Origin of the sequence: Polaromonas sp. (assembly GCF_049790275.1) — a bacterium.
Classification (GTDB): domain Bacteria; phylum Pseudomonadota; class Gammaproteobacteria; order Burkholderiales; family Burkholderiaceae_C; genus Polaromonas.
The window spans coordinates 56141-112996 of sequence record NZ_JBAQYR010000117.1 but is presented as its reverse complement, the minus strand read 5'-3'; the positions used below and the strand labels follow the sequence as shown (position 1 = coordinate 112996).

Sequence of the window (56856 nt, the reverse complement as noted above, 5' to 3'; positions counted from 1 at the left end):
ACAGCGGGCCGCAAGGTTCGAATCAGCAAGGCAAGGCGCCAAATCGCTTTGGGAAATGCCCTGGCAGAAGTCAATTCCAACGCGTGCACCTCTACACCCGCTTCCTTCATTTCCATACCAACAACGCCAACTCCGGTTAACGAAATAACGCAATGTTGGCACGCTGGGTTACTTTGAGAGGACAAAACAAGTCGCTTCAGCATCAGCTCCGCCCCACCGACTTCAAGCCCGACAATGATGTGAACAATGCGCATGGGTAAACAACCGGTAGCACGCCATGCTGAAACTCGAATTGAGTCCCGAGGACAGCGCACGAGCCTCAGTTAAATCCTCCGTGAATTTTTTCCTCGACGAATGGTGTCGTAAGGGGCGGCTAGTTACTTCTATAACGCGATCGGATTTGATAGAACCCCAGCCCGGCAAGCGTATAAAGAGGCCATAGAAGAGGAAGGCGGTATCGCAGATCGTAGTCAATTTGCTGCAGGCTGTGAAAAATCGTGAACGCACACAATGTCAAAAATAATACCCACGTTTCCCAAAAATCCTGAAGGTTCACTCGGGCGAAGTTTTTGGCTGCCGAAATTAAAGCGTACGCCACCAAAACATAACTCAAGCAAAGATTAACTATGTTTATCAATCGATGGAAATTTCCATATCCCTGGAACCACGCGGCCCAAAAGTACATCCTCTTCAAAAGGAGGACGCCTACAAGTGTCGAAGCCGCATTTCAGCGATCCAATGTCGCGGCCGGTGCGCCTGCAGAAGGAGCGCCTGCATTCAAGTCGCGAAATACCTTTTCCACTGTCTTGAATGATTTGGCGTGTCCGTAGCTGAGATAAAGATGGTAGCGCGGCTCCACGAAAATTTGCGATATGTCGCTCGGCACATCCATGAAATGCTCCGCATATTTGGAATCGACAAAGAACGCGTTCGCCCCAGTATGCGAATTGCAACACACAAGCTTGTAGCCGAACCTGGTGAATAATTTGTCGAGGCTACTCAGAGATGTCCCAAAGTAGTCATCGTGCTGCCATACGTGCCTCGCATCGTAGGCGACCGTAAATTCCACGGGAGGAATGAATTTCGCGTTGTACTCTGCAATGAATAATTTGGGACGCATGCCACTCGACAACAACTTCTCAATAAAAAACAGGTCATTGCCATCCAGATCCAACGAAACAACATCGGGGTGTTTTTCATCGATCAGTGACAACCCTTTAGCGGTGAGGTCGAGAATATTGTCGAGAGTGACCCAGGACTGCAAAAAAGTAAATTTGCGCGCGTCGCCCTGCTTCCAGTTGAAATGTATGTCCTGTCCGCCAACCCAGAATCCCTTCCACCCTAAAGCAGCCAGTATCAGCGTGTTGTTCTCCGTGCCGTTTCCAACCCCAAATTCAGCGAACACGCCCGGAGTCGAGACCCCGATTCTCTTCAGAATCTCAAGCGTTATCCCGTCTTCATCAGTTTGGGAAAAGCACTTCAGTCCATACCTGTTAAGCGGGTTGGGATGTGACATCTGAAGTTGTTTTGTCTGCTGGAACAACATCAGATCGTTCATTGCACGGACGTGAATTGGCAGATTGATAAAGTCCCGGGCCTTGGCAATCAATTTTTTCAAGAAGCTATTCGACATAAATACTCGCTGCGAGTTGTTGTAAAGAGTTTTTCATCGGCTTCGGAGGATTCAAAAATACCCACCCAAGTCGGCCCTGGAATTAATCATCTCGAGAACATGACCTGTAGAAATCTGATGGCAGCCGATCGGAGGCGCGACAAGCTCAGGTTTTTGTAATGCGCGCGAAATAGTTTTAGCGTTTTTGTCTCATCTGCGCTAGGAACCTGGAGACGCTCAGCCGCTACCGCTGGGCTTGGCATCAACAAGTCATTCCAGTGCTTCAACAAATGGTCGACGTACGTAATGACAGAGCGTTGTTGCAGGGAATTTTTACGTCCAGTGTTCTTGGCGTACAAGCGGTCTAACTCCCGAAAGAAACCCTGCCGGTCGCTGAACAGAATCACGGAATCGTCAAGGCCCTGGTGATAGCTGATATTCGATGCTATCACATCGATGCCGGCATTAATGCCATCGTAAACGCTCATGGCGCCACCGTCGAAGCCCAGATAAATGAGCGCGTCCATGGTTGCCAAGATTTCCTTGTTCAAGGCGTACTCTCCAGCCATTGAACGGGAGTATCTGTAAATTTCGTAGTTCATATCAAGCCGCGCCAGACTCATGCAGAACTTCTCCCAATCCCACCCCATAAAGCAAAATACAAAACTTTGTTTTTGCTCGCAGGACTTATCTTTAAAGTACTCAGCAATCCATTCTTCATTCTTGCGGCCATCTTCATAGCAAGCAGAAAACATTGCTACACGCACAGGGCGAACAGTCGAGTCACGCGATGGAAGCTCTATCCCCTTGACACCAGTTCTGTTACCTTTCAGCGCAGTGACGAAGTCAGCGTCTTGGGGAGACAGGCAGACAAAACTATTGAAGTCCTTCAAGCGGGCTTTGAGCTCCATCTCCTTGATCGCATCGTCAACATGCGTGATGAATAACGAATTGATCTTCGCTCCTGCATCAGCCAACGGGACCAGATAGCGCGAGTTAAAAATAACATCTTCGGCTGCGTACCCTTCACCCGCACCAATGCGAGTCGCAATACCGCGGCGGTTCAACTCCCGAGCTATATCGCTCATCAGACGCTCGATGATCCAGCCTTGAGAAACTGGCTCAACGATGTAAACGCTATGAACTCCTTGAGCAGGATTTTCGACGGCCATAAGTACCCTCCCTAAGTTCGTAGAGCCCATTGTCAAAAAGAGGACCGGTTTTCACTCGATGTCCGGATGCGTAAGGTCCGTTAGCGCACGATGGAAAATCGGGCGCGTTTACGAAGAACATAGTGGGAAACCCCGGCAGTAAAAGAAAAATTCAACAGGAAAGTGAGAGTCCAGGCCATGCCCGCGCCATACATGCCATACAGCGACGGCAAAGTCAGGAAGGCGAAAAGTCCCACCGCCGATCCAAACAGACTCCCCATAAGTGCAAATTCTGCCCGGTTCAGAGCAACAGCCAAAGCATGGCCCCATACCAACGGCGCACTGGAGACAATACCAATCAGCATCCACGGCATAAGCTTTGAGATGTTCGAAAAATCGCGCCCCAGCAACGAGTCGCCGAAAAAACTTAAAGCGAAGTAGGACATTAAACCAAGCCCCGCAGCCAGTCCAAGAAGCCCGAGTGCACTTTTAGCCAGCAGCCGTTTGACCCCATTCAGGTCCCCCAGTGACACAAGACGATTGACTTCCGGCATCAGCGCCAAACAAAATGGATCAACGGCACGCCACGTCAGCAAGGCAATGTTCTTGGCCATTTTGTAGATACCAATTTGGTCGGAAGGCAACAATGGCGAAAGTAGTGCGACGTCCAAATCCTTGTTCATCAGATCAGACGCCGACAATCCCAAATTTGCATACAACAAACGGCGATTTTCTCGAAACCTTTCTCTCGCGGAAGAAAACCGCCACTCTCCCAGCGCGAAATGCATGTTCTTCAATTGCTTCATGGTCAGCATCCACTGCAGTAAGTTACTCAGAAAACCCGAAAAGCATAGAACAAGGATGCCCGCCAAGACCGACAGCGTGTAAAACTTGATCAACGCCAAAGTCAGCAATACCCGAAGAAGGAGTTCGCCAGTAGCGCAATAAGCATTGAAGTCGCTTCGCCCAAGAACACGCAGCAAGCCAACCGATAGCCCGTTGCCTACCTTCGAAACATATACTCCGATCGCCGCGACGGTGATAAGGGCCGCCCCATCTGGCGCGAGCTTTCCAAAATCAGCCAGATAGGGGGCCAGCAAAATGAGCCCGGCACAGGGCAGCAACTTACCAAGGGCTTCCATTCCAAACAAGTCGATGAAGTATTGGCTTTGCTTCCTGTCGATTGACTTCGGATTGAAATTCCAGAACTGCCTCGCCGCGACGTCCTGCATGCGCGGTTCAAAAAGGAGGTTGGCAACATACACGTAGCCCATCACGATTGAGAAAACGCCGAATCCCGACGTTCCCAACTCTCTGCCCATCAGCAAAAGAAGCAAGCCACTTAGGACAGCCTGGCTGGCACTGCCGACAAGTTGCCACTTGACGTTACGCCGGAATGCTCCTTTTTGTGAAATCCCGGTTGTCATCGATTCTTCTTTTCCGAAGGCAATTGTTTGACCCGCACCGGCGAAAACGACACATCCCCCGCATCTTCGGGATCAACTGGCCTTTGCAACAACGAAAGCATTCCATGTTTGCTCTGTCAAAGGGTCGTCCAGCGTAGGAAAGCCGCTCATGCTTTGAAGTGTGAAACCGGCCTGAGACAGCAGGAGAGCGAATTCCTGTGGGAAATAGTAGCGAAGCCGGTGAGTCTCGGTAGTCTCACCGGTCAGTCGGTCACCTTCCAATGTCCACAGTTTGAAGGTTACATCGGCAGTATGGTTGACCACATCGAGCGTTGTGCTGGACGCACGGATAACGCGCCCGCCCTCCGTCGGCAGAGTACGCACCCGGTCTGCCGGCCTTGCCGAAAGAACCGAAGGCCCGTACCAAAAATCGCAGACAAACAGCGCACCTGTTTTGAGTTGGCGGCGAATATTGCGCAAGCCTTTGAGTACATCCTCATTGGTCGTCAAATAGCCGATCACCGCGAACATCATGATGCCGAGGTCAAAGGTCATGCCGGTATCAAAGTCACGCGCATCACCACATAGCCAGGCAGGCTGCTCCCCGCTTGTGAGCAATGCAGCCTTCTGGCGCGCCTGCTCAATCATCGATGGCGACAAATCGACACCAGTGACCTTGTAACCGCGTTTGGCAAGCTCTATCGCATGGCCTCCTGTCCCGCAACCAATATCAACAAGCGTCGCGGGATGACTGCCAGCATGGCGCTTGACGGCAGCCTCGATCAGATCGCACTCACCCAGATAGTTCTTCTCTGCATAAAGTTGGTCGTATTGACCGGCATAAAGGGAGTTGAAGACACTCATAGGGGTTCCAATGGATTGAAGAATGGTCAAGCTGGCGGCAGTTGCGTAGGGAGGGGAATGTTCATATGCGCGCCGCCGCTGCGCTTTACCTGGACACGGCCTTGTCCAGAATGGAACTGAGCTTGCTGGCTACGTAGTCAAGCTCAGCCTGCGAAATATCCGGTCCGGTCGGCAGGTAAAAACTGGCATAGGCCACCTTGTTGGCATTGGGGCAATCTTCAGCGCGCGTCCAGCCACGGCTCAGGAAGATTTCCTGCAGGTTGTACGGGATGAAGCCTTCGCGGGTTTCAATGCCCTCATCTTTCAGCGCCATCATGATTTCGCGACGCTTTGACACCATGTGTTCGCGCAGCACAATGTGGTACATCCAGTAGACCGATTTGGCCCAGGGTTTCTGGATCGGCAATGCGAGGTGATCCGAATATTTTTCAAACGCTGCGCCATAAAAATGGGCAATTTCGCGCCGGCGCTCGATCAGCTTGTCGGCCACCTGCATCTGGCCACACCCGATAGCCGCCTGCAGATTGGTCATCCGGTAATTGAAGCCGATGTCGTCGTGCATGTACTTGTTGGTCGCGCCGAAGGCCAGCGCCTTCAGGCTTCTCGCTTTTTTTGCGATTTCCGGATCATCCGTCGTCACCATGCCGCCCTCCCCCGTGGTGAGCACCTTGTTGGCAAAAAAGCTGAATCCGCTCGCATGCGAGAGGCTACCCACCTTCTTTCCCTTGTAGGTTGCGCCATGCGCTTCGGCGCAGTCTTCAAATACCAGGAGGTTGTGCTGGCGCGCGAGCTCGTTGACCGGGTCCATGTCTGTCGGATGGCCAAAGAGGTGAACCACCATGATGGCCTTGGTTTTGGCTGTGATCTTTCGCTCCAGATCGCCAGGATCCATCGTGAGTGTTTCAAGATCAATGTCGACAGGCACCGGTTTGCCACCGATATACAGAACGGCAAAAAATGACGCCATATTCGTCAAGGTCGAAACCAGTACCTCGTCCCCCTCCTTGACCCCCGCAGCGACCAGCGCCAGATGCAGGGCTGTCGTCCCGTTCGAGCAGGAAACCGCATATTTTGCGTCGCAAAATTCGGCAAATTCGGTCTCAAAGCGCTCCAGAAATTCACCATACACGCCGGACACGGCGTTGGCCTGCAGCGCCTTATTGACGTAGCTGATCTCGGCTTCGCCCATATGGGGCCTTGAAACGGGTACTTGCATGCTGCCTCCTTAGGCGCTGGGAGTGATCAAAGGCTCGGAAAGACGGAAGGTGTCGTTTTCGTACTGCGTGCCCGCGCGCGGCCCTTTAGTCAGGATCAGGACCTCGGATGCGGTCAACCCCTTGAGCGCATGCAGCTCAAGCTCACGCGTCACCGCGAAGTCACCCGGCTTGAGGATGCGCTCAACCTTTTCCTGCCCCGGCATTTGGGTCGCAAGCAATACCTCGCCAGAAATCACATAGTTCCACTGTATGGTCCGTTCATGATAGTGATTGGCCCGCACTGCACCTTCGGCAAAAGTGATCAGGGTCACTGCATTGATGGTGTCGTCCGAAATCAGGTCCGTGATGCTTCCGCGTGCGTCGGTGAATGCCGGTATGAGTTTGATGAGTTCCATGGGGACTTCCTTTTTCAGTGGGTATTTTCTTGCAGGGTTTGGACCTGCGGGACGTAGAACTCGAGCCCCAAGTGGCCGAGCTTGCTGACCAGCATGGGCGCGATGTTCCAGGGCAGGATCAGTGCGTGGGTCGCCGAGGCGTCAATGTCCTGGTCGGCGATGATGGGGATATGAGAACCCGGTGTCAGCTTGCCTATTTTCAGTGGCGACGCATCGGCGATATAGGCGATAGTGTCTGCATCGAGTCGGCAGTAGTTGATGAAGGTATTGCCCTTGGTGGCAGCGCCGATCCCAATGATTTTTCCGCCTTTTGCGCGAATCTGCGCAAGGTGCAAATTCACGGTTATCTTGACCTTTCGCACCCGCTCCATGAATTGGGCATAGGTCGCGAGGTCGTAAAGGCCAAAGGCGTCTTCAGCGGCAATCATTTCCTCTACAGACTTCGTGTGATCTCCACCAAGCCGTGTGTGCACGCGAATCGAACCGCACATGTAATCCAGGTTTTCAACCTTGGTGATCGAAAATCCGTGCGTTCGCAAGCAGGCGGCCAATGGTTTGATGCCGTAATAGTGCACATGTTCGTGGTAGATCGTGTCGAACGCCGTTCCCTTGATAAGGTCCCTCAAGTAAGGCACTTCAAACACGAACACGCCGTCGGTGGCAAGCACTTCGCCGGCAGTCTTGAGCAGCGCGCCCAGATCATCCGCATGATTCAACACATTCGCGCTTAACAGCACCTGCACCGGCCCGGCATTGCGTAACTCTTCAACAATGCCGGCGCTGAAAAATTCGTTAATGGTCGGGATACCTGCAGCGACAGCCAGCCGGGAAATGTTCCCTGACGGCTCTACCCCCAGAACGTTGGTATGGCCGATATCCTTGAAGTGCGACAGCAAAGTTCCCACATTGCTGCCAATGTCAACAATCAGCGCGCCGGGTTCGAGCGTTTTCTCCGCCAACACTGCCTCAGCAAATTCTTTGAAATGCGCAATGGAAACCTTGGAATTGGACGAGTCATAGCTGTAATCCTGTTTTTGGTATCGGTCAACGGCCGATACTGAATACAGCGTGAAGACATGGCCACAGGATCTGCAAGAACCCAACTGCAGGGGATAGGAAACTTCGGGACCGTAAAGCAGTTCTTCAGATAGAAAGGTGTCGGCCAGTGGGTGGTAACCCAGGTCAACAACTTTCTCTATGTGTTCGGCTTTGCAAATTCTACATGCGACGATTTTCAAGACAACTCCTTATGAACTTTGGCCTATGCGCCGAACTCAGTACAAAGACTTTCGACGCGAGCCTGCTGCGCGCAACTCACTCTCAGCCTCCGCCATGTCGGCATCGACCATCTCGTCCACCAGCTCCGAAAAACTGATTTTTGGCGTCCAGCCCAGCTTCGCCCGCGCCTTGCTCGCGTCTCCGAGCAGCGTTTCGACTTCAGTGGGCCGAAAATAACCGGGATCAATTTCGACCACGCAACGCCCGTCAGAAAGGTGCCCCTTTTCATCCACGCCGTGGCCGGACCAACTGATGTCCATGCCCAGGCGTTTTGCAGCCAAACTCACAAACTCGCGGACACTGAACTGCTGGCCGGTTGCGATGACATAGTCCTCGGGAGTGTCTTGCTGGAGCATCAGCCATTGCATCTCCACATAATCTTTGGCGTGGCCCCAATCACGCTTTGCGTCCATGTTGCCGAGAAAAAGCTTCTGCTGCGTGCCAAGCTTGATTCTGGCCAAAGCACGGGTGATTTTGCGTGTCACGAAGGTTTCACCGCGGATGGGCGATTCATGATTGAACAAAATACCATTGCATGCATACATACCGTACGCTTCACGGTAGTTCACAGTGATCCAGTAACCATACAATTTTGCAACTGCATACGGTGAGCGCGGATAAAACGGCGTGGTTTCCCGCTGCGGAACTTCCTGCACCAAGCCGTAGAGCTCCGAGGTGGACGCCTGGTAGAAGCGCGCCTTGTTGAGGCCAACGATACGGATAGCCTCGAGTAGCCTCAACACCCCAACCGCGTCAGAATTGGCCGTGTATTCGGGCTCTTCGAATGACACCGCCACATGGCTCTGGGCCGCCAGGTTGTATACCTCATCGGGTCGCGCCTGCTCAACAATCCGCAACAGGCTGCTGGAGTCAGTCATGTCGCCGTAATGAAGAACCAGGTTTCCCTCGTGCTCGTGCGGGTCAACGTAAAGATGATCGATGCGGGCTGTATTGAATAGCGAGGTGCGGCGACGGATTCCATGCACCGTGTAGCCCTTGCGGATTAAAAACTCAGCGAGATAGGCGCCGTCCTGGCCGGTGATGCCGGTAATAAGAGCAGTTTTTTTCATGTGTTGGGATGGGCAAAATTGTGGGTGCCAATTGACGGTAGAAGCAGCTTGTCGTCCTCAGAAATGAACCGCCTTCATCGAGGTGAAACGACGCCGTAGTGCTCCAGGTACCACGCGACAAAATTGGCCACCCCTTGTCTGACCTTTGTATTGGGCTTGAAACCAACCCATGACTCCAGTTCACGCGTGTTTGCCGCCGTTGCAGGAACGTCTCCCGCCTGCATAGGCAGAAAGTTCTTCTTTGCTTCCATGCCCAATGCCTCTTCCAGGGCATTGATGTATTCCATCAACGGCGTCGGCTGGTTGTTGCCGATATTGAATACCCGATAGGGCGCATTGCTGGTTGCCGGATCAGGATTTGCGGAATCAAAGGCAGCGTCCGAATCGGCCGGCTTGTCCACGACACGGATAACACCTTCCACGATGTCGTCTACGTAAGTGAAGTCCCTCACCATTTTTCCGTGGTTAAACACATCAATAAGTTCACCGCCAAGAATGGCTTTGGTGAACAAAAATAGCGCCATGTCGGGCCGGCCCCACGGCCCATAAACCGTAAAAAAGCGCAGCCCGGTTGTAGGCAATCGAAACAGATGGCTATAGGTATGAGCCATCAATTCGTTCGCCTTTTTTGTGGCGGCGTAAAGACTGACCGGATGGTCGATGTTCTGATGTTCATGAAAAGGCAATGCAGTGTTGCCTCCGTACACACTGGAGCTGCTGGCGTAGGCCAGATGCTCTACCTCATTGTGGCGACACCCCTCCAGGATATTCATGAAGCCCTGAATGTTGGCGTCAATATAAGCGTGGGGATTGCTCAGGGAGTAGCGCACGCCAGCCTGAGCAGCCAGGTGAATGACGCGCTGGGGTTTTTCCCGAAGGAAGAGTTGCGCCATGCCCTCGCGATCAACGATGTCCTGCTTGTAAAAGTGGAAGGCAGGATGCGGAACAAGGCGCGCAAGCCGGGCCTCTTTCAATCGAACATCATAGTAGTCGTTGAGATTATCTATGCCGACCACCGTGTCACCACGCGCAAGCAGGCGCAAAATGGTGTGCATGCCTATAAAGCCGGCTGCTCCGGTCACAAGAATTTTCATTTTTAAAGCCTTCCGTCTGCGGCACCTTGCGGCAGGATGCTCTTTACGTCGTAAATCACAGCATTGGGAATGCCGAAGGCCTTGATGCCCTGCGCGCCCAGCGCAAGGAATTGGTGGTGTCCCACTGCAAGCACGATGGCAGAATATTCAGCCGCTTGAGGCGCTTCGGCCAGGCAGCACAGCCCATATTCATGCTCGGCCTGTTTTATATCTATCCACGGGTCATAGATGTCCACCTGGGTGTTGTACTCCCTCAACGCCTTGACGATATCCACCACTTTTGTATTGCGAAGATCAGGACAGTTTTCCTTGAACGTCAGCCCCAGAACCAGCACCTTGCCGCCCAGCACGGGCAAATTTTTCCGCAGCATCAGTTTGACCGTTTCGTCCGCAACATAAGACGCCATGCGGTCATTGATGCGGCGACCCGCCAGAATCACTTCGGGGTGGTAACCCACTTCCTGGGCCTTGTGAGTCAGGTAATACGGGTCCACGCCGATACAGTGGCCTCCTACCAGGCCGGGCCGGAATGGCAAGAAATTCCACTTGCTGCCAGCCGCCTGTAACACCTCCAGCGTGTCGATCCCCAACTTGTGAAAAATGAGGCTGAGCTCGTTCATCAATGCGATGTTCACATCGCGCTGCGTGTTCTCGATAACTTTCGCGGCCTCCGCTACTTTAATGCTGCTGGTTTTATGGGTCCCGGCAACAATCACCTGTCTATAAAGTTGATCCACGGCCTCGGCCACCTCCGGTGTGCTGCCGCTGGTCACTTTCTTAATAGTCGGCAAGCGATGCTCTTTGTCCCCGGGATTGATGCGTTCGGGGCTGTAGCCGCAGAAGAAATCAATGTTGAATTTCTTGCCGCTGTGCTTCTCCAGCACAGGCACACAGACTTCTTCAGTTGCCCCGGGGTATACCGTGGATTCATAGATGACCACGGAGCTTTGCGGCATGGCACGACCCACAGCCTCACTTGCCCTGACCAGCGGTGTCATGTCCGGCCGGTTAGCCTGATCAACAGGTGTCGGCACCGTAACGATGAATACCTGACAGCCTTTCAAATCCTCAATGTCGGAGCTAAATTGAAGTTGACGGGCCGCATGGAGTTCTTCGGAACTCACCTCCAGCGTGTGGTCCCGACCTGACTGCAGTTCGGAGATACGGGAGGCGTTGATGTCAAAGCCCAGAACAGGACGCAACTTGCCGAATTCAACCGCCAGGGGCAAGCCAACGTAACCGAGTCCAACAATGGCGATTTTTTTGTTATCTAAATTCATGGGCATTAAAGTGTGGAAGGGCAGCCAGGGTGCCTGGAACTCAAAAAACCTGAAGGTCGTGTACGGTGGCGTAACAAGCCAGGACCGGCTTGTTCTGCCCCCACCCCCCGGCGACGAAGTAGTTTACGCGACGTCCTGCCGGCGGAAATGGTGTGATCGCCATGATGCAATCAGCTTCTTCCATAGCTATCTTCGAACCGCACAATGTCATCCTCCCCCAAATAGGAACCACTTTGCACCTCAATGATTTCAAGCGGTACATCTCCCCGATTTGCGAGGCGATGAACCTGCCCAACGGGAATAAAGGTGCTCTGGTTTTCTTTCAAAACCATGATTTCTTCTCCGTTGGTCACCTCGGCGGTCCCGCTGACCACCACCCAATGCTCAGCCCTGTGGTGATGCATTTGCAATGACAAGGTGGCTCCGGGCTTGACAGTGATGCGTTTGACTTGATGGCGAACACCTACATCCACGCTGTCGTACCACCCCCAGGGCCGTGCCACACGTCGGTGCTGCAAGGCTTGAGAGGTGTCCAGTGCCTCGAGCTTGGCGACAACCTCCTTGACGGCTTCAGCATGACCGGTATGCGCCACCAGCAGGGCATCAGGGGTATCGAGGATGAGTAAATCCTGTGTTCCCAGAGCCACCACCGGCCGGCTCCCGCCTGCGTGGATGTAGGTGCGACTGGAATACAGGTGGTGCGCATTGCGCGCATCGCCCCCGGAGCGGTTATTTTGCTCGTCTGCGGGGGACAGTTCTGCGACAGCGTTCCAACTGCCAACGTCGCTCCACACCCCATCGAACAGGAAGATACGGACGTTGGTCGCCCGTTCCATGACGGCGTAGTCGATCGACTGGCTCCGGCAGGTGGCAAAGATGGTCGCGTCGGGACGCAAGAATAATCCATCGCATTTTGGTTGCGCCATGGCGCGCTGGCAAACATTCAGGATATCCGGCGCGTGGAGCTGCAGGGAGTCCAGCAGGACTTGCGCACGCGCAAGAAAAATCCCTGCATTCCAGAGATATTGCCCGCTTGCCAGAAACTCCAGCGCTTTCTCAACGGCAGGCTTTTCCACAAAACGGGCGACCTCAAAACCACCCGTATCACTTGGGCGACCTTTTTGAATGTATCCATAAGCCGTGCTGGGCATGCTGGGCCGCACACCGAAAGTAACCAGTTGCCCCGCCTGCGCCGAAGCTGCGGCGCCGCGCACCATATCAATAAAAGCAGTGATATTGGGTATGTGATGATCGGCTGGACAAAAGAGCATCAACGCATTCGCGGGAGTGGCCAGAGCCGCCAGAGCGATGGCCGCCGCGGTGTTTTTTGCCTGCGGTTCCAGAATTAGCCGCACCGCAACACCTGCCTGATCGGCCGCATCGGCAACCAGAAAGCGGTGGTCCTCCGAAGATACACACGTCACACTCTCACCGCTGTTAGCAAGCAAGGGCGCCAGGCGCTCAAGCGTGAGTTGGAACAACGATTTTCCGCCCACCAGGGGAATGAATTGCTTGGGAAACGCTTTTCGCGACAGCGGCCACAGTCGCGTCCCACTGCCCCCGCAGAGGACAACAGGAAGAATGACGACAGCATCCGTCATGGCTACTGTGACTCCTTCTGGAGGATCTCTATTTCCTGCTGCAAAAGCTCGAACTCGGCAATTTTTCGCTGCAGAAACGCTTTCGTCAGGCGCCTCTTTTCTTCCAAGCCAGCGGGCGTCAGCACATAAGCGTAGGCGAGCTTGTTGTCGCTTCGTCTGAAGTTATTGGCCTTGACCAGCCCCTTGTCAACCAGCGCCCGCAGGCAATAGTTGACCTTACCCAAACTGACTCCAAAACGCTCGGCCAGCCCACGCTGGCTGGCCGCTGGCTCTTGGGTGAGCTGGCACAAAAGGTAGTAAGGCAGGTCTTGAGGTGCCATTGTCTATTTTGATGTGTTCATGACTTGAACGCATTGTAAGCACATACAGCGCCGACGCACATAGCCGGCCAGTCAAATGGGTAGCAGGGCAACGTCCAGCGGCAAGCCCAAACGATCCTTGGCAGAAAGCAGGGGCTCGATGTCCAACGGCCACCGGATGTTCAGGGTCGGGTCATTCCACGCGATGCAGCGCTCCAGCGCCGGCGCATAGTAGTCGGTAGTTTTGTACAGGAAATCCGCACTGTCGCTGAGTACCAGGAAGCCATGCGCCAGTCCGGGCGGCACCCAGAGCTGCCGGTGATCGTGTTCGTTGAGCTCCAGCCCAAACCACTTGCCGAAGCTGGGTGAAGCCGGTCGAATGTCCACCGCCACATCGAAAACTGTTCCCCGCACCGCTCGCACCAGCTTTCCCTGCGGTTGTCCCAACTGAAAATGCAGGCCGCGCAAAACGCCTTTTTCTGATCGGCTGTGGTTATCCTGGACGAAAGTGAAATCGGTACCGGTAGCGGCGTTGAACTCACGCTGGTTAAAGCTTTCGAAAAAGAAACCGCGCGGATCGCCAAACACCCGGGGCTCGATGATCAGCACGTCAGCAATAACCGTAGGCGTCACCCTCATGGCTGGCCTCGTTCCTTGAGCAAACGCAGCAGGTACTGTCCATACCCATTTTTGGCAAGCGGCTCAGCCAGTTTTGCAAGCTGGAGATCATCGATAAAGCCATGGCGCCAGGCGATTTCCTCCAGGCACGCGATCTTGAGTCCCTGGCGGCGCTCAAGCGCTGCAATGAACTGCCCGGCTTCCAGCAAGCTGTCATGGGTACCCGTGTCCAGCCACGCATAACCTCGCTGCATGATCTGCACATTGAGCTGGCCGCGTTCCATGTAAGCCTGATTGACGGTGGTGATTTCGAGTTCGCCGCGCGGGCTCGGTTGGATTGCTTTGGCTATCTCGACGACCTGAGCGTCATAAAAGTACAGTCCTGTCACTGCATAACTGCTTTTTGGCGCGGAAGGTTTTTCTTCAATGCTGCTGGCTTTGCCTGCCGCGTCGAAGGCCACCACACCATACCGCTCAGGATCCTGAACATGGTAAGCAAACACCGTTGCGCCCGTGACACTCTCGTCGGCCTGGAGCAGCAGTTTCTGCAGGTCATGACCATAAAAAATGTTATCGCCCAGCACCAGCGCGCTGGGTGCGCTGTCCAGAAATTTTTCACCAATGATGAAGGCCTGCGCCAATCCGTCGGGACTGGGTTGCACCGCATACTGGAGCTTCATGCCCCACTGCGAACCGTCGCCAAGAAGCTGCTCGAACCGCGGTGTGTCCTGCGGCGTACTGATGATCAGCACCTCGCGAATGCCGGCAACCATCAGCGTGCTGAGCGGGTAGTACACCATGGGTTTGTCATACACCGGCAGCAGCTGCTTGCTGATGGCCAGCGTAGCCGGATGCAAGCGGGTGCCCGAGCCGCCGGCGAGGACAATGCCTTTGCGTTGTGTCATGAGTTAGGTGTCAGGTAATTTCGGTCAGCATCCGGGCCACGCCCACCTGCCACGCGGGAAGGTGCAGACCAAAGCTGTCCCGCAGTTTAGCGGTGTTCAGGCGGGAGTTATGGGGACGTACCGCCGGCGTGGGAAACGCGCTCGTCGGCACCGGATCCACTCCGGCGGGTGATGTCTTGAGGGCCAGGCCCGCAGTATGCGCCCAGTCGACCACAAAGCGCGCATAGCCATGCCAGGACGTTTCGCCGGCGGCAGCCACATGGTAGATGCCGCCGAAGCGGTCAGGAGCACCAGGCAGTGCTGTGCGGACCATGTGGGCCGTGACGTCAGCAAGCAAATCGGCACCCGTAGGTGCACCGAACTGGTCGTTGATGACCGTCAGCCGATCCCGCTCCCTGGCCAGGCGCAGCATGGTTTTGGCAAAGTTGCCACCGCGCGCGCCATAGACCCAGCTGGTGCGCAAAATAAGGTGTTTTGCACACAGGGCAGTGATGCGTTGCTCCCCCTCGAGTTTGGTCTGCCCATAGACACCAAGCGGGCCGGTCGGGTCGCCTTCTTTCCACGGCTGGCTGCCGTGGCCATCAAAAACATAGTCCGTCGAATAGTGAACCAGCCATGCACCCACGGCACTGGCGGCTTCGGCGAGAACGCCCGGTGCCTGCGCGTTCACCACATGGGCCGCCGCCGCATCGCTCTCGGCTTTGTCAACAGCGGTATATGCAGCGGCATTAACGATGACATCGGGCCGGACGCTGCGCACCGTGGCGCCGATTCCACCCGGATCAGCGAGGTCGCCGCACAGGTCCGTGCTGTGGCGATCCAGCGCGATGAGTTCGCCGAGCGGAGCCAGACTGCGCTGCAATTCCCAGCCAACCTGCCCGTTTTTTCCAAAGAGAAGGATTTTCATGCCGCAGCTGTGCCGGCATACTGCGTCTGCATCCATTCCCGGTAGGCCCCGCTTTGCACATGTGCCACCCACTCCGGGTTGGCCAGGTACCACTGCACCGTCTTGCATATGCCGGTCTCAAAAGTCTCGGCGGGCTTCCATCCCAGCTCGCGCTGGATCTTGCTGGCGTCTATCGCATAACGCCTGTCGTGACCAGGGCGGTCTTTCACGTAGCTGATTTGTTCGTGGTAGTTCTTGCCGTCGGCGCGGGGCTGCAGTTCGTCCAGCAAGGCACACACCATCTGGACGATCTCGATGTTGGGCTTTTCGTTCCAGCCGCCTACGTTGTAAACCTCACCCGCTTCACCGGCTTCGAGGACGCGGCGGATGGCGCTGCAATGGTCCTTGACGTAAAGCCAGTCGCGCACCTGCATGCCGTCGCCATAGACCGGCAGGGGCTTGCCCGCCAGCGCGTTGACGATCATCAGGGGAATCAGTTTTTCGGGGAAGTGATACGGGCCATAGTTGTTGCTGCAGTTGGTGGTAAGCACCGGGAGACCATAGGTGTGGTGGTAGGCGCGCACAAGGTGGTCGCTGGCGGCCTTGCTGGCGGAGTAAGGACTGTTGGGCTCGTAGCGGTGCGATTCTGTAAAGGCAGGGTCTGCAGCTGCGAGCGAACCGTAGACCTCATCGGTCGACACATGTACAAAACGGAAGTCTGCCTTGGCGTCATCGCCCAGGCCACCCCAATAACTCCTGGCAGCCTCCAGCAACCTGAAAGTGCCCACGATGTTGGTCTGGATGAAGTCTTCCGGGCTCGAAATCGACCGGTCGACATGCGATTCGGCCGCAAAATTGATCACCGCGCGTGGCTGGTGCCGGCCCAGCAGGTCGGCAACCAGCGCGCTGTCGCCAATATCACCTTTGACAAACACATGCCGCGAATCCTCCGTCAGGGAGGCCAACGTTTCCATGTTGCCAGCATAGGTGAGTTTGTCCAGGTTGATGACCGGCTCGTCGTGCCTGGCCAGCCAGTCAAGAACAAAATTGGCGCCGATAAAACCTGCGCCCCCGGTAACCAAGATCATGAACCCATCCTTCTGCGTGCCAGCGCCGTTTGACGCTTGCAGGCATTATGCCTCTGGCGACCGGGCAGAAAGCTCTCGCAGGCAAACAGGAAGCGGGTAGTAAAAATCGCCCCGAAAGGCGATTTTTTCAGGGAGGTAAAACGCTCAGAAATGAATGCCCTGCATCATCTGCTGCAACGCCACAGCTTCCGGCGACAAAGTCTGTTTCACCGGTTTGTCGCCCGGCTTGGCCCCCTTCGCGGCCGACGAATCGGGGAACATGCGGAAGCTGGTGTTCATGGCGATCTGGGCCACGCGCGGCAGCAGCGCATGCAGCACCTGGCCGGCGATGCCCAGGCGGGTCGCGATACGCACCGACTTGAAAATGCAGGCCTGGGCGACCAGGTCGGCAGCCTCCTCGGGACTCAGGGTGGGCACATTGTTGTACAGGTTGGTGGGCGCAATCATCGGCGTGCGCACCAGGGGCATGTTGATGGTGGTGAAAGTGATGCCCTGGTCGGCAAATTCGCTGGACGCACAACGTGTCCAGGCATCCAGCGCTGATTTGGAAGCAACGTAAGCAGAAAAGCGCGGTGCATTGGTCAACACACCAATGGAGCTGATGTTGACCACGTGGCCTTTGCGTTTGGCCACCATGCCGGGCAGAAAGCCCATGGTGACGCGCAGGCAGCCAAAGTAGTTGAGCTGCATGGTGCGCTCGAAGTCATGGAAGCGGTCGTAACTCGCTTCAATGGCGCGGCGGATGGACCGGCCCGCGTTGTTGATGAGGAAATCGACACCCCCGTGGTTGGCAATCAGCGTCTGCACGAAGCGGTCGCAATCGGCCATGTCGGCGATGTCGGCGGGGTAGGCGATGAAGTTGTAGCCTTTGGCCTTGGCTTCCTTGCAGGCTTCGTCCAGCTTGTCCTGGTCGCGGCCGCAGATGACGGTGATGGCGCCGGCTTCAGCAAACTTGTGCGCTGCCGCCAAGCCAATGCCCGAAGACCCCCCGGTGATCAGCACCACCTTGCCGTTGACCGTGCCCCTGAGCGATCGGTCGATGTGCAGGTCGGGATCCAGGTGGCGCTCCCAGTAGTCCCAGACGCGCCAGGCATAGTCTTTCAGGTTGGGGCATTCGACACCCGAGCCTTTGAGCGCAGCCAGCGTTTCGCGGCAGTCGAAGCGCGTGGGGTAATTGACAAAGGTCAGCATGTCCTCGGGCAAGCCCAGGTCGGCCATGACTGCATTGCGCACACGGCGCACAGGAGCCAATGCCATCAGGCTCTTCTTGACGCCGCGCGGAATGAACCCCAACAGCGCCGCGTTGACAAACAGGTTCATCTTGGGCGCATGCGCAGCCCGGCTGAAAATATCGAGAACATCACCCACGCGGTAGCCCACAGGGTCCACCAGATGGAAGCATTTTTTGGCAATGCTGGCCTTGTGGCTGATGACGTCCAGCGCATCAACCACAAAATCGACCGGCACGATGTTGATACGGCCGCCCTCCAGGCCGACCGCCGGCATCCAGGGCGGCAGCAGCTGCCGCATGCGCTGGATCAGCTTGAAGAAGTAGTAAGGTCCATCGATCTTGTCCATCTCGCCCGTGGTGCTGTCGCCCACCACCATGGCGGGGCGGAACACGGTCCATGGCACCTTGCACTCCTTGCGCACGATTTTTTCGCTCTCATGCTTGGTCATGAAATAGGGATGCTCGTAGTTTTCGGCCTCCTCGAACATGTCTTCGCGGAACACGCCTTCGTACAACCCTGCCGCGGCGATGGAGCTCACGTGGTGGAAATGCCCGGCATCGATGGCCTTGGCGAACTCGACGGTATGGCGCGTGCCGTCAACGTTGACGGCAATCTGGCTTTCTTCGTCCGCGCCGAGGTCATAAACCGCTGCCAGGTGGTAGAAGTGGTCGATCTGACCCTTGAGCTTTTTGACGTCCTCTGCCGAGACGCCGAGTTTCTTCATCGTCAGGTCGCCATGGACAGGAACGGCCCTGGCGGCGCTGGCACCCCAGTAGGCACGCAAGCCGTCGACCTTGCCGGCGCTTTCCTTGCGGATGAGGAAATACACCGTCGCGCCCTTGCGCTCCAGGAGCTTTTTGACCAGCCGTTTACCGATGAAGCCGGTGGCTCCGGTGACGAAATACTGCATTGTGTTCTCCGCTAGACAAGTTTGAACCAGCGTCGATTCTTGCCCAAGCCCCGCTGCCTGCTGGTCAGCAGAAACCCGCGCACCCCGGGCTTCTAGGAGCCCCCACCTAAACCTGGGCACCCAACTGGGCTTATATTTTGGCCATGTGCCGCATAACCATGCGGTGTCAACCAACACCTTCGTCAGGAGTCCCCATGGTCAAGAAACTGCAAAAAATGAGCGCCGACAAAAAATCAGCCCCCCACCTCTCCGGCGCAGTGAAGGAATCGGCCCAGCAGATCTGGTTGGCCGGCCTCGGGGCCTTCTCCAAAGCGCAGGAAGAAGGCGGCAAGGTGTTCGAGACCCTGGTCAAGGAAGGCTTGTCCATCCAGCGCAAAACCCAGGCTGTGGCCGAAGAGAAAATTTCCACCGCCACCAACCGGATGGCCACCATGGCAACAGACATCACCTCCAAGGCCGGCACCCAGTGGGACAAACTGGAAAACATTTTTGAAGAGCGCGTTGCCAAAGCCCTGAACAAGCTGGGCGTGCCTTCCGCCAAGGACGTCGAAGCTCTCATCGCCCGCATTGATGAACTCAACAAAAACGTGCAGAAGATGGGCGCCAAACCAGCGGCCGCATCGAAGACAGCCCCGCGAGCCGCCGGCAAGACTGCAGCGCGCAAACCCGCCGCCAAACGTGCACCGGCACGCAAATCGGCCTGACGCGGACCAGCCTGGCCGAAAGAAAGGACGTTGACGCGTCCTTTTTTTACGCCTGCCTCCTTCTGGAGGATTGCTGCAAAGCAGCAAATTCAATGGAAACCGCCGCCTACACTTCTGGGGTATGACTTCAGCCAAGCATCCAACACACCCGCAGCGAGCCGCCAGCACCACCCTGGCGAAACGAAGCGCCGCCAAGCCGCGTATTGCCCTGGCGCTCGCGGGCGGTGGTCCCTTAGGGGCCATCTATGAGATCGGCGCACTCTGCGCACTCGACGAATCCCTGCAAGGCCTCTCGCTGACCAAACTTCACCATTACGTGGGGGTGTCCGCCGGTGGTTTTATCGCCGCCGGCCTGGCCAACGGCATGACGCCGCGCGAACTGTGCGCCGCTTTCATTGAAAACGACCACCAGACATCCGAAGTGTTTGACCCGGCGTGGTTGATGGTGCCAGCCTATGGCGAGTTTTTACGCCGCAGCATCATGTTGCCCGGGCTGGCAGCAAGCGCATTGTGGCGCGCCACAGTGGGACGCAAATCCTTGCTGAATGCGCTGGAAAAGCTCGGCCCCGCCTTGCCGACAGGCATTTTCTCCAACGAGGAAGTCGACAGACGCCTGGGTCTTTTGTTTTCCAGAGAAGGCCGGACCAACGATTTTCGCGAGCTCAAGACGCGGCTCACGCTGGTGGCGACCAACCTGGACAGCGGGGAGGCTGCGCCTTTTGGCCAGCCCGGTTGGGACCACGTGCCGATTTCCAGGGCGGTGCAGGCCAGTTCAGCCCTGCCCGGACTGTTTCCGCCGGTGGAGATCGACAACAGCTACTACGTGGACGGCGCGCTGAAGAAAACCCTGCACGCCGGCGTGGCCATGGATGGAGGCATTGACCTGATGTTGTGCCTCAACCCGCTGGTGCCGTTTGACGCCACCGAGGCACCCGGCCTGTCGATGGCACAGCGGGTGATGCGGCGCGGCCTGCCTCGGGAAAGACAGGCCATTCCGCGCATCGTTGATGGCGGCCTGCCGGCCGTGCTGAGCCAGACCTTCCGCTCCATGATCCATTCCCGGCTGGAGCTGGGCATGAAGCACTATGAACACGCCTACCCCGACACCGACATTGTCCTGATTGAGCCGGACCACCGCGACGCCGACCTGTTCCTGGCCAATACCTTCAGTTACGCCCAGCGCCGCCAGCTCGCCGAACATGCTTACCAGAAGACCCGTGAGATGCTGCGCTCACGGAAAACCACGCTGTCGGCCAAGTTTGCGCGGCACGGCATCACGCTCGATCTGGACATACTCGAAGACACGCGGCGCCACCTGGTCAGCGAACGGCCCGCCGCCACCCGGCTGGGACGTGCGATCAATTCACTGGAAGAAATGATGGAGGACCTGAGTCACGCTCTTCACGCCCCGGCCGCCCGCGCCAGCCGGGGCTCGACTTCCCTACTTCCAACGACCGGATGAGTGGGTTAGAGTCAGAACCAAAATACGAGGTAGACACCATGGCGAAAAAAGCGCCGCGCCGGACTGCCGAGCGCATCCTGGAAGTGACGCTTGACCTGTTCAACCGTTTCGGCGAACCCAACGTCTCGACCACGTTGATCTCGGCCGAACTGGGCATCAGTCCGGGCAACCTCTACTACCACTACCCCGCCAAAGACGAGCTGATCAACTCCCTGTTCGACCGCTACGAACGCTCCCTGAGCGAGCTGCTCAATGCCAGTGACGGCGTGCGCGATGTCGAGGACGCCTGGTTTTTCATGCACACGCTGTTCGAGCTGATCTGGCAATACCGCTTCCTGTACCGCGACCTCAACGACCTGCTCAGCAAGAACCGGCGGCTGGAAACCCATTTCCAGTGGGTGCTGAAAAACAAGACCCGTTCGGTCAAGGCCATGCTCGACGGCATGAGCCGGGCCAACACGATCAGCATCGACTCGCGCGAGGTCGAAGCCACTGCCACCAGCATGGTGGTGGTGCTGACCTACTGGCTGAGCTTCGAATACGTGCGCGACCCGCGCAACGCGCTGGAGCCCGCAAACGCACAGGCCGCCCTGCTGCGCGGGGCGCACCATGTCCTCAATTTACTGATCCCCTACCTCGAGCAGGGCCAGCGCATGCACCTGCAGGCGCTGGTGGGTGCCTATACCCATCCTGCCGCCTGAGCCCCCACTTTCAAACCGCCAACAACAATCGCAAGGAGACCACTGATGGCCAAATGGACTGCTTTTCCCCACGCCGGCGACTACACATTCGATGCGGCCAGCCTGAAGAAAAACTGGGCGCGCCTGCACCAGGGCGATTGCGAGCCCCTGCCCAAGGAAGCTGCCGTATTGCAGGCCTGGGTGCTGTTTCACAATGGCGAGTTCCAGAAGGCCACCGAGGCCGGGCTCAAGGCAGGCGACGCCGGCATCACGGTGGCCAACAAGGCCACCAGCATTTACGCCAACTATCTTGAGAACAAGGAAAAAACCAAGCTGGAGCTGTTCCTGGAGGTCGCCCAGCGGTCCGAGGCCCAGCAGGCCACCGACGCCAAAAACGCCAACGCCTGGTATTGGCAGGCTTATGCCCTTGGCCGTTATGGCCAGGGCATCAGCGTCGCCAAGGCCCTGGCCCAGGGTCTGGGTACCAAGGTCAAAAATGCGCTGGAGCAGGCTATCCGGCTTTGCCCCAAACATGCGGATGCGCACATTGCGCTGGCGGCCTTCCATGCGGAGGTGATCGACAAGGTCGGCTCGCTGATCGGCGGCATGACCTATGGCGCCAAAAAAGACGTGGGCTTGTCGCTGTTCAAGGAGTCGCTCAAGCTCAACCCGGGCTCGGCCATCGCCATGATCGAATACGCCAATGGCATGGTCATGCTCGAAGGCGACAAGAAAATGAAGGAGGCCACCAAGCTGTATGAGCAGGCGGCCGCCAGCACACCCCTGGACGCCATGGAACGGCTGGATGTGGAGATGGCCAAGGCCGAACTGGAAGACTGAGCGGGCTTAGAGCAGGCTGAGCGCTACATTATCAATAGCACCCTGCGCCCGTCCACAAAGGGCCAGAGCCTTGAAAGGCTATGAATTCAGCCCGTCCACCGCCTGGAACAGCGACTGCCTCGCCTGGCTGATGATCTGCTCTTTCCATGCGTCCGTGTTCACGTAGAACGCGTCCAGCATCTGCTGCTTGATCTGCGCCGCCAGCGCCGTCGGCGCATCGCGGTGGATGTTGAGCCAGTGCTCGGCGCGCAAGGCCTGCATCATCTCGAAAGGCGGCAAGGTGCCGTACTCCATGGCGATGCCGGTGTATTCGGCGTCCGGGCATTCGTCGTAAATCGAGGTCCACATCAGGCCGGTCAGGAAAGCCGAAGAGGACGAGCCGTCGTAAATCGAGGTGACCGGTGTCGCTCCGCCCTCGTCCCACCAGGCCCGTGCACGCGCCAGGGCCGCCTTGTCGTCCCGGCAGGCACAAATGCGTTCGCCCACACCGCTGGGCCCCAAGCCGGTGTGGATGTCTATCCACGCCACGCGCCGGGCCTGGCGCGCATGGGTCTGCAGCACCCGGCGCAGGGTGCGGTTGCTCCAGGTTGGCGCGGTGCCGCCGAAAAACAGACCCTCGGGGAATTCATGCTGGCCACGGGTGATCGCCGCCTGGTAAGCATCCATGCCACGGGTTTCGATGTAGCGGTCGGTCGCCGCCGTATTGGCTTCGGTCGGCGGCCAGGTCTCGGGCAACAGCAGGGGTTGCAGCTCCCGATAGGCTTCGTTGACGGGCAGCGGCCGGGAGAAGTCATGAAAGTTGCGGTTCAGGTCCACGTTTTCATGCGTGGCGCGCCGGATATGCGAAAAACCGTAAGGATTGAGCGCATGCACATACAGCACCGCCACGCCTTCGGCTTTGGCCCTGGCGCGCCATTCGGCGTCCCGCAGCGCAAAGACCTGCACACCCGAGCCGCAGTAGCCTTCCACGCCGTGGCAGGCACTGGTGAGAATCAGCAATGAACGGGCGTCTCGCGAGCCATCGAACACCACATCCATTGCCAGCTCTTCACCATCGCGGCCCAGTTCGGGATGCACATGCGAAACAGGTTTCAGGCCGGCGGCCGCGGCGGCCTGCAGGAATTTGCCACGCGCCTCGGCATAGCTGCCGGAAAAAGCCCCAGTAGCGCCGGTCATGCTGCGTCCTGGGCAAGCCAGCTTTCGGCCAACCGCACCCAGAAGGTGGCACCCAGCGGAATCAGGTCGTCATTGAAGTCATAACTCGGGTTGTGGAGCATGCACAGGCCGCCGCCGTGGCCGATCTCGCGGTGGGTGCCGTCGCCGTTGGCAATGAAGGCATAACAGCCGGGTTTGGCCTGCAGCATGTAGGAGAAGTCTTCTCCGCCCATGGTCGGCTCCTGGTCGATCACGTTGTCGGCGCCGACGATGTCGGCCATCACCTTGCGCGCAAACTCGGTTTCCTTGGCGTGGTTGATGGTGGGCGGGTAGTTGCGCACGAACTCGAATTCGCATTCGGCGTCATGCGCCGCGCAGAGGTGCCCGGCGACCTGTTTCATGCGTTTCTCGATCATGTCCAGCACTTCCAACGTGAAGGTGCGCACCGTGCCCTGCAGCTCGCAGCTGTCCGGAATCACGTTGGTGGCTTCGCCCGCATGGATCATGGTGACCGAAATTACGCCGGCGTCCACCGGCTTCTTGTTGCGGCTGATGATGGTCTGGAAAGCCTGCACCATCTCGCAGGCCACCGGTACCGGGTCGATGCCGTTGTGCGGCAGCGCCGCATGGCCGCCCTTGCCGCGAATCGTGATCTTGAACTCGTTGGTCGATGCCATCACCGGGCCGGCGCTGGCGGCAAACTTGCCGACCTGCGTGCCGGGCCAGTTGTGCATGCCGAACACCGCGTCCATGGGGAATTTGTCGAACAGGCCGTCCTTGATCATCTCGCGTGCGCCGCCGCCGCCCTCTTCGGCCGGCTGGAAAATCAGGTAGACCGTGCCGTCGAAATTGCGGTTCTTGGCAAAGTGCTGCGCCGCTGCCAGCAGCATGGCTGTATGCCCGTCGTGGCCGCAGGCGTGCATCTTGCCCTGGGTCTTGCTGGCATGTTCGAAGGTGTTGAACTCCTGCATCGGCAATGCGTCCATGTCGGCGCGCAGGCCGATGGCACGTTTCGAATTGCCGTTCTTGACAATGCCGACCACGCCGGTGGTGCCCATGCCGCGGTGAATCGGGATGCCCCATTCGGTGAGTTTTTGCGCCACCACATCGGCGGTGCGCACCTCTTCAAAACACAGCTCCGGGTGGGCATGGATATCGCGGCGAACGGCGGCAATGCCGGCGGCCTGCGTAACGATGGAATCAATGACTTTCATGCAATCCTCTGTTGGGTCAGGCCCGCGGTTTGTCCTCGTTGGCGGAGGACTTGCGGGCCCAAGGTTGGCCTTGGTAGTGCGCATAGTCTGCCAGATTTAACAAGGGAACGTCGCCGCTGGAATCACCGTACGCGTGCAAAATAACCCGCGCGCCGACAGGGCTACGGCCGGCCAGCCAGGCCTGCAGGCGTAACACCTTTTCCTCACCGTGGCAGTTGTGTGTCGACATGCGGCCGGTGAGCGTTGAGCCTTTTGTTTCCAACTCGGTGCAGAGCACCGCATCCATACGCAAAACTTCACCAGCACGGTGCAAATAAATACCCGGCGAGGCACTCACCATCACGCAGCAATGTCCCTGCTGCTGGTGCCAGTGCAGCCGCGCCAGCGTTTCCCCGTTCCATTGCCGCGGCAGGTAGTGGCCCACAAAATCAGCGGTCCAGCGCTCGATGTCCGCCGCACTGCACCCGCCCAGGCTGGCCTGCAGGAGCCGGGCCTTGGCCCGGTGGTTGCTGATCATGCGGCAGGCATAGGCCGCCAGCCAGGGGGCACTCTGCAGCAAGGCCAGCAAAAAACGTGGCCAGCCCAGGCTGCGCCACAGGTAGGGAAGCAGGGAGTCGCGCCGGGTCAGCGTGCCGTCAAAATCAAAGGCAGCCACTTCCTGGACAGGTGGCGCCTGGTCGGTGCCTACTTCGTGCATCGCACCTGGCCACACAGACGTTCGCAAAACGGGCAACCGGTCATGGGCAGCCAGCGCGGGATGTTGTAGTAGCGGCTGTAGATGGTGGCCAGCACACCGTCCCTGTAGGCAGCGTAGTTGAACCCCCTGCCCTCAACTGCATAAAAGGGTACGCCGTCCTGTGAAAAGCTGAGCACCTGCACGCTGTCGAAATAGGGCTGGTACTCCTCGATGCGCGGGGCGTCCATGCGCAGGATGCGCACGGTTTTGCCCTGGTACAGCGAGAAGTCAACCAGCATGTCGTCCTGGCGCGCGTGGAAGTTGCCAGGCCCGAACACCGGCACATACCGGCGCAACTCGTATCCGTAGATGGACGCCGGCGTGTAGGCGCTGGCCATCAGCACCGTGCCGGGAACCACCACCTGCTGGAGCATCTCGGCAGTCTTGTAGCTGCGGATGATCTGCGGATAAAGCCGGGTGCTTTTCCAGTTGTCGAGCGAACTGGCGTACAGGCCGGCCACCACCAGCACATGCAGCGCGGCAAATACGGCCATGCCCACGGCACAGGTCTTGAGTTTGTCCCGTGGCAGGGCAAAGGCCAGCAGCGCGAAACCGAAGGGGTAGAACGACAGCACCCAGTGCAGCCCCACCACCTTTTTCAGCGACAGCAGTGCAAAAAACAGCAGCGGCACGACCACCACACACGCCAGCAGGCGTTGCTGCCGCGACGCGGCAGCAAGCGCCGCGCGCTGCTTCCAGGCCAGCCAGGCCGCCACCGGCGTGACCAGGTAAACCATCATGGCCAGGTAAAGTAGCGGCTTGTTCCAGGCAAAACTCTCGCCTTCGTTGCGGTTGTACAGGTTGAACATGATGTTCGACCAGCCGTGCGACATGTTGTAGGCGATGTTGATCGCCGGGCCGGGCAGCGCGCAGAGCACGAGGAGCGCCAACGCCGCCCAGCGTTCCCGCCGGTACAGCGCGAAATACACGACATAGGTCAGGCCCAGCACCACGGAAAAGTACTTGGACAGAAAGGCGCAACCGAGGAACAGCCCCGACAGCGCATATTGAAGCCAGGCCGTGCCGTCCATGCGTTCGCGCCGCTCGGCACGCAGCAGCAGGGCCACAGACAGCACCGACCAGAACATCAGCGGCGTGTCGGTCGTGATCAGCACATTGAGCCAGTTGATCGGCGCCAGCCAGAAAAACAGCACCGCCCAGGCAGTACGCACGCGGTCCAGCGGGCTCAGCGCCCAGCCGACCAGACCGCCCAGCGCCAGCGGCAGCAAGACCACCGGCAGGCGTATCGCCCAGGTCGTGTCGCCCAGCGTTGCACGCATCGCGGCGATCAGCCAGCCCACCATGGGTGGGTGGTCGTAATAACCCCAGTCCGGGTACACGCCCCACCAGTAGAAAAAAGCCTCGTCGCCGGTGATCGGAAAAGTCGTCGCAATCCACAGCCGCAGGGCCAGCGAGAGCGCACCGGCAGCCATCAGCCAGCGCAGGAGGGACGGGGAAAGAAGAGTGGCGGCCGAGGGGCCGGAGCGTTCAAGCATGTGGGACGGCTATCTGAAACTGATGTCGCGAATGGCGGCACTATAGACCAGCGCCAGCGCGCCCAGGGCCACCGCCAGCCACAGGGTCAGCAGCCTGACCAGCACCGTGATGCCAAGCGCCTGGGCCGCGCTGGCGCCATGCACCACCAGCAGCCCCGTCAGCACGGCTTCCATGCCCCCCAGGCCCGCCGGCAACAGCGAAAGCGCGCCGCCGACCATGGCGACCGCGTAAAACCCGGCGGCCTGCAACATCCCGATGGAAAGCCCGGCATCACGGCACAACAGCCAGACGGCCAGGCCCTGGGCGGCCCAGGCCACCCCGGTCAGTGCCAGCCAGACAGCAGGCCGGGTCGCCAGGCAATGCCAGGCATCACGCAGCCAGGAAAGGCGGACCAGCAGGCGCCGCCGGAAGCCCCAGAAAAGCGCCCCCATTCCCAGCACCAGCAAGCCGCCAAGCACGGCAAGGCGCCAGGCCAGCGGCTCGTTCAAGGCCACCAGCCACCAAGCGACCGGCAGGCACATCAACAGCAGGCACAGCAGGTCGGCCAGGCGTTCGGCGCCAAAAATCGCCAGGCTCTGCGCCGCGCCCAGCGGCCGGTGCGCCAGCATCAGCCCGCGCGCCGCCTCGCCGATGTTGCCCGGCGTCGGCGTGAAGGTATAGCCCGCCAGGTACAGGCGCAAGCCTTCCAGCAGCCCCAGCGGCCGCCCATACGCGGCCATCCACATGCGCCAGCGAAGGCCGCGCAGCAGGTAATTCAGCAGGCACAGCGCTGCAGCCTGCAGGCCGACCACGGAAACCAGCCGCTGGAGGGTGGCCAGCCGGTGGCCTTCACCGAATACGGCGAGCGCGACGGCATAGGCCGTGGCCGCCAGACCGAGCACCAGCAGCAGGGACTTGAGCGGCAGGCGGGTCGGCGGCGCTTCCTGCGTCAAAGGCGGTGCCCCAGAAAGACCGCTAGCCAGGCCACCAGCGCCAGCAGGATCCACGGGTCGCGCAGCAAGTCGCGCGAGACGTCCTCGCCGCGGCCCCGGTGCACTTGGTAGGCATAACGCAGCATGGCAAAAATAACGATAGGCACGCTGTAGACCAGGCGGTCGCCGTGCTGCAGCTGCGCTTCCGGGCTGGTGGCAAACAGGCCGTAGGTCATCAGGCTGGCCGTCATGGTCACGGCCATGAACATGTCCAGCAGCGCGGGCGGGTAATGCTCAAGCACGGCCCGCTGGCCGGCCTCGTCATGAAAACTTTCCGCCTTGCGTTTGGAAAAACCCAGAAACAGCGCCACAAACAGCCCGGCCAGCAGCAGCCAGCGCGAAGGTGGAATACCCACCGCCAGCGTGCCGGCCAGCAGCCTGAGCATGAAGCCCGAGGCGATGATGGAGACATCAACCACCGGCACCTGCTTGAGCCGCCATGAATACGCCAAGTTCAGCAGGACATAGATGCCCAGCAACACCAGCAGGACTTTGCTGCCCCAGGCAAAAGCCAGGCCGATGACCGCCAGCAGCGCAGCCAGCAACAGCGCCGCCGCGGGCGGCACGGCACCGCTGGCCAGCGGCCGGTGGCGCTTGACCGGATGGCGGGCATCGCTGGCCCGGTCCAGCCAGTCATTGAGGATGTAGACCATGCTGGACAGGCAGCAAAACGCGGCAAAGGCCTGGAGCACCCTGAATGCCAGCGGCCCGTTGCTCCAGCTCTCACTGAACACCAGACCGGCAAACACAAAGGCGTTTTTAAGCCACTGGTGGGGCCGCATCAGGACGGCGAGGCTGGGCAATAGGCGCATGGGCAGTGTGTGCAGTGGTGGACGCCGGCGTATGGAGCACATCCGGTCGGCGTCAAGCATAACTGACGGCGCTTTGCACCCGTCACCCGGGCCTGCAGTCATGTCCCGCCTGGTTTTCGGGAATTCTTACATGAAAAAAAGACCTCCAGCCCTTTATCCATGTGCGCAGACTGCTATCAAAACAGTAGCGTCTGCAGGCCTGTCCGGGCGCTGGCTCAGGTGCGCACGCGCCCATCGCCGGTCAGCATGGACAGCTCCACGAAACTCGACGCCACATGGTCGTTCGGAGAGAACGAAACAGAAAAGCCACCCAGTGACTGGCTGCCTATGCCCTCCAGGCCGGCGATCAGGGACTCGCGCGTGAGCTTGGGACCCGCGCGCTTGAGCCCGTCCACCAGCAGCCTGGCGGCGATATAGCCTTCCATACTGGAAAAATTGGCCTGGGCGCCCTTGCCGGCCGCTTTCACGGCGTCTACAAATTCGCGCGCAATCGGGCGCGCCGCGTTGTAAGGCGAAGGCATCACTTGCGACACCACCACACCAGCGCCCTCCTTGCCAAGCTCGTCGGCCAGGGCCTGGGTGCCGACAAAAGACACGTTGTAAAACGTCCCGCCATAACCGGCCTTGCGCGCTTCGCGAATGAAGGCGGCGCAGGATTTGTAGGCACTGATCTGCACCACAGCGTCGGGGCCGGCTGCCACCAGGGTTTTAACAGCGACGGCTACGTCCACGGAGTTTCGTTCCACGGTGGCTTGGGCCACGGTCTTCAGCCCCAGGCTGCTCAAGGCCAGGTTCACGCCATCGAGCCCCGCCTTGCCGTAGGCGTCGTTCTGGTAGAACACCGCGATTTTTTTCAGCCCGAGGCTGGTCAGCTGCTTGACGATCAGTCCGGTCTCGTCGTTGTAGGAGGCCCGGACATGAAAGGCGTATTTGTTGAAGGGCTCGCGCAAACCCATGGCGCCGGTGAAGGGCGCGATAAACGGGACCTTTTCCTTGGTCGCCAGCGGCAAGGCCGCCAGGCTGGTCGGGGTGCCGATGTAGCCGAACAGCGCGAACACGTCGTCGGCAATCAGCTTGCGGGTGTTTTCGGCGCAGCGATCCGGCTCGTAACCGTCATCGAGATTGCGGATTTCGATCAGGCGCTTGCCGACGCCGCCCTGGGCGTTAACCTGGTCAAAATAGACTTTGGCGCCCTGGTAGAACTGGATGCCCAGCTGTGCGGCCGGGCCGGTGAAGGCAGCCGACTGGCCCAGCACGATTTTGCTGTCGGACTGGGCCCGGACAATGTTGAAACCGGCGAGCATGGCAGCGCCAGCGGTGAGGGAGAATTTTCGGCGATTGATATGCATGCGTTCATTCTCGCCAAACAAGCGGCTTGAAGGTTAATGCCCACTCACCTCACCGTCACTGCTTTAAGGAAATACGTGCTTTAGTACTCAAAATTAACAAAATAAAGGGTAAACCCTTAAATTTTCGTCAGCTTTTTGTCAGACATGTGTCGCGACGTACCAACTACTCCCGCACGCGCCCCTGCGAATCAATCAGGCTGAGCTCAACCAGGCGGGAGCCCACACGGTCTTCGGTGAAGTGAACGCGAAAACCGCCTATGTTCACCTCGTTCAGCCCATCAATGGCCTTTCTGAGTTTGACCCGCGTCGGGTCTTTGCCGACGCGCCGCAATGCCTCGGCATACACCCGCGCGGCAATATAGCCTTCCAGCATGTAGACATTGGGTTTGCCCAGCTTGGCGGCCGCCGCGTCCTCCTGCAACTCGCGCACCACTGCCACGCGGTTGCCGTCGCTTTTTGGCACCGCCCGTACCACCACCACGCCAGCCCCTGCCGGGCCAAGCTGCTCGGCCAGCAGGCTTTCACCCGTGTTGGAAAAGCCGTAAATAGCCCCACGGAAACCCTTGGCACGCAGGGCGCGCACCGCAGGAGCGGCGGCAACGGAATCACTGATCAGGAGAACCGATTCAGGCCGGGCCGCAAGCACCTTGTCGACCGTGGCCGCGAGCCCGGCCGAACCCAGGGTGTCCTTGCCCAGCAAATTGACGCCAAGACTGGTGAAGACCCGTGTTGCGGAATCCAGCGCCGCCTGGGATTCGCTGTCGCCAGCGTAAAGAATGAAGAATTTTCGGGCCCCCAGGGTTTCGGCATGTTTTGCCACCGCTGCGGCCTCTTCCGAATAGCCGGGACGCAGCAAATAAACGTTGGGGTACTGAGGGCCCCTGAATTCATCGGCGGCAGCCATGGGGGCGAACAGGACTGTTTCGCCGTTCTTGATGAACGGGTAAACCGTGGTGACCTGGGGGGAGCCATAAAAGCCAAAGAGGGAAAACACACCCTGCGCAAGCAGTTTTTGCGTGTTTGCCGCCGTGGTCGCCGCGTAGCCTTCGTCATCCAGAGTGACGAGTTCGATCTGGCGGCCATGGATGCCGCCGGCCGCGTTGACGCGGTCAAAGTACATCTTGGCGCCCTGATGGAAGGGCTTGGCCAGCGACGAGCCCGGACCGGTCAGAGGCAGGGACTGCCCCAACACGATATGGGTCTTGCTCACGCCGTCCTGGCAAAAGCTAAGGGCGCTGGCCAGCAGCAAAGCCGCCGCAGCCAGGGTTTGCCTCAGGGGATGAGATGTTGTCATTGGTGTTTCCCTGAAAAGTGGTTCATGGCGGCGGTTGCCTCCATTGAACGAAACCATGGCGCCAGATTCACGCCTGAATCCTGCGGTGATACCTTCTATTCGCGCACCCGCCCCTGCGAGTCGATCAAGCCCAGCTCGACCAGCCGGGACCCGACGTGGTCGTCAATGAAATGAACCCGAAAACCGCCGACGCTGACGTCGTCCAGCGTATCGATGGCTTTCTGGAGTTTGGCGCGTGTCAGGTCCTTGCCGGCGCGCCGCAAGGCTTCGGCATAGACCCGGGCGGCGATGTAGCCCTCGAGCATGTACACATTGGGCTTGCCCAGCTTGGCGGCAGCGGCTTCGGCCTGCAGCTCGCGCACCAGCGGTACCTTGCTGCTGTCGCTCTTGGGTACCACGCGGGCAACCACCACGCCGGCACCGGCCTTGCCCAGTTGCTCGGCCAGCAGGCTCTCGCCGGTATTGGAAAAACCGTAAATCGGCCCGCGAAAACCTTTGGCCCGCAGCTCGCGCACCACTGCGGCAGCACCCTGGGAGTCGCTGATCACCAGGACAGACTCCGGAGCCGCGGCCAGCGCCTTGCTCACGCTACCGGCCAGGCTGGCGCCGGCAAAAGGCGCGGTGGCAATCAGGTTGGCCCCCATGCTCGTCATGGTCCGTTGGGCCGAATCCAGCGCGGCCATGGATTCGCCGTCGCTCGCATGCAGGATGGCAAGCTTGCGCGCACCCAGCGTGGCGGCGTGCCTGGTGATGGCCGCCGCCTCTTCCGAATAACCGGGACGCAGGGAGTAAACGTTGCCATACAGCGCGCCGCGAAACTCGTCGGCCGCCGCCATCGGTGCAAACAGCAGGACATCGCTGTCCTTGATCAAGGGGTAGGCGGCCGTCACTTGCGGCGAGCCGTAAAAACCGAACAGCGACAGCACACCCTGCTCAAGCAGTTTCTTCGTGGCGGCCACGGTGTTGGCCGGATTGCCCTGGTCGTCCAGCGTGACCAGCTCGATCTTGCGGCCATGGATGCCACCGGCGGCATTCACGCTGTCGAAGTAGAGCTTGGCCCCCTGGTAAAAAGGCTGGGCCAGCGCGGAGCCCGGTCCGGTCAGCGCCAGGGATTGCCCAAGCACAATGCCTGTTTTACTGACGCCGTCCTGGGTACGCCCCGATGTACTTGCCAGCAGCAGAGCCGCTACGATGAGGGCTCGCCCCAGAGTGTGAAATGTCTTCATGATGGTTTTCCTTGGCCGTCCAGCCAAGAACGATTCCTTGTAAGAAAATGTAGTTCTTATTTATGACTTCCTCCATCCGCATCTCCCCTAGTGTCAGTTTGGCGAAAGCTTCGGTCAAAGTGCGCGGCGCCTGCCCGCATGACTGTCCGGACACCTGCTCCCTGCTGACCACGGTGGAGGACGGTGTGGCGGTCAAGGTCCAGGGCAATCCGGAACACCCGCAGACCGGCGGTGTGCTCTGTACCAAGGTGTCGCGCTACACCGAGCGCAGCTACCACCCCGAGCGCATCCTGCAGCCGCTCAAGCGGGTGGGGCCCAAGGGCTCGGGGCAATTCGAGCCCGTCAGCTGGAACGCGGCACTCGGCGAAATTGCCGGCCGGCTGCAAGCCATCGCGCAGCGCAACTCGGAGGCGATCGTGCCCTACAGCTACGCCGGCACCATGGGCCTGGTGCAAAGCGAAAGCATGGCCGCGCGCTTTTTCAACAAGCTGGGCGCTTCGCTGCTGGAGCGCACCATCTGCTCGGCCGCCGGCGGCGAAGGCCTGGTGCAGACACTGGGCGGCAAGGTCGGCATGAAGGTCGAATTTTTTGCCGAGGCCAGACTCATCCTGATCTGGGGCAGCAATTCGATTGCCAGCAACCTGCACTTCTGGCGCTATGTGCAGGAGGCCAAGCGTCAGGGCGCAAAAATCATCTGCATCGATCCGCGCAAAACCGAAACCGCCGAGAAATGCCACGAGCACATCGCCCTGCGGCCTGGCACCGACGCCGCGCTGGCCCTGGGCCTGATGCATGAGCTGATCGTCAATAACTGGCTGGACCACGCCTACATTGAGAACCATACCGTCGGCTGGCCCTTGCTGCGCGAGCGTGCACTGCTATGGAATCCGGAGCGCGTCGCAGAGGTTTGCGGTGTTCCGGCGGAGCAGGTCCGGTCGCTGGCGCGCGACTATGGCCAGTGTTTCGTCAACGGGGAGCCTGCGGCGATACGCCTGAACTACGGCATGCAGCGCGTGCACGGCGGCGGCAACGCCACCCGCGCGGTGGCCTGCCTGCCGGCGCTGACTGGTGCCTGGCGGTACCGCGCCGGCGGCATGCTGCTGTCAAGCTCGGGCTCGGTTCCGGTCAACCGTGCGGCACTGCAGCGGCCCGACCTGCTCGCCGGCAGGCAGCCGCGCCTGCTCAACATGATCAGCATCGGCGACGACCTGCTCCGGGACAGTTCTGCAGCTTTCGGCCCGAAGATCGAGGCGCTGATTGTCTACAACAGCAACCCCGTGGCCGTGGCCCCGGAGTCGGGCAAGGTGGTGCAGGGCTTTGCGCGGGAGGACCTCTTCACCGTGGTGCTGGAGCACTTCCAGACCGACACCGCCGACTATGCCGACTTCATCCTGCCGGCCACCACGCAGCTCGAACACTGGGACGTGCACGGCGCCTATGGCCACACCGATGTGCTGCTGAACCGACCGGCGATTGCACCCGTGGGCCAGGCCCGGCCCAACACTGAAATTTTTCGCGGCCTCGCCGCCCGCATGGGCTGGACCGAACCCTGCTTTGCCGACGACGACGAAACCCTGTGCCGCACCGCCTTCAGCCACCCGGACGGCGACCGGGTTGATTTCAATGAGCTGCTGGACAAGGGGTTTGCCACGCTGCCGGTGCCCGATGCACCGTTTGCCGAGGGCCGCTTCCCCACGCCTTCGGGCAAATGCGAGTTTTTCAGCGCGCGCCTTGCCGCGCAGGGACTGGACGGCCTGCCCGACCATGTGCCCAACCACGAAGCCGCCGGCACCTCGGTCAGCTTCCCGCTGGCGATGATCTCGCCGCCGGCGCGCAACTTCCTGAACTCCAGCTTCGTCAACGTCAAAAGCCTGCGCGACATCGAAAGCGAGCCGGTGCTGGAGATACACGCAGACGATGCGCTGGCACGCGGCATCAGCACCGGCACCGTCGTGAAGGTGTTCAACCAGCGCGGCGACTACCGGGTCAAGGCCGAGGTGTCCGCACGCGCCCGGCCGGGGGTGGTCCATGGCCTGGGCATCTGGTGGCGCAAGCTCGGGATGGACGGCACCAACGTCAACCAGCTGACCAGCCAGCACCTGACCGACCTGGGCCATGGCCCGGTGTTTTACGACTGCCTGGTCGAAGTGCAGGCGGACACTGCGCCAGCAAGCTGACACGACCCATGGTTTCCCTGCGGATATCACCCCGAACAGCTGCCCTGCTTGCAGGCACCCTGCTGCTGGGTCTGCCCGGTTGCGCCAGCCTGGGTTATTACTGGCAGTCGGTCAGCGGCCACCTGCAGCTGATCAATGCCGCCCGGCCGGTGGACGACTGGCTGCAGGACAGCGAGACCCCCGAAAAGCTCAAGACCCGCCTCGCCCTGTCGCAGAAGATCCGGCGCTTTGCCGTGAGCGAGCTCCAGCTGCCCGACAACGCCAGTTACCAGCGTTATGCCGACCTGCGCCGCAAGGCCGTGGTGTGGAATGTGTCCGCCGCGCCCGAGTTTTCGCTGGCCCTGCATACCTGGTGTTTCCCGGTCACCGGCTGCGTCGGCTACAAGGGCTTTTTCGAGGAAGCCGAAGCACGCGCCGAAGCAAAAAAGCTGGGTGCAGAAGGACTGGAAGTCAGCGTCTATGGTGTGCCGGCCTATTCCACGCTGGGCTGGATGAACTGGGCCGGCGGCGACCCGCTGCTGAACACCTTCATCGGCTACCCCGAAGGCGAGCTTGCGCGGCTGATCTTCCATGAGCTGGCGCACCAGGTGGTGTATGCCACCGACGACATGGATTTCAACGAATCTTTTGCCACTGCCGTCGAACGCCTGGGCAGCACACGCTGGCTGAGCCAGCACGGTAGCCCCGCCGCCCGCAAGGAATACGAGCTGTACAGCGAGCGCCGCCTGCAGTTCCGTACGCTGACCCTGGGCCTGCGCCGCGAACTCAGTGAGATTTACAAGCAAAATACGGCCTCAGCCCTTGACCGGCGGGCGCAAGTAGCTATGAAAAACGTAGCAATGCAGGCCTTCCACGCGCGTTATGCCGAGCTCAAGGCCGCCTGGGACGGCTATGCGGGTTATGACCGCTGGGTGGCCAGCACCAACAACGCCTCGCTCGGCGCACTGGCTGCCTATGATGAAATGGTCCCGGGCTTCGAAGCGCTGTTTGTGCGCGAAGGCAAGGACTGGCGGCGGTTTTACGCCGCGGTCAAGCGGCTGACAACCCTGCCCAAACAGGAGCGGCACGCCCTGCTCCACACCTTCATGGCCAACCAGAACAAGGAGACACCCGATGGCTGACATCCATATCGAGCGCGAGCACACCCTGGGCCTCGCCCAGGCGCGCAAGATCGCTTTCAAATGGGCCGAGCAGGTCGAGGAAAAATTCGACATGAGCTGCACCTATGAAGAAGGCACCAGCGAGGACGAAGTCAGCTTCACGCGTTCGGGCGTCAGCGGCACGCTCAAGGTGACCGAAGACCTGTTCGAACTCGACGCCAAACTGGGTTTCCTGCTCGGCGCCTTCAAGGACAAGATCGAGGGCGAAATCGTCAAGAACCTCGATGCGCTGCTGGCGCAGAAAAAGCCTGTCGCCAAAAAGAAGCCCGCGGCGAAATGACGACCACGGCCCAGCCGGGCCCGCTGACCGGCCTGAAGGTGGTGGAACTGGGCCAGCTCATCGCCGGACCCTTTGCCGCCAAGACGCTGGCCGACTTTGGCGCCGACGTCATCAAGATCGAAGCCCCGCGCACCGGTGACCCGCTGCGCAAGTGGCGGCTGCTGAAAGACGGCACCTCGGTCTGGTGGCAAGTCCAGTCGCGCAACAAGCGCTCCGTGGCGCTCGATTTGCGACAGGCTGAAGCGCAAGACATTGTGCGCAAACTCGCGCTTGACGCCGACGTGCTGATTGAAAACTTCCGGCCCGGCGCCATGGAGGGCTGGGGCCTGGGCCCCAACGAACTGCTCCAGCTCAACCCCCGGCTCATCATGCTGCGCATCAGCGGCTACGGCCAGACCGGCCCCTACCGCGACCGCCCGGGCTTTGGCGTGGTGGCCGAAGCCATGAGCGGCCTGCGCCACCTGACCGGCGAGCCAGGCCGCGTACCAGTGCGTGTCGGCGTGAGCATCGGCGACACGCTGGCCGCGCTGCATGGCGTCATCGGCATTTTGCTGGCGCTGCAACACCGCCATGCCTCGGGAAAAGGTCAGGTCGTTGACGTGGCGCTGTACGAGGCGGTCTTCAACTGCATGGAAAGCCTGCTGCCCGAATACAGTGCCTTCGGCGCCGTGCGCGGCCCGGCCGGCAGCGCCCTGCCCGGCATTGCGCCCAGCAATGCCTACCGGTGCAGCGATGGCGCGTACGCGTTGATTGCAGGCAACGGCGACAGCATCTTCAAACGCCTGATGCAGTGCATAGGCCGGCCCGACCTGGCCGCCGACGCCGCACTAGCCAGCAACGACGGCCGCGTGACGCGCGTGCAGGAGCTTGACGACGCGATTGGCCAATGGGCAGCCGGACTGACGGTGGAAGAAGTTCTGGCAGCGCTGGAAAGCGCCGAAGTACCCGCAGGAAAAATCTACACCGTGGCCGACATCGCCGCCGACCCGCACTACGCCGCGCGCGGCATGCTGCAGAAGATGCTGATGGACGACGGCTCGGAACTGGCGGTGCCGGGCTTTGTGCCCAAGCTCTCAGTAACTCCTGGCAGCCAGCGGCGTAATGCTCCTGCGCTGGGTCAGGACACCGATGCAGTGCTGCGTGAGGTGGGGTTGACGGAGGCGCAGATTGATGCGCTGAGGCAACGTGGGGTTGTGGGGTGAGCGACCATACGCTACGTTATTGATAGCTGGTGGCGCTTGTGGGATAAGGGCCTGAGGCAGATTTGGCTATAAGACCCTGCCGATCCCAGAATCATGCGGTGTTTGGTGTGCGGTTTAACTACATGACAGGGAGCGTCCATGCATAAAAACTCTTGGTACAACAAGGACTTGGCAACAAATCAGCGGGCCGAGTTATACCGCAGCGGCCAAGTTATACCGCAGGCTTTGCGGTATACATTGAGTTATGCCCCTTTGTAACATGCGCTTCCGTTATGTCATCGCCGTATTTGTTGCCGTGCAGTTCGGTCCAGCGAGTGCGACGGATTTGCTTTGGGAAATCGAAGGCAAGTACGCCTCTTGTCACAGCAAATCAGTGTGTGCCTCCTCAGACGAGTCGTGGTCCATGTCGGTTAAGCGTCTCTCCGTTGACACCGCACGAGTCTCTCTGAACAGTCTTGTTAAGTTTTCAGCCACTGAGGCGTACTCCTGCGACGTCACCGGAATAGCCAAGCTTGAAGGCTCGAGACTCGTACTGGTGAAGCCTGAATCGCCTGAGGGCATCTCTGAACCAGTCGCCCTCGCAATCTCAAACGAGAGTATCAGGGTGGAGTACGAAAAACAGTGGGGGAGTTCGGAAGGTAGCTACTGTGGCTACAAAGCCGATCTCGGGGGGATTGAAGCTAGGCGGCACAGGCGCCGAATGTCGGAGGGGCATAACCTCTCTATCGAGCGGACAGTCACAGGCGGCCTTCGCCGACCTGCGTCTGCCGCTCATGTCGAACGTTAGCTGGCGCGCCGTACCTTGCCGTACCGAACGACGCAGACTAATCGAACCGCCGAAGAAAAACGAGAATGAACGAAGAAGAAACGAAAGCAGGTCTCGCACAGACACCGGGGTACCGCTATGTCGAAAAGATGGGGAAGCAGTTATTCGTTGCCGGTCAGGTACCCCACAACAGCGATGGTCTGCTGGTTGGCTTAAATGATCCCTACGTACAATCACACCAGTGCCTTGTGAATTTAGGGAAGTTGTTAGAAATACACGATTTCGCAAAGGAAGATATTCGGAGGTTGGTCGTGTACGTTGTTGGCGAACAAACAAACCTCTCAAATGCATGGGCAGCCGTGGTAGAGCAATTTGGAAACGGCGTGCCACCAGCTACCTTGCTCGGGGTTGCAACTTTAGGTCATGTGGACCAACTTGTGGAAATTGACGCCACGGTGATCAAAGCGTAGCTGCCGGGCGGTACTCGCGGCTTCTGGAGACGTTCACGAATATGGATGCGCCGGTTAACGGCGCGTTAGACCTTGGAAGCTCACAATGTCCATCGACACAGGTGCTCAACTGCGATCACTCTACGAGCTCCAAGGAGGTGTGGGGGAAGTCTTTTCGTCCAAGGTCACCGACTACGTAGTATCGCGACCAGACTATCCGGCACCATTGTTTGAGTCGCTTCGTGTTCAATGCAACTTGCGCCCAGGCGCAATGATTGCTGACATCGGCGCTGGTACCGGCCTGCTTACGCAAGGACTTCTTGCTCGCGGCTACAGCGTGACTGCCATTGAGCCGAGCGCCGGCATGCGCGCTGCCGCCGATCAACTGCTCGCAGGCCTTCAGGGTTACCGCAGCGCAGATGGAGCCGCAGAAGCTATACCGGTCTCCTCGTCATCTGTTGACTTGATCACTGCCGCTCAGGCATTCCACTGGTTCGAAATCGAAAGGGCAAGGGTCGAGTTCTTCCGTGTTCTCCGCCCCCACGGGAAGGTGGCGCTGATCTGGAATGACCGAGTGCTAACCGACCCTCTACATGTCGCCTTGGACGAGATCTTTGCGTACTACGGTGGCGCCAAGCGCGGTGCACTCGTCGCTCATGAGGAACGGAGCAATGTCCCAGCGTTTTTCGGGGCGGCAACACCTATCCAGCTGAGCTGGCCGCATGAACATTGCCTGGATGAGGCTGGAATACTCAGCTTGGTGTTCTCCCGGTCATACATGCCAGACAGAAACTCATCGCTTGGTCAGGAGGCATGTCAACAGGTTCGTCAAATCTTCCGACGATTCGCGAAAGATGGTCGTTTGGCCGTTCGCTACACCACCGTTGCTTTTATTGGCAGGCCTCAATGAAGCCAAGGTCTAACCCCTCGTGATGCAGAGTCTTCACACCTGTCGCTTGGCGCTAGAACCGTACGCGCCGGCGCAGCGCGTTGAATTCCTTGACTGGATGGCGGAAGATTCAGTTGAAGCCTTTCTGAGCAGATCGTTCCCGGGATCACCGCGCGGTAGCGCTCTGTTCGAGGCGTTCACAACGCTCCGCGCGGACGCCAACCACCGGCACCTTGCATGGGCGGTCAAGGAACTAGCCTCTGGACGCCTCGTCGGCCATGTCGAGTGCAAGGCAACGGCCAAGGTACTTGACGGGCAGCTCGAGCTCATCTACGCCGTGCGCCACGAGCTCCGAAGCAACGGCTTCGCGACTGAGTCCACGACTCAAGTCTCAGGCACGTTGGCTGCCGCTGGTATCGAAGTGGTGGCCTTCATCAATCCCAAGAACGTCGCCTCACGTCGAGTGCTGCAGAAGTCGAAGTTTCGCTTGCTCTCACCCACATCGAACTCAAGCGCCGAGCAATGGCTCCATCCGGTTGCTCAAGCGCCCGACAGTGACGCCTAGCATGTCGTATATGGACTCCCTCTCAACGGCAAGAAACTGACCGATAGTTGGCTTTTGGGGAAGTGCCTGCAGTCGTATATTCGGCATCTGAGGTGGGATCGTATTTGTCCCGTGCCGACATGGAATCTGCATCACCAGCGCGTCAGTCGGTACGAGCGGCAGGCTTCAAAAGGTGCAGATGGACGACGGGTCGGATCTGGCCGCGCCGGCTTTGTGCCCAAGCTCTCAACCACCCCGGCAACCAGCGCCGCAATGCAACCGACTTGGGCCTTGATACACTGTCGGCCTTCTACAGGTACCGCTCAACCGCACTGCTCGTGTCACTCGGTACAAGTGACAAACGGGCAAGTTCGGCAGAGGTGCCAAATGAAATCCAGCCTGTCGGCCTGGCTGCTCATCGCAGTCAGCGTCATCGCAGAAGTCGTCGGAACAGTTGCGCTCAAGCACTCGGATGGTTTTTCCAAACTCGTCCCTTCTGGAGCGGCGGCAGCGTGCTACGCGCTTGCCATCTGGCTCATGGCAGTTGCCATGCGGCAACTCGAGATGGGCATTACCTATGCAGTCTGGGCCGCAAGCGGCACTGCAGCAACCGCCCTTGTCGGCATCGCGTTCTACGGGGAGCAGATGGGCTGCATCAAGGCGCTAGGTCTTGTTTGCGTAGTTGCGGGCGTCGTGATGCTCAATCTTGGTGGTCAGCGATGATTGACGGCCAGCGCCGCAATGCGCCCGAGCTGGGACAGGACACCGATGCGGTGCTGCCATAGGTAGGGCTGACGGAGGCGCAGATCGGTGCGTTGAGGCAGCGCGGTGTCGTGGGGTGAGGGGCTGGATGCTACGTTATTCATAGCTGCTGACGCCCGTAAAATAAGGGCTAGTGGCACATTTTGTTATAGAACACGCCCCGCCTAGAATGGAGAAGCGTTTGTGGTGTGAGGTTTAACTACTTGACGGGGAGCGGCAATGCATAAAATTTCTTGGCCCGGCAAGGACTTGGCAGCAATTCAGCGGTCGGAGTTATACCGCAACGGCCGGGTTATGCCGCAAGCTGTGCGGTATATATTGAGTTAAACGACTTGCGATGACGTTCTCGGAACTTGAAGAAGAGATCGTTGAACTGGATCGCCTGAACATGGCTGCTAACTTTGTTGCGGCAAACAGCGTGTTCGAACCATCGATTCGACTCGAAAGGCTGCGACGAGAAATTGCGAACGGCGCAAAGCTCCTAGGGGTAAGAAGGGACGCGAGGCTCGTTGCCTATCTTGAATACGTCCCCCCCGTGGATGGCAGGTTCTACGTCCCCTCGCTTCAGATTCACCCGCAGTACAAAGGCACCTCCATTCTTCGCCCGCTCCTCGCGCAGGCCGCGGCATGCATAAAGACTTGGCCGACTGCCACGCTCCGCACACGCGTGCACGCGTCGAATGAAAAATCAATCCGACTGCACCAGAAGCTTGGGTTCTCTCGCGTACCAAGTCTCGATGGGAGGGTGCATTTTGAAGTGTCTTCTGCTGCGCTGTACGAAACCCTCAAGGGCTATTGCGCTACGCTTTCGTTACCGCCTAACTCGTCATATATGGACTCCCCCACAACAGCAGAAGGCGGCTTCGCCGCTGTGTGTTGTGGTCCGGTCACCTTCACGTTGGACGTCATCAGGAGCGATAAGCAATGATTGAGGGTGGATGCTTTTGCGGCGCAGTCCGCTTCCGAATAGACGGCGCACTAAAAGGTGCGCAGGCCTGTCATTGCTCGCGCTGTCGCAAGGCTTTTAGCGGCGCATCATCGGCCTATGCCGAAATGGCAGATGGCAGTGAGTTCCGTTGGACCACCGGCAAAGATGAACTTTGTACATACACCTCTGCGCAAGGTTGGGGGCTCGCGTTCTGCCGTACTTGTGGTTCAACGCTGTGCGGTATTTTCGACGGGAAGGTACATGGCGTAACACTCGGAACCGTCGATGGTGATCCCGGTGTTCAGATTGAAATGCATACGTTTGTCGGATCAAAAGCACCGTGGGACCAAATTGGTGGGGACGCTCCTCAGTTCGAGGAAAGTCCACCCCCTTCAACATTGTCTGTGGGCACGAAATGACGCCGAACCCTTCCTATATGGACTCCCCACAAGGGCAAAAAAACTGACTGGTAGATTGGCTATTGGGGAAGCGCCTGCAGTCGTATATCCGGCATCTATGGTGGACTCTGCTGGGGCCCGAGCCGACATGGAATCTGCGTCACCGATGCGCCAGTCGGTAGGAGAGGTATGCTGCAAAAGTGCAGATGAGCGATGGCTCAAATCTGGCCGTGATAGGCTTTATACCCAAGCTCTCAGCTACGCCCGGCAGCCAGCTGCGTAATGCGCCCGCGTTGGGTCAGGGCACCGATGCGGTGCTGCGTGAGGTGGGGTTGACGGAGGGTCAGATCTGTGCGCTGAGGGAGCGGGGTATTGTGGGTAAGCGGCTAAGCGCTACGCTATTGGTAGCTACTTTCGCCCATGGAATAAGGGCTAGGAGCACATTTTTCTATGCAACACGCCCCACCTAGAATCGGGAAGCGTTTGGTGTACGGTTTAACTATTGACGAGGAACGTTCATGCATCAAAAAGCTTGGGGCGACAAGGACTTAGCGGACCACCAGTGGACGGAGTTGTATCGCAGCGGCCAAGTTATGCGGCTGGCTCTGCGGTATGCATTGAGTTAAGGCACAGACAATGCGAATTGCACATCGGCGGCTGCTTACCTGGGGCGTCATTCCGGCGACGTTGGCTATCCCTCTCGCCCTCTTCATGTGTTTCGCCGCCTTGTCTCACAACCCCCAAGAGGAGTTTTGCGCATACCTGTCCTCTGGGGGCACCGGCAACTACACATCGCAAGGATCGCCCTGCAATGTCAAGTGGGGGGAAATTTCTTTCGTCTTTGGCGGCTGGTTTTTGGTACAGCTTGTTCTCTTCACGATCGTCCACAGCCTGTGGATCCAAAGGAGCGGGAAGCGTGCCCTTTAACAAGTCGTTCGACACGGACGCCCAGATTCTTCCGCGCGCCTCGCACCTTCCGGCCACTGGTCAACTCCGACATTAAGTCTACGGAATGCTCCAACCACCCTTGGTCTGGCCTTCAGTTGCAACACCGCATGCGGAGCGCGAGGCGGTAAAAGATCTTTACGCGCATCTGACTGCCTTGAAGTACAACATCGAAGCATGGGACGCCGGGCTTCAACTTTACAAGTTGGCCCTGAAAGCACCGGCGCAGGTCAGGCGTGATATTGCTCTTCGATGGCGGTTCGTCGCTGCAAACGAGTGTGTTTTCCAGCTTCACAACTTAAAGAAGCGGATTGAAAAGATTCGTGGAGTCAAGGTTAAAAAGTGTCCTTCTTTGAGCACTCTAATCGACACTAGACATCTTAGGCAATCCGCCAAGTTGCTCAATGATTACTTCCCAAAAATCAACGAATTGCGAGACGCGATCGCGCATGCCGGTGAGTTCGATGCGCATCCGGAGGACCATGCATCTGATGGTGTGTTCGCACTAAAGGGATTTCGTGAAGGGCACACATTCAGCGCACCGTTCAAGAAGAAGCTCTATCACTTAGACATCACTGACGAGACGCTGAATCGCATGATCGAAGTGGCGGAGACGTTCTTCGAAGGATTTGTATTGACGGCCCAGGCTTTAGAAGCAGAGGGGCATCTGGAATGATGTTCGCCATGGCTGGACCGATACTCAACTGCCCATCAAGCTGACCCACCTACAGTCCGCTCATGTGCACAGCATCTACGACAGTCGGCACGGACGGCCCAGCCGACCACCGTCCGATGCTCAATCAGCTCAGCGACTCAATCAAATCCACATACTGCTGCATCGCATCTTCCTGCGACGTGCCCTTCAGGCTGTTCCAGGCGTCCCACTTGGCGCGGGCGACCATGTCGCCGAAGCCGGGCTTCTTGTCGGTGTTGTCGCCCGTACTGCCCTGCTTGTACAGTGCGTAAATTTTCAGCAGGGTGGCGTTGTCGGGGCGCTCGCTGAGGTTTTTGGAATCGGCCATTGCCTTGTCGAAGGCTGCTTTGATGTCTGCCATGGGGGTGCTCCGTTGGGGTTGAAAGTCTGGATGAATTCGGGTAACTGCCCGGTATCTTAGCCACAGCCTTGCCTGCAAAATAGGGAATTCCCCCCATCCTGGGGCGGTTGGCTCACGGAGTTTTCATGGTCACACGCGTTTCGGCCCAGGCAGCGGGCAAAAAAGTCGCGAAGAACGTTCAGAAAAATGTCACCCGCGCCGTCTCGGGCACGCTGGGCCTGTCGGGCGAGCGCATGAGCAAGGTGGACACCGCCTGGCTGCGCATGGACACCCCCTCCAACCTGATGATGATTGTCGGCGTGTGGCAATTGACACCCGGCGTCAGCCACGCGGCGGTGTGTGAGCGCATCGAGAACAGCCTGCTCAAATACGCCCGCTTCCGCCAGCGCGTGATGGAAGACGCCGCCGGCGCCACCTGGGTGGAAGACCGCTACTTCAACCTTCAGAACCACGTCGTTGCCGAGAAGCTGCCGAAAGTGGCCAGGGGCAAAGAGCAGGAAGCTCTGCAAGACCGCGTGGCGCACCTCGCCATGCAGCCGCTGGACCGCAAGCGCCCGCTCTGGCAGATCCACCTGGTCGAGGACTACACCGGGCCGGACGGCGTGAAGGGTAGTGCCATGATCGTGCGCATCCACCACTGCATCGCCGACGGCATTGCGCTGATTTCCGTGACCATGTCGCTGGTCGATGGCGGCGCGGCGCCCCCCGAACGCAAGAAGAAAGAAGCCAGTGGCGGCGGTGCCGAAGACTGGATCGCCGAGACCCTGCTCAAACCCTTCACCGACCTCACGGTCAAGGCCCTGGGCGCCGCCGGCGAAGGCGCCGCTCGCTCGCTGAACCTGCTGAGCGACCCGCAAAAAGGCATGGCCGGTTCGCTGGACATGGCCAAGGTGATGCTCCAGGTGCTCAAGGACAGCGCCGCGCTGGCGCTGATGCCGGACGACTCCAAAACCCGGCTCAAGGGCAAACCGGGCCTGGCCAAAAAGGTCGCCTGGTGCCAGCCGATTCCGCTCGATGAAGTCAAGGCGGTCGGCAAGGCGCTGAACTGCTCGATCAACGACGTGCTGCTGAGTTGTGTGGCCGGTGCCATTGGCGAGTACCTCAAGTCACACGGCGACGACGTGAAGGGCCAGGAAATCCGCGCCATGGTGCCGGTGAACCTGCGGCCCATCGAGCAGGCCTACAAACTGGGCAACCGTTTCGGCCTGGTGCCACTGGTGCTGCCCATCGGCGTCGACAACCCGGTCGAACGCGTTTACGAGGTGCGGCGCCGCATGGCAGCCCTCAAGGGCAGCTACCAGCCGCTGCTGGCCTTCAGCCTGCTGGCGGTTGCCGGGCTGCTGATCAAGCCCGCGCAGGACGCGATGCTCAACCTGTTCTCCAAGAAGACCACGGCCGTCATGACCAACGTGCCGGGCCCGCGCGAAAAGCTCAAGTTCTGCGGCGCCACGCTGGAGCAAAGCATGTTCTGGGTGCCGCAGTCGGGTGATGTCGGCCTCGGGGTTTCCATCCTGAGCTACGGCGGCGGCGTGCAGTTCGGCGTGATCACCGACAGCACACTGTGCCCGGAGCCGCAGCGCATCATCGACGAGTTCGTGCCGGAATTCGCCAAGCTCTCCATCGTGACCTTGATGTTGCCCTGGGGTGAATGACGCTTATCTTGCAAGCGTTTTAGGCCTTCAGCCCTTTGGATATGGGCGCAGGTAGCTATTGAATCTGTAGCAACTTCTGATTCAAGTTTTGCCAGTTCACACATTGCAATTGCTTCGAACAAGCCAGGGGTAGCCCGGCGGCTACTCACTTTCTTTTGCGTCGCCAAAATAAAGTAAGCAAAGAAAAGGCGACCCCGCTGCCTGCGTCCCTTCGCTTCGCTACGGGCAGCCTGCGGTGCTCGGTCCAGCCGGGGTCGAGCTCGAACTCGCTACGCTCAGACAATCGCTCGCCCTGATCCGGCTGGACCTCCGCTCCTCGGCGCAGTCAGAAGGGGTGGGAAGCGGAAACGCAATCGGGATCGGGCTCCGGCAAAGGCGCGCTTTGCGCGTCCTTGCTTCCCCGAATTTGTCTTTCCCCCACCCGTCGGGCTGGGCCGAGGAGCGCAGGCAAAAGCGGATCAGGGCTCGCGATTGTCTGAGCCAAAGGCGAGTTCGAGCGAGACCCCGCTTTTGCAGAGCACCGGAGGTTGCCCGCAGCGAAGCGGAGGGACCCAGACCATCGGGTCGCCTTTTCTTTGGTGACTTGCTTTTGGCGACGCAAAAGAAAGTTACTTGCCGCCGGGCAACCCCCGGCTTGTTAGCAGACCGCTGACCGCTGAGTGAAAGCAGCTTCGACCCCTGGCCACGCGCAGCGCAAACAACCCGGAAGATCAGACTTCCACCGGAAACCGCCGCGAAGCAATCTCCAGCAAACCGTCAAAGATCAGCCCTTCAACCAGTTCGAACTTGACTGACATGCTCGGCCCCATCTTCCACCCTGCACCGCCCGTCATGATGCATTCGGGCGCTTCGCCGCAATGCCGCGTGGTGTTTTCCACCATGCGCTGCACCGCACCGGCAATCGCAAAGGTGCCGCCGCTGGTGAGGGCGTCGCTGGTGTTGGTGGGAAAGTCTTTCACTTCGCCTGTGGGCACATGCAGGCCGGCCGTGCCGGACTCCAGGGCGCGCAGCATGATGCCGTGGCCCGGGAGAATGATGCCGCCGAGGAATTTTCCGGAGGCGTCGATCGCTTCGACCGTGACTGCCGTGCCGACCATCACCACCACACAGGGTTTTCTGAGGCCGCGCGCCAGCAGCCGCTGCCGCGCGCCTATCATCGCCACCCAGCGGTCGGCGCCGAGGCGGGCCGGGTGGTCGTAGCCGTTGGTCACGCCGGCTTCCTGGGCGCTGGGCACGACCCAGCGCGGTGCCACATCCCAGAACTCCATCTGCTCTTCGACGCGGCGCTTGACGGCGTCGCCGGCCACGATGCAGCCCAGAATCAGCGAGGGCGCGGGCAGGTCACACCATTCTTCATCGGCGAGTTTGTCGATGTTTTCCAGAAAGACCGCGCCATGGGCCAGCAAGGGGGAACCGGCCGCGGGGGCCGCGTAATGCGCCCACTTCAGCCGGGTGTTGCCCACGTCGAGTGCTAAAAGAGTCATGCCACCCGATTATGTACAGCTTCTGGCACCCGGAGAGCTGGCAGGCCTAGAGGTTTTCCCCCGGAAAGCGCCGGAGGAGTGCCGGTGCGCTCAGAGCGGCGGTATGACAGGCCGCTTGAAGTCCACACCGGCCGGCCGTGCCGCTTCATAGGCGCGCGAGGCGCGCAGCACCAGTGCATCACCAAACATCGGCCCGACAAACTGCAGACCAATGGGCAGGCCCGCCGCTGTCAGGCCGCAGGGCACGGTGCTGGCGGGCTGCTGGGTCAGGTTGAAGGGATAGGAAAATGGCGTCCAGCCCAACATGGCGGCCGGGTCCATGGGGGTGTGGCCGGCGGGCCGCGCCTCGAAGGCGGGCACGGCCACGCTGGGGGTGACCAGCAGGTCGAAGCGCTGCATGAATTGGCGCATGTGGCTGCCCAGCGCGCCGCGCTGCAGGTGCAGGCGCTGGATATCGAGCAGGCTGAGTTTTTCGCCGAGCAGCGCCTCGGCGCGGAAGTCGGGGTCGGTCAGCGCCTGCTGCGCGGGTGTGAGCGTGTTCCATACCGTCCATGCACCGGCAAACCACAGGCCGGTGGTGATCTCCAGCGGGTCTTCAAAGCCCGGGTCGATCTGCTCGACATGCGCGCCAAGCTCTGCCAGCAGCGCAACCGCCTGCGCCACCGACCGGGCGACTTCGGGATGCACATTGCGCGCATAACCCAGCGCCGGCGACCAGGCGATGCGCAGGCCGCGTATGCCGTCTTCGAGCCCCTGCAGATAGTCGCTGCTGTCAGGCGGCAGGGATGTCCAGTCCCGGGCATCCGGCTTTTTCAGCACATTCATCATGAGCGCCGCATCACGCACGCTGCGGCTGTGCGGCCCCAGGTGGGCGACCGAGCCGAAAGGCGACAAGGGATAGGCCGGCACGCGGCCGAAGCTGGGCTTGAGGCCGAAGTTGCCGCAAAACGCTGCCGGAATACGCACCGAACCGGCGCCGTCCGTTCCCACGGCCAGCGGCCCCATGCCCGAGGCCACGGCCGCCGCCGCGCCGCCGGAGGAACCGCCAGGGGTTTTGCTGACATCCCACGGGTTGCGCGTGATGCCGGTACGCGGAGAGTTGGTTTCGCCCTTGCAGCCGAATTCTGGCGTGTTTGTTTTGCCAAGGATCACGGCACCGGCCTGGCGCAGCCGCGCTGTCGCCGGCGCATCCACCTCCCAGGGCTGGCTGGCGTCCACCGTGTGGCTGCCGCGCAGGGTCGGCATGCCGCGCGTGAGAATCAGATCCTTGATCGAGACCGGCACGCCGTCAAGCTCGCCGCAAGGCGCGCCGCCCTGGCGAAACTTTTGCCAGCGCGCTTCGCTGTCACTGGCACTTTGCAGCGCGGACTCCTGCGCCACCAGGCAAAAAGCGTTGAGGACGGGATTGAGCGCAGCAATGCGTGCGAGCACGGCGCGTGTGGCTTCTACCGGCGAGGCCTGGCCGCTTTTATAAAGCTGCAGCAGCTCCGTCGCGGTGCAGTCAGCCAGATCGGTCAAAGTGGGGGAAGGGGTCATCGGCTACTCCAGTCGTTGCTTGGTCCGGGCGCCCCGTCCCTCAAGGCCGGCGCCGGATCGAATCGGGCAGGTTTTTCCAGGGCAGATCGGCCGGGTCCGCCGCCATCGGCCCCGCGGCTTTGGCAACCAGGATGTCGGTCGCCGCATTTTCCACCAGCGGCGTGAAGTCCGCGCGGAAGTGGTTGGAGCTTTTGACGACGATGATTTTCATCGCCTCGGGTGTGATGCCAACCATGCGGAACAGCTCGCGGTCCAGCATCTGCTTCTTGCCGCTGGCCACGGCCACCAGCACGCCGTCAATCTCGAGGCAGGCGCAGGGCCCCAGGTGCACGGTCAGCCCGGTCATCATCAGCCCCTTGAGGGTGACCTTGCCGTCGTGAACGGCACGCACGGTGAAACGGCCGCTGACCGGCGGATCGCTCAGTTGCCCGGTGAAGGTGGGAACAGCTTTGCCAAGGGTCGTGGAAATCGTCGCACCCACGCCTGCCGCCACAGCCATCGCTGCCGCATCGGGGTCGAACATCAGGCCCAGCGCGACCTGGCCCGGAAAGCGCCGGCCGGCGCCCTGCTGCAGCAATGCGTGCAGCAGGCCGGTCGTGTTGCTGTCGCCACCGGCGCCGGGGTTGTCCTGGGTGTCGGCCATCACCACCGGTTTGTTGCGGTTCGAAGCCAGCGCCATGGCATGGGCCACGGCGTCAAGAGCCTCCAGCGTGCTGAGTCGCCATTGCGAGGGCTCGGACACGCGCTCACCCAGGCGCTGCACGGCCTGCTCCGCATGTTCGCCGTAGCCCCAGACCATGGGCGCACACTCCGCAAAATCTGCGGCCGGGAAGGCCATACAAAAACTCAGCACCGAACCGAAGTCGCGGTCCAGGTCCAGGAGTTCTTCGTAAACGCTTTTGGCCGGTTCCATCCAGGTGCTTTGGGCATTGAGCGGGATCAGGAAGGGCAGGCGCCGGAAATGCAGCGGCTCGCGCCGCCCGAGCTTGAGCCGGCGCGCCAGCAACTGCGCTGCGAGTTCTCCGGTGGCAGCCATGTCAACGTGGGGGTAGCTACGGTAAGACACCAGCGCATCCGCTTCCTGCAGCATGCGCCGCGTGACATTGGCATGCAGGTCCAGGCTGGCCACGATGGGCAGGTCGGCACCCACCACGCGGCGTATGCGCGCGAGCAATTCGCCCTCTGTATCGTCCACATGTTCGGCCACGGCCGCGCCGTGCAGGTCGAGGTAGACCGCGTCAAAGCCACCCCTGGCCACGTCCTCCAGGATGGAAGCGCTGATGCGTTCGAACGCGTCTTCGGTCACATAGGAGGAGGGAATCGCGCCGCACCAGCTGCTGGGCACAAGCTGCCACCCCATGGTCCGCGCCGCTTCGATGAAGCCGCCTATGGGGATGTTGATGCCGGCGAGCTTGTCCAGCATGGCCTGGCCATGAATGAAGGCAGGAAACGAGTCGCCCCGGTTGAACGCCGCCCAGTCGGCCCTGGTGGGAGCGAAGGTGTTGGTTTCATGCTGGTAGCCAGCAACAAGGACTTTCAGGCTTTTCAAGACAGGGCTCCGGGGGCGGCGGCAAGCAGCCGCCTGGTGTAGTCATGCTGCGGGTGTGCATAGAGTTCGGCGGTTGCGCCTTGCTCCACAATTTCCCCCTGGTGCATGACGATGACGCGGTCGCACAGCTGGGCCGCGACACGCAGGTCATGGGTGATGAACAGCATGCCCAGGCCGAATTCCGCCTGGATCTCACGCAGCAGCTTCAGGATCTGTGCCTGCACACTCACATCGAGCGCGCTGACGGCTTCGTCGGCCACCAGCACGCGCGGCCTGCAGGCCAGCGCACGGGCTATCGCAATGCGCTGGCGCTGCCCGCCCGAGAACTGGCTGGGGTAACGCTGCAGGCCTTCGGCCGGCAGCCGGACCTTGTCCATCAAACTGGCTGCAAGCGCCGTAGCTTCTATGCGGGTAGCTCCGAAATTAATAGCGCCTTCGATGATGGAATCACCGACCTTGCGGCGCGGGTTGAGCGAGCGGTTGGGGTCCTGGAAGACCACCTGCACCTGGCTGCGCAAAGGACGGAGCCGGCCTTCGCTGAATTGGGCGACATCGACCAGCGGACTGCTGTCCCCGTTCTGCGCCCGCTGCTTCCACCATACCTGGCCGCCCGTCGGGTCGATCAGGCGGATCAGGCAGCGCGCCAGCGTTGACTTGCCCGACCCGGATTCGCCGACAATGCCCACTGTTTCCCCGGCAGACACGGCCACCGATGCCGCCTTCAGGGCATGGGTGAAACGGCTGCGGCCGAGCCAGTCGCGGGCACCGTAGGTTTTGCTAACTTCGTGGCCGCGCAGCAGCGGCGAACCCTGGGGCGCCGGCCGGGCAGGTGGCGGCGTCATGCTGGGCACTGCGGCCAGCAACATCTTTGTGTAGTCCGCCTGGGGATTCTTCAACACCGCATCGCGCGCTCCATACTCCACTGCCCGGCCCTGGTTCATGACCAGCACCTCGTCGGCAATCTCGGCGACGACGCCCATGTCGTGCGTGATGAACAGCACAGCACACCGGTGGCCACCGGACAAGTCGGCCTGCAGCTCTTCAATCAGGCGAAGAATTTCTTTCTGGGTGGTGACGTCGAGCGCAGTGGTCGGCTCGTCGCAAATCAGCAGGGCCGGCTGCAATATGACGGCCATGGCAATCACGATGCGCTGGCGCTGCCCGCCAGAAAGCTGATGCGGATAGCTGCGCATCATGCGTTCGGGCTCCGGCAGCTTGACGCGCCGCAGGATATCCAGCACTACCTCGCTGCGCCGCTTCGCGCCCCAATCCGTGTGCTGCCTGAGCAGCTCGTCAATCTGGTCACCGCAGGTCATGACCGGGTTCAGCGCTGTCATCGGCTCCTGGAACACCATGCCCATGGCCTGGCCACGCAAAGCGCGCAGGCGCTGGTCAGAGGCCACCAGAAGCGACTCGCCCTGCAGCACAACACTGCCCGGGCCGGGCTTGAGTTCGCGGGCCAGCAGCCCCATGACCGCGGTGGCCATGACCGATTTTCCGGAACCGGACTCCCCCACCACGCAGAGTGTCTTACCCGGACGAATGCTCAGGCTGATGTCCTCGATGGCATAGGACCGGTCGCTGCCAGGGGGCAAGGCCACATGCAGCTTGTCGATGACCAATACGGGAGGCAGCTCGTCGGTCATGGGGTTCGCTTGGAAAATTTCGGGTCCAGCACATCGCGCAGCCCGTCACCCAGCAGGTTGATCGCCAGCACCGTGGGCACCAGGAAGAGCGCGGGAAACAGCACATTGCCCGGGTACTGGGTGAACTGCACCCGGCCCTCGGCCATGATGTTGCCCCAGGTCGGGATGTCGGCCGGCAGGCCCAGGCCCAGAAAACTCAGGATGGCTTCCGTCAGCACAGCGGACGCGGCCACAAAAGTGCCCTGCACGATCAGCGGCGCCATGGCATTGGGCAGGATGTGGCGCCAGAGGATCACCGGCGTGGGTGTGGCCAGTGCCCGCGCCGCTTCGACAAAAGGCTCCTCGCGCAGGGTCAGCACCATGGCCCGCACCAGGCGCGTCACGCGCGGAATTTCGGGAATGGCAATGGCCACCACCACTGTCCACAGCTGCGCGCCCAGCGCCGCAACCAGTGCAATCGCCAGCAGGATGGCGGGAATGGCCATCAGCCCGTCCATGAAACGCATCAGCACGGCATCAACGATGCGAAAGTAGCCCGCCAGCATGCCCAGCAGTGCGCCCATGCCAATCGCCACGGCAGCGGTGAATGCCGCCACCAGCAGCGAGGTGCGCGTTCCGTACAGCACCCGGCTGAAAATGTCACGCCCGAAATTGTCGGCCCCCATCCAGAAGGTATGCATCACCACCGTCCCGTCGAGCTGCGCAAATTCGCCGCGCACGCCGGCTGCGGTGTTGATATGGGCCGAATCCATGGCCGCCGGGTCCACCGTGCCGAGTAAAGGCGCCAGCCCGGCCAGCAGCAAGAGCACACCCAGAACCAGAACACCGAACCGGAAAGCGCTGTTGCGCCAGAGCCGCTGCGAAAGAAGTTGCCAGACCTGCATCAGTAACGAATCCTCGGGTCCAGAAACAGGTAGCTGACATCCACCAACAGGTTGACGCCCACATACAGCAAGCTGAAAAACAGCACGAGGCCCTGGATCACGGGAAAGTCGCGGTTCAGCACCGCATCCACCGTCAGCGAACCGAGACCGGGAATGGCGTAGACGGTTTCCGTCACCACCACACCGCCGATCAGCAGCGCGACGCCGATACCAATCACGGTGACGATGGGCACCGCCGCATTCGCCAGCGCATGGCGCATCAGCACCGCGGACTCAGCCAGTCCCTTGGCGCGAGCTGTGCGGATGTAGTCCTCGGTCAGCGCCTCGGACACACTGGCGCGGGTGACACGGGCAATCAGGGCCACATAAATCATGGCCAGCGTAAGCCAGGGCAGTACAAGCTGGCGCGCCCAGGGCCAGAGGCCCTGGCCGTCAGCGCTGAACAGGCGCCGGTAGCCCTGCACCGGAAACCATTCAAGCTGGACGGCGAACACGTAGATCAGCAGGTAGGCGGTGACAAACACCGGGATCGAGAAGCCCGCAACCGAAAACCCCGACAGTATCCGGTCCAGCCAACCTCCCATGCGCCAGGCGGCCAGGGTACCCAGGGGCACCGCCACCAGCACCGCGAGCACCAGCGTGCCCAGCGCCAGGCTGAGCGTCGGCTCCAGGCGCTGGGCGATCAGTTCGGTCACCGGCTTGTTCAGGTAGAAGGAATACCCCAGGTCACCCTGCAGCACGTTGGTGAACCAGATCCAGAACTGGACCAGCAGGGGTTTGCTCAGGCCCAGTGTTTCCCGGATCTTCTCGATGTCTTCGTTGGTCGAGTTGTTACCGGCGATCACCGCCGCGGGGTCGCCCGGCGTCAACCGCAGGATCAGGAACACCACGACGGCCACCACCAGCAGGACGGGGATGGTCGCCAGCAGGCGTTGCAGCAGAAATCTCAGCATGGAAATTTCCGAGGGAACAGCACTGCCAGTCCTACCAAACCCCGGCGAGCCTCAGCGCAGCCCGCATTTACCAGCAGGGGCCGCGGGTCCGGCTCCGCCGGTCCGCAGGCGCAGCGCCCCTCTTCTTGGTGCAAGGGGCAGCGAAGTGCCGAAGGCTCGCGCAGTGACAAGCGTGGGGGCCTTAATCTTTTTTGATGTTCCAGTACACCTGCGCACCGCCAGGGACCAGGCCGGAAATGTTTTTGCGCAGCGCCGCGGGGTTGTTGTACTGGCCCAGATGCACGTGCGAAGCCGTCTCGATGGCGCGCAATTGCAGCTGCTCGGCAAGTTTTTTCTTTTCCGCTTCGGTACCGGCCTGGGCGAACTTGACCTTGAGTTCTTCAATGGTCTTGTCGTCCTGCCAGCCGAACCAGCCCTTGTCGCCGGTGGCGTTGAGCATGGCCATGGTCAGCGGGTTCTGGATGTCACCGGCCGTCCAGGCAGTCATGAAGGCGTTCCAGCCGCCCTTGTCCGGTGCGTCCTTCTTGGCGCGGCGGGCCAGCAGAGTCGCCCAGTCGGACTGCTGCATGTCGACCTTGAAGCCCGCGGCTTCGAGCTGCTGCTTGGCCACCAGCGGAAGTTTTGCAATGGAGGCCAGATCGGTAGGCCGCATCAGAACGATGGGCTCGCCCTTGTAGCCGGCCTCGGCCAGCATCTGCTTGGCTTTGGCAGGGTTGGCCATGCCGGTGTAAATGCCGGTGTTTTCGCTGGCATAAGGTGTGCCGCAGGGAAAAATGCTCTTGCAGAACTTGTACATGCCGGGCGCACCGACCTGGGTTTTCAGGAAGGCTTCCTGACCCATGGCCACCATGGCCGCCTGCCTGATCTTCACGTTGTCAAATGGTGCATGCAGGTGGTTGAAGCGGAAGATGTACTGCAGGCCCGCCGGCTGGGCGTCAACGATCTGCACGTCCTTGGCTGCCTTGAGCGAGGCGTACTGCTCAAAGGCGGGTTGCTCGATGATGTCCACCTCGCCGGCCAGCAAGGCATTGAACTGGGTTTGCGGGTCACGGATGATGATCCATTCGACGCGGTCCAGGTAAACGTTTTTTCCGCCGGTGGTGCCATCCGGCGCCTCGGCGCGGGGCTTGTATTTTTCATTCTTGACGTACACCAGTTTTTCACCCGGCTTGTATTCGGCCGCAACAAACTTGTAGGGGCCGGAACCGATGTTTTCCTTGATCTGCTCGCTGCCGGGCGTGGCGGCAATACGCGCGGGCATGATGAAAGGCACATTCGACGAAGGCTTGCCCAGGGCTTCGAGCATCACGCCAAAGGGCTGGTTGAACTTGATGACAAAAGTTTTCGCATTGGGCGTTTCATAACTGGCCAGGCTCTTGGCCATGACCCCGCCAAAGCTGTCGCGGCTGGCCCAGCGCTTGAGTGATGCCACCACGTCCTCGCTGGTCACGGGTTTGCCATCGTGAAACTCCAGCCCGTCGCGCAGGGTGAAAGTCCAGACCTTGTTGTCCTTGGAGGCACTCCAGGTATCCACCATCTGCGGCTTGACCTTGCCTGCCAGGTCCGTCCCGAACAATGTGTCGTAAATCATGTACCCATGGTTGCGGGTCACAAACGCCGTGGTCCAGATCGGGTCCAGGATGGTGATGTTCGAGTGCGGCACGACCTTGAGCGTTTTGGCCTGTGCCAGCACAGCCGGCGGCAACAACAAACCGAAAACCAGGGCCACCGAAGCGGCCATGGTGAAAAGGGAGCGACGTTTCATGACAAATTTTCCTTGGAACAAGAGTTGGAACAGTCTGGCAGGCCCCTTGAAGGGGCTTCGTAATGTAACCATACATCGGATGCAATATTCAAGCCATCCATGGAAACGGCAGGAGCCCGGAGACCCTCATGCCCGGCCCGCCCGCGGCGCAGCCTCGGGCGCAAGCCCTGGGGCCGGTGTCAGATCACGCCCAGCCAACAGGCGCGCTGGATCGCCGACATCTTGTTGTCCACCTTGAGTTTGGCCATGGCATTGGAAAGGTGGTAGTTGACGGTGCGGTCGGCACAGTGCAGACGCTCGGCGGTCTGGCGTGCGGTGAGCCCCTCGAAAGCCAACGCCAGGCACTCGCCCTCGCGCGGGCTCAGGGGACTGCTGGCCTCGGCCATGGTGCGCTTGAACAGCGGCCAGATGTTGAGGGCCGACCAGACCAGGGCCGCAGCTTCGGCACGGTCGTGGAACTCGCGCGGGCTGAAGATGAAGCATTCAAAGGCCCGTCCTGAGGGCAGGGGAAATTCGACCCGCACCACACTCTGGAAGCCGTGGGCCCGGCACAGCAGGCGCCAGCGGCTTCCATCGGCATGGACTTTCGCCTGATCCGATTTGGCAATATGTTGCCAGGCCACCAGCGGCGCATCCGATTCCCGCCACGGGGCGCCAAAATCCTCGCTTTCAGCCAGTGCGAGCGCCGCGTCCAGGAAACGGGGGGGATGAACGGCCGCCACCCTCCGGTCCTGCCGCTGGCCAAACGGGTCAGGGCCCAGGACAACCACCGCCTCAACAGAGAATTCGCGCAGCGCGGAGATCCAGTCACTGAGCATGCTGTCCAGCGCAACACTGTCAAAGTTGACAGGGGGTCGCATGCTCAGTTTTGCTCCGGAGCTGTGACAATGTGCTGTGATATGTTCCAAGTTCTATTCATGACTTCCGTAGTGCCCGCCAGGATCAAACAACAGATTCGCGCGCTGTGGGGCCGCCCCGGCATGGGC

The 56856-nt window shown here is 60.0% G+C and carries 54 protein-coding genes (2 of these 54 only partly in view); 17 read left to right on the top strand and 37 right to left on the bottom strand.

Annotated elements, in window-relative coordinates; translation table 11 throughout:
- From WA904_RS15875 to WA904_RS15790, 18 genes are all read right to left on the bottom strand, one after another.
- Positions 1-254 carry the 5' portion of a glycosyltransferase gene (locus WA904_RS15875; protein ID WP_425198091.1) on the bottom strand. The gene continues 883 nt to the left of window position 1, outside the view, so 254 of the gene's 1137 nt are visible here — the first part of the coding sequence; its start codon is at positions 252-254; its stop codon lies off the left edge, out of view.
- Between the two features lie 473 nt (positions 255-727).
- Positions 728-1618 (bottom strand): hypothetical protein, encoded by an 891-nt coding sequence (locus WA904_RS15870; RefSeq protein ID WP_425198090.1) that lies wholly within the window; start codon positions 1616-1618, stop codon positions 728-730.
- Between the two features lie 101 nt (positions 1619-1719).
- The gene (locus tag WA904_RS15865; protein ID WP_425198089.1) at positions 1720-2784 is read right to left on the bottom strand and encodes a hypothetical protein; all 1065 of its coding nucleotides are present in this window, start codon (positions 2782-2784) and stop codon (positions 1720-1722) included.
- Positions 2785-2864: 80 nt separating this feature from the next.
- On the bottom strand, positions 2865-4190 hold the full coding sequence (locus WA904_RS15860) for a lipopolysaccharide biosynthesis protein (RefSeq protein ID WP_425198088.1): 1326 nt from the start codon (positions 4188-4190) through the stop codon (positions 2865-2867).
- Between the two features lie 72 nt (positions 4191-4262).
- Positions 4263-5033 (bottom strand): class I SAM-dependent DNA methyltransferase, encoded by a 771-nt coding sequence (locus WA904_RS15855; protein WP_425198087.1) that lies wholly within the window; start codon positions 5031-5033, stop codon positions 4263-4265.
- Between the two features lie 85 nt (positions 5034-5118).
- Positions 5119-6249: a DegT/DnrJ/EryC1/StrS family aminotransferase gene (locus WA904_RS15850; RefSeq protein WP_425198086.1), complete on the bottom strand. Its 1131-nt coding sequence runs from the start codon at positions 6247-6249 to the stop codon at positions 5119-5121.
- Positions 6250-6258: 9 nt separating this feature from the next.
- The gene (locus WA904_RS15845) at positions 6259-6645 is read right to left on the bottom strand and encodes a cupin domain-containing protein (protein WP_425198085.1); all 387 of its coding nucleotides are present in this window, start codon (positions 6643-6645) and stop codon (positions 6259-6261) included.
- Between the two features lie 14 nt (positions 6646-6659).
- A complete protein-coding gene (locus tag WA904_RS15840; RefSeq protein WP_425198084.1) occupies positions 6660-7883 on the bottom strand; it encodes a methyltransferase domain-containing protein in 1224 nt (407 codons plus the stop codon).
- 36 nt (positions 7884-7919) lie between these two features.
- Positions 7920-8993, bottom strand: a complete 1074-nt coding sequence (gene gmd, locus WA904_RS15835) for a GDP-mannose 4,6-dehydratase (protein WP_425198083.1) — start codon at positions 8991-8993, stop codon at positions 7920-7922.
- 74 nt (positions 8994-9067) lie between these two features.
- Positions 9068-10087 (bottom strand): NAD-dependent epimerase, encoded by a 1020-nt coding sequence (locus WA904_RS15830; RefSeq protein ID WP_425198082.1) that lies wholly within the window; start codon positions 10085-10087, stop codon positions 9068-9070.
- A 2-nt stretch (positions 10088-10089) separates the two neighbouring features.
- Positions 10090-11367, bottom strand: coding sequence for a Vi polysaccharide biosynthesis UDP-N-acetylglucosamine C-6 dehydrogenase TviB (tviB, locus tag WA904_RS15825; protein WP_425198081.1), 1278 nt, complete (start codon positions 11365-11367; stop codon positions 10090-10092).
- Positions 11368-11537: 170 nt separating this feature from the next.
- Entirely contained in the window at positions 11538-12968 is a 1431-nt protein-coding gene (locus WA904_RS15820; protein WP_425198080.1) for a mannose-1-phosphate guanylyltransferase/mannose-6-phosphate isomerase, read from the bottom strand.
- Between the two features lie 2 nt (positions 12969-12970).
- Positions 12971-13288: a MarR family EPS-associated transcriptional regulator gene (locus WA904_RS15815; RefSeq protein WP_425198079.1), complete on the bottom strand. Its 318-nt coding sequence runs from the start codon at positions 13286-13288 to the stop codon at positions 12971-12973.
- 72 nt (positions 13289-13360) lie between these two features.
- Complete coding sequence (gene rfbC / locus WA904_RS15810) at positions 13361-13906, bottom strand: dTDP-4-dehydrorhamnose 3,5-epimerase (protein WP_425198078.1); 546 nt, start codon at positions 13904-13906, stop codon at positions 13361-13363.
- Positions 13903-14790 (bottom strand): glucose-1-phosphate thymidylyltransferase RfbA, encoded by an 888-nt coding sequence (rfbA, locus tag WA904_RS15805; RefSeq protein WP_425198077.1) that lies wholly within the window; start codon positions 14788-14790, stop codon positions 13903-13905. The genes rfbC and rfbA overlap by 4 nt, the downstream gene beginning before the upstream one ends.
- A gap of 10 nt (positions 14791-14800) precedes the next feature.
- On the bottom strand, positions 14801-15697 hold the full coding sequence (gene rfbD / locus WA904_RS15800; protein ID WP_425198076.1) for a dTDP-4-dehydrorhamnose reductase: 897 nt from the start codon (positions 15695-15697) through the stop codon (positions 14801-14803).
- A complete protein-coding gene (gene rfbB, locus WA904_RS15795) occupies positions 15694-16764 on the bottom strand; it encodes a dTDP-glucose 4,6-dehydratase (RefSeq protein WP_425198075.1) in 1071 nt (356 codons plus the stop codon). The genes rfbD and rfbB overlap by 4 nt, the downstream gene beginning before the upstream one ends.
- A 144-nt stretch (positions 16765-16908) precedes the next feature.
- Positions 16909-18906, bottom strand: coding sequence for an SDR family oxidoreductase (locus WA904_RS15790; RefSeq protein ID WP_425198074.1), 1998 nt, complete (start codon positions 18904-18906; stop codon positions 16909-16911).
- A gap of 194 nt (positions 18907-19100) precedes the next feature.
- On the opposite strand from WA904_RS15790, the gene WA904_RS15785 reads away from it, so the two are divergent.
- The 4 genes from WA904_RS15785 to WA904_RS15770 all read left to right on the top strand — a co-directional run bounded on the left by WA904_RS15785 (position 19101) and on the right by WA904_RS15770 (position 22592).
- A complete protein-coding gene (locus WA904_RS15785) occupies positions 19101-19610 on the top strand; it encodes a phasin family protein (protein ID WP_425198073.1) in 510 nt (169 codons plus the stop codon).
- 121 nt (positions 19611-19731) lie between these two features.
- Entirely contained in the window at positions 19732-21072 is a 1341-nt protein-coding gene (locus tag WA904_RS15780; RefSeq protein ID WP_425198072.1) for a patatin-like phospholipase family protein, read from the top strand.
- Positions 21073-21110: 38 nt separating this feature from the next.
- On the top strand, positions 21111-21773 hold the full coding sequence (locus tag WA904_RS15775; RefSeq protein ID WP_425198071.1) for a TetR/AcrR family transcriptional regulator: 663 nt from the start codon (positions 21111-21113) through the stop codon (positions 21771-21773).
- A 45-nt stretch (positions 21774-21818) separates the two neighbouring features.
- Complete coding sequence (locus WA904_RS15770; protein WP_425198070.1) at positions 21819-22592, top strand: hypothetical protein; 774 nt, start codon at positions 21819-21821, stop codon at positions 22590-22592.
- A 78-nt stretch (positions 22593-22670) separates the two neighbouring features.
- Here the strand turns inward: WA904_RS15770 and WA904_RS15765 are convergent, their stop codons facing one another.
- The 9 genes from WA904_RS15765 to WA904_RS15725 all read right to left on the bottom strand — a co-directional run bounded on the left by WA904_RS15765 (position 22671) and on the right by WA904_RS15725 (position 32846).
- Positions 22671-23768 (bottom strand): M14 family metallopeptidase, encoded by a 1098-nt coding sequence (locus WA904_RS15765; RefSeq protein ID WP_425198069.1) that lies wholly within the window; start codon positions 23766-23768, stop codon positions 22671-22673.
- A complete protein-coding gene (locus tag WA904_RS15760) occupies positions 23765-24961 on the bottom strand; it encodes a M20 aminoacylase family protein (RefSeq protein WP_425198068.1) in 1197 nt (398 codons plus the stop codon). The genes WA904_RS15765 and WA904_RS15760 overlap by 4 nt, the downstream gene beginning before the upstream one ends.
- 16 nt (positions 24962-24977) lie before the next feature.
- Positions 24978-25658: an HAD family hydrolase gene (locus WA904_RS15755; protein WP_425198067.1), complete on the bottom strand. Its 681-nt coding sequence runs from the start codon at positions 25656-25658 to the stop codon at positions 24978-24980.
- Positions 25646-27193, bottom strand: coding sequence for an ArnT family glycosyltransferase (locus WA904_RS15750; RefSeq protein WP_425198066.1), 1548 nt, complete (start codon positions 27191-27193; stop codon positions 25646-25648). Before WA904_RS15750 ends, WA904_RS15755 begins: the two co-directional genes overlap by 13 nt.
- A 9-nt stretch (positions 27194-27202) precedes the next feature.
- The gene (locus tag WA904_RS15745) at positions 27203-28126 is read right to left on the bottom strand and encodes a lysylphosphatidylglycerol synthase transmembrane domain-containing protein (RefSeq protein ID WP_425198065.1); all 924 of its coding nucleotides are present in this window, start codon (positions 28124-28126) and stop codon (positions 27203-27205) included.
- Positions 28123-28977: a decaprenyl-phosphate phosphoribosyltransferase gene (locus WA904_RS15740; protein WP_425198064.1), complete on the bottom strand. Its 855-nt coding sequence runs from the start codon at positions 28975-28977 to the stop codon at positions 28123-28125. Before WA904_RS15740 ends, WA904_RS15745 begins: the two co-directional genes overlap by 4 nt.
- Before the next feature lie 215 nt (positions 28978-29192).
- Positions 29193-30326, bottom strand: coding sequence for an ABC transporter substrate-binding protein (locus WA904_RS15735; RefSeq protein WP_425198063.1), 1134 nt, complete (start codon positions 30324-30326; stop codon positions 29193-29195).
- Positions 30327-30489: 163 nt separating this feature from the next.
- On the bottom strand, positions 30490-31620 hold the full coding sequence (locus WA904_RS15730; RefSeq protein WP_425198062.1) for an ABC transporter substrate-binding protein: 1131 nt from the start codon (positions 31618-31620) through the stop codon (positions 30490-30492).
- 95 nt (positions 31621-31715) lie between these two features.
- On the bottom strand, positions 31716-32846 hold the full coding sequence (locus WA904_RS15725; protein ID WP_425198061.1) for an ABC transporter substrate-binding protein: 1131 nt from the start codon (positions 32844-32846) through the stop codon (positions 31716-31718).
- Between the two features lie 62 nt (positions 32847-32908).
- Here WA904_RS15725 and WA904_RS15720 point away from each other — a divergent pair, with 62 nt between their 5' ends.
- From WA904_RS15720 to WA904_RS15685, 8 genes are all read left to right on the top strand, one after another.
- Positions 32909-35023: a molybdopterin-containing oxidoreductase family protein gene (locus WA904_RS15720; protein WP_425198060.1), complete on the top strand. Its 2115-nt coding sequence runs from the start codon at positions 32909-32911 to the stop codon at positions 35021-35023.
- Positions 35024-35031: 8 nt separating this feature from the next.
- Complete coding sequence (locus tag WA904_RS15715) at positions 35032-36144, top strand: aminopeptidase (RefSeq protein ID WP_425198059.1); 1113 nt, start codon at positions 35032-35034, stop codon at positions 36142-36144.
- Positions 36137-36463, top strand: coding sequence for a polyhydroxyalkanoic acid system family protein (locus WA904_RS15710; RefSeq protein WP_425198058.1), 327 nt, complete (start codon positions 36137-36139; stop codon positions 36461-36463). Before WA904_RS15715 ends, WA904_RS15710 begins: the two co-directional genes overlap by 8 nt.
- The gene (locus WA904_RS15705) at positions 36460-37665 is read left to right on the top strand and encodes a CaiB/BaiF CoA transferase family protein (RefSeq protein WP_425198057.1); all 1206 of its coding nucleotides are present in this window, start codon (positions 36460-36462) and stop codon (positions 37663-37665) included. Before WA904_RS15710 ends, WA904_RS15705 begins: the two co-directional genes overlap by 4 nt.
- An 852-nt stretch (positions 37666-38517) precedes the next feature.
- Positions 38518-38901 carry a RidA family protein gene (locus WA904_RS15700; RefSeq protein ID WP_425198056.1) on the top strand — a complete coding sequence of 128 codons (384 nt, stop codon included), beginning with the start codon at positions 38518-38520 and terminating at the stop codon, positions 38899-38901.
- Positions 38902-39151: 250 nt separating this feature from the next.
- A complete protein-coding gene (locus WA904_RS15695; RefSeq protein ID WP_425198055.1) occupies positions 39152-39790 on the top strand; it encodes a class I SAM-dependent methyltransferase in 639 nt (212 codons plus the stop codon).
- A 22-nt stretch (positions 39791-39812) separates the two neighbouring features.
- Positions 39813-40334 (top strand): GNAT family N-acetyltransferase, encoded by a 522-nt coding sequence (locus WA904_RS15690; RefSeq protein ID WP_425198054.1) that lies wholly within the window; start codon positions 39813-39815, stop codon positions 40332-40334.
- Positions 40335-40700: 366 nt separating this feature from the next.
- On the top strand, positions 40701-41036 hold the full coding sequence (locus WA904_RS15685) for a DMT family transporter (RefSeq protein WP_425198053.1): 336 nt from the start codon (positions 40701-40703) through the stop codon (positions 41034-41036).
- Here WA904_RS15685 and WA904_RS15680 read toward each other — a convergent pair.
- The gene (locus WA904_RS15680; protein ID WP_425198052.1) at positions 41027-41179 is read right to left on the bottom strand and encodes a hypothetical protein; all 153 of its coding nucleotides are present in this window, start codon (positions 41177-41179) and stop codon (positions 41027-41029) included. The two genes, WA904_RS15685 and WA904_RS15680, sit on opposite strands and share 10 nt — an antisense overlap.
- A 233-nt stretch (positions 41180-41412) precedes the next feature.
- Here WA904_RS15680 and WA904_RS15675 point away from each other — a divergent pair, with 233 nt between their 5' ends.
- The 3 genes from WA904_RS15675 to WA904_RS15665 all read left to right on the top strand — a co-directional run bounded on the left by WA904_RS15675 (position 41413) and on the right by WA904_RS15665 (position 44022).
- A complete protein-coding gene (locus tag WA904_RS15675) occupies positions 41413-42003 on the top strand; it encodes an N-acetyltransferase family protein (RefSeq protein WP_425198051.1) in 591 nt (196 codons plus the stop codon).
- Positions 42000-42422 (top strand): GFA family protein, encoded by a 423-nt coding sequence (locus WA904_RS15670; protein WP_425198050.1) that lies wholly within the window; start codon positions 42000-42002, stop codon positions 42420-42422. Before WA904_RS15675 ends, WA904_RS15670 begins: the two co-directional genes overlap by 4 nt.
- 991 nt (positions 42423-43413) lie before the next feature.
- A complete protein-coding gene (locus WA904_RS15665; protein WP_425198049.1) occupies positions 43414-44022 on the top strand; it encodes a hypothetical protein in 609 nt (202 codons plus the stop codon).
- 124 nt (positions 44023-44146) lie between these two features.
- Here the strand turns inward: WA904_RS15665 and WA904_RS15660 are convergent, their stop codons facing one another.
- The gene (locus tag WA904_RS15660) at positions 44147-44401 is read right to left on the bottom strand and encodes an acyl-CoA-binding protein (RefSeq protein ID WP_077592659.1); all 255 of its coding nucleotides are present in this window, start codon (positions 44399-44401) and stop codon (positions 44147-44149) included.
- A 125-nt stretch (positions 44402-44526) separates the two neighbouring features.
- Between WA904_RS15660 and WA904_RS15655 the strand changes: the two genes are divergently transcribed.
- Positions 44527-46053: a wax ester/triacylglycerol synthase family O-acyltransferase gene (locus tag WA904_RS15655; protein ID WP_425198048.1), complete on the top strand. Its 1527-nt coding sequence runs from the start codon at positions 44527-44529 to the stop codon at positions 46051-46053.
- A gap of 710 nt (positions 46054-46763) precedes the next feature.
- Here WA904_RS15655 and WA904_RS15650 read toward each other — a convergent pair.
- The 8 genes from WA904_RS15650 to WA904_RS15615 all read right to left on the bottom strand — a co-directional run bounded on the left by WA904_RS15650 (position 46764) and on the right by WA904_RS15615 (position 56730).
- Positions 46764-47537 (bottom strand): type III pantothenate kinase, encoded by a 774-nt coding sequence (locus WA904_RS15650; protein ID WP_425198047.1) that lies wholly within the window; start codon positions 47535-47537, stop codon positions 46764-46766.
- 90 nt (positions 47538-47627) lie between these two features.
- A complete protein-coding gene (locus WA904_RS15645; RefSeq protein WP_425198046.1) occupies positions 47628-49073 on the bottom strand; it encodes an amidase in 1446 nt (481 codons plus the stop codon).
- 40 nt (positions 49074-49113) lie between these two features.
- Positions 49114-50613 carry a M81 family metallopeptidase gene (locus WA904_RS15640; protein WP_425198213.1) on the bottom strand — a complete coding sequence of 500 codons (1500 nt, stop codon included), beginning with the start codon at positions 50611-50613 and terminating at the stop codon, positions 49114-49116.
- 5 nt (positions 50614-50618) lie between these two features.
- Entirely contained in the window at positions 50619-52268 is a 1650-nt protein-coding gene (locus tag WA904_RS15635; RefSeq protein ID WP_425198045.1) for a dipeptide ABC transporter ATP-binding protein, read from the bottom strand.
- Positions 52265-53152: an ABC transporter permease gene (locus tag WA904_RS15630; RefSeq protein ID WP_425198044.1), complete on the bottom strand. Its 888-nt coding sequence runs from the start codon at positions 53150-53152 to the stop codon at positions 52265-52267. Before WA904_RS15630 ends, WA904_RS15635 begins: the two co-directional genes overlap by 4 nt.
- Complete coding sequence (locus tag WA904_RS15625; protein WP_425198043.1) at positions 53152-54105, bottom strand: ABC transporter permease; 954 nt, start codon at positions 54103-54105, stop codon at positions 53152-53154. The genes WA904_RS15630 and WA904_RS15625 overlap by 1 nt, the downstream gene beginning before the upstream one ends.
- Positions 54106-54286: 181 nt before the next feature.
- Positions 54287-55870 (bottom strand): ABC transporter substrate-binding protein, encoded by a 1584-nt coding sequence (locus WA904_RS15620; RefSeq protein WP_425198042.1) that lies wholly within the window; start codon positions 55868-55870, stop codon positions 54287-54289.
- A gap of 179 nt (positions 55871-56049) precedes the next feature.
- Positions 56050-56730 (bottom strand): helix-turn-helix transcriptional regulator, encoded by a 681-nt coding sequence (locus WA904_RS15615; RefSeq protein WP_425198041.1) that lies wholly within the window; start codon positions 56728-56730, stop codon positions 56050-56052.
- Positions 56731-56787: 57 nt separating this feature from the next.
- Between WA904_RS15615 and WA904_RS15610 the strand changes: the two genes are divergently transcribed.
- Positions 56788-56856 carry the 5' end (the start) of a sensor histidine kinase gene (locus WA904_RS15610; RefSeq protein ID WP_425198040.1) on the top strand. 1266 nt of this gene lie beyond the right edge of the window, so only the first 69 of its 1335 coding nucleotides appear in the window; it begins with the start codon at positions 56788-56790; its stop codon lies beyond the right edge, outside the window.

Excerpts from the sequence above, each read along its gene's own strand:
- WA904_RS15685 (WP_425198053.1), top strand. The coding sequence starts at position 40,701 with ATGAAATCCAGCCTGTCGGCCTGGCTGCTCATCGCAGTCAGCGTCATC.
- WA904_RS15625 (WP_425198043.1), bottom strand. The coding sequence starts at position 54,105 with ATGCTGAGATTTCTGCTGCAACGCCTGCTGGCGACCATCCCCGTCCTG.
- WA904_RS15865 (WP_425198089.1), bottom strand. The coding sequence starts at position 2,784 with ATGGCCGTCGAAAATCCTGCTCAAGGAGTTCATAGCGTTTACATCGTT.
- tviB (WP_425198081.1), bottom strand. The coding sequence starts at position 11,367 with ATGAATTTAGATAACAAAAAAATCGCCATTGTTGGACTCGGTTACGTT.
- WA904_RS15635 (WP_425198045.1), bottom strand. The coding sequence starts at position 52,268 with ATGACCGACGAGCTGCCTCCCGTATTGGTCATCGACAAGCTGCATGTG.
- WA904_RS15650 (WP_425198047.1), bottom strand. The coding sequence starts at position 47,537 with ATGACTCTTTTAGCACTCGACGTGGGCAACACCCGGCTGAAGTGGGCG.
- WA904_RS15720 (WP_425198060.1), top strand. The coding sequence starts at position 32,909 with ATGACTTCCTCCATCCGCATCTCCCCTAGTGTCAGTTTGGCGAAAGCT.
- WA904_RS15715 (WP_425198059.1), top strand. The coding sequence starts at position 35,032 with ATGGTTTCCCTGCGGATATCACCCCGAACAGCTGCCCTGCTTGCAGGC.
- WA904_RS15740 (WP_425198064.1), bottom strand. The coding sequence starts at position 28,977 with ATGCGCCTATTGCCCAGCCTCGCCGTCCTGATGCGGCCCCACCAGTGG.
- WA904_RS15765 (WP_425198069.1), bottom strand. The coding sequence starts at position 23,768 with ATGACCGGCGCTACTGGGGCTTTTTCCGGCAGCTATGCCGAGGCGCGT.
- WA904_RS15855 (WP_425198087.1), bottom strand. The coding sequence starts at position 5,033 with ATGAGTGTCTTCAACTCCCTTTATGCCGGTCAATACGACCAACTTTAT.
- gmd (WP_425198083.1), bottom strand. The coding sequence starts at position 8,993 with ATGAAAAAAACTGCTCTTATTACCGGCATCACCGGCCAGGACGGCGCC.
- WA904_RS15860 (WP_425198088.1), bottom strand. The coding sequence starts at position 4,190 with ATGACAACCGGGATTTCACAAAAAGGAGCATTCCGGCGTAACGTCAAG.
- WA904_RS15780 (WP_425198072.1), top strand. The coding sequence starts at position 19,732 with ATGACTTCAGCCAAGCATCCAACACACCCGCAGCGAGCCGCCAGCACC.
- WA904_RS15820 (WP_425198080.1), bottom strand. The coding sequence starts at position 12,968 with ATGACGGATGCTGTCGTCATTCTTCCTGTTGTCCTCTGCGGGGGCAGT.
- WA904_RS15830 (WP_425198082.1), bottom strand. The coding sequence starts at position 10,087 with ATGAAAATTCTTGTGACCGGAGCAGCCGGCTTTATAGGCATGCACACC.
- WA904_RS15655 (WP_425198048.1), top strand. The coding sequence starts at position 44,527 with ATGGTCACACGCGTTTCGGCCCAGGCAGCGGGCAAAAAAGTCGCGAAG.
- WA904_RS15660 (WP_077592659.1), bottom strand. The coding sequence starts at position 44,401 with ATGGCAGACATCAAAGCAGCCTTCGACAAGGCAATGGCCGATTCCAAA.
- WA904_RS15700 (WP_425198056.1), top strand. The coding sequence starts at position 38,518 with ATGAACGAAGAAGAAACGAAAGCAGGTCTCGCACAGACACCGGGGTAC.
- WA904_RS15675 (WP_425198051.1), top strand. The coding sequence starts at position 41,413 with ATGACGTTCTCGGAACTTGAAGAAGAGATCGTTGAACTGGATCGCCTG.
- WA904_RS15710 (WP_425198058.1), top strand. The coding sequence starts at position 36,137 with ATGGCTGACATCCATATCGAGCGCGAGCACACCCTGGGCCTCGCCCAG.
- WA904_RS15760 (WP_425198068.1), bottom strand. The coding sequence starts at position 24,961 with ATGAAAGTCATTGATTCCATCGTTACGCAGGCCGCCGGCATTGCCGCC.
- WA904_RS15615 (WP_425198041.1), bottom strand. The coding sequence starts at position 56,730 with ATGCGACCCCCTGTCAACTTTGACAGTGTTGCGCTGGACAGCATGCTC.
- WA904_RS15630 (WP_425198044.1), bottom strand. The coding sequence starts at position 53,152 with ATGCAGGTCTGGCAACTTCTTTCGCAGCGGCTCTGGCGCAACAGCGCT.
- WA904_RS15730 (WP_425198062.1), bottom strand. The coding sequence starts at position 31,620 with ATGACAACATCTCATCCCCTGAGGCAAACCCTGGCTGCGGCGGCTTTG.
- WA904_RS15775 (WP_425198071.1), top strand. The coding sequence starts at position 21,111 with ATGGCGAAAAAAGCGCCGCGCCGGACTGCCGAGCGCATCCTGGAAGTG.
- WA904_RS15665 (WP_425198049.1), top strand. The coding sequence starts at position 43,414 with ATGCTCCAACCACCCTTGGTCTGGCCTTCAGTTGCAACACCGCATGCG.
- WA904_RS15670 (WP_425198050.1), top strand. The coding sequence starts at position 42,000 with ATGATTGAGGGTGGATGCTTTTGCGGCGCAGTCCGCTTCCGAATAGAC.
- WA904_RS15725 (WP_425198061.1), bottom strand. The coding sequence starts at position 32,846 with ATGAAGACATTTCACACTCTGGGGCGAGCCCTCATCGTAGCGGCTCTG.
- WA904_RS15620 (WP_425198042.1), bottom strand. The coding sequence starts at position 55,870 with ATGAAACGTCGCTCCCTTTTCACCATGGCCGCTTCGGTGGCCCTGGTT.
- rfbC (WP_425198078.1), bottom strand. The coding sequence starts at position 13,906 with ATGAGGGTGACGCCTACGGTTATTGCTGACGTGCTGATCATCGAGCCC.
- WA904_RS15690 (WP_425198054.1), top strand. The coding sequence starts at position 39,813 with ATGCAGAGTCTTCACACCTGTCGCTTGGCGCTAGAACCGTACGCGCCG.
- WA904_RS15645 (WP_425198046.1), bottom strand. The coding sequence starts at position 49,073 with ATGACCCCTTCCCCCACTTTGACCGATCTGGCTGACTGCACCGCGACG.
- WA904_RS15785 (WP_425198073.1), top strand. The coding sequence starts at position 19,101 with ATGGTCAAGAAACTGCAAAAAATGAGCGCCGACAAAAAATCAGCCCCC.
- WA904_RS15705 (WP_425198057.1), top strand. The coding sequence starts at position 36,460 with ATGACGACCACGGCCCAGCCGGGCCCGCTGACCGGCCTGAAGGTGGTG.
- WA904_RS15850 (WP_425198086.1), bottom strand. The coding sequence starts at position 6,249 with ATGCAAGTACCCGTTTCAAGGCCCCATATGGGCGAAGCCGAGATCAGC.
- WA904_RS15735 (WP_425198063.1), bottom strand. The coding sequence starts at position 30,326 with ATGCATATCAATCGCCGAAAATTCTCCCTCACCGCTGGCGCTGCCATG.
- rfbB (WP_425198075.1), bottom strand. The coding sequence starts at position 16,764 with ATGATCTTGGTTACCGGGGGCGCAGGTTTTATCGGCGCCAATTTTGTT.
- rfbD (WP_425198076.1), bottom strand. The coding sequence starts at position 15,697 with ATGAAAATCCTTCTCTTTGGAAAAAACGGGCAGGTTGGCTGGGAATTG.
- WA904_RS15790 (WP_425198074.1), bottom strand. The coding sequence starts at position 18,906 with ATGCAGTATTTCGTCACCGGAGCCACCGGCTTCATCGGTAAACGGCTG.
- rfbA (WP_425198077.1), bottom strand. The coding sequence starts at position 14,790 with ATGACACAACGCAAAGGCATTGTCCTCGCCGGCGGCTCGGGCACCCGC.
- WA904_RS15750 (WP_425198066.1), bottom strand. The coding sequence starts at position 27,193 with ATGCTTGAACGCTCCGGCCCCTCGGCCGCCACTCTTCTTTCCCCGTCC.
- WA904_RS15815 (WP_425198079.1), bottom strand. The coding sequence starts at position 13,288 with ATGGCACCTCAAGACCTGCCTTACTACCTTTTGTGCCAGCTCACCCAA.
- WA904_RS15845 (WP_425198085.1), bottom strand. The coding sequence starts at position 6,645 with ATGGAACTCATCAAACTCATACCGGCATTCACCGACGCACGCGGAAGC.
- WA904_RS15695 (WP_425198055.1), top strand. The coding sequence starts at position 39,152 with ATGATTGCTGACATCGGCGCTGGTACCGGCCTGCTTACGCAAGGACTT.
- WA904_RS15770 (WP_425198070.1), top strand. The coding sequence starts at position 21,819 with ATGGCCAAATGGACTGCTTTTCCCCACGCCGGCGACTACACATTCGAT.
- WA904_RS15755 (WP_425198067.1), bottom strand. The coding sequence starts at position 25,658 with ATGCACGAAGTAGGCACCGACCAGGCGCCACCTGTCCAGGAAGTGGCT.
- WA904_RS15680 (WP_425198052.1), bottom strand. The coding sequence starts at position 41,179 with ATGAATAACGTAGCATCCAGCCCCTCACCCCACGACACCGCGCTGCCT.